General features: G+C 63.4%; 47 protein-coding genes. 20 read left to right on the forward strand and 27 right to left on the reverse strand.

What is annotated here, in order from left to right; translation table 11 throughout:
* On the forward strand, nt 1-932 hold a 932-nt coding region (rlmF, locus tag ACK1U9_RS12030; protein ID WP_449109917.1), incomplete at its 5' end, for a 23S rRNA (adenine(1618)-N(6))-methyltransferase RlmF.
* A 50-nt stretch (nt 933-982) separates the two neighbouring features.
* Here rlmF and ACK1U9_RS12035 read toward each other — a convergent pair.
* Nucleotides 983-1264 carry an HU family DNA-binding protein gene (locus ACK1U9_RS12035; RefSeq protein ID WP_003257928.1) on the reverse strand — a complete coding sequence of 94 codons (282 nt, stop codon included), beginning with the start codon at nt 1262-1264 and terminating at the stop codon, nt 983-985.
* Nucleotides 1265-1634: 370 nt separating this feature from the next.
* Here ACK1U9_RS12035 and yejK point away from each other — a divergent pair, with 370 nt between their 5' ends.
* On the forward strand, nt 1635-2642 hold the full coding sequence (gene yejK / locus ACK1U9_RS12040; RefSeq protein WP_046615754.1) for a nucleoid-associated protein YejK: 1008 nt from the start codon (nt 1635-1637) through the stop codon (nt 2640-2642).
* Between the two features lie 23 nt (nt 2643-2665).
* Here the strand turns inward: yejK and ACK1U9_RS12045 are convergent, their stop codons facing one another.
* Nucleotides 2666-2980 (reverse strand): GIY-YIG nuclease family protein, encoded by a 315-nt coding sequence (locus tag ACK1U9_RS12045; protein ID WP_108480963.1) that lies wholly within the window; start codon nt 2978-2980, stop codon nt 2666-2668.
* 37 nt (nt 2981-3017) lie between these two features.
* Here ACK1U9_RS12045 and ACK1U9_RS12050 point away from each other — a divergent pair, with 37 nt between their 5' ends.
* A complete protein-coding gene (locus ACK1U9_RS12050) occupies nt 3018-3890 on the forward strand; it encodes a hypothetical protein (protein WP_085600613.1) in 873 nt (290 codons plus the stop codon).
* On the opposite strand, the gene ACK1U9_RS12055 is transcribed toward ACK1U9_RS12050, so the two are convergent.
* The 13 genes from ACK1U9_RS12055 to ACK1U9_RS12115 all read right to left on the reverse strand — a co-directional run bounded on the left by ACK1U9_RS12055 (nt 3869) and on the right by ACK1U9_RS12115 (nt 14595).
* Nucleotides 3869-4354: a nuclear transport factor 2 family protein gene (locus tag ACK1U9_RS12055; protein WP_046615757.1), complete on the reverse strand. Its 486-nt coding sequence runs from the start codon at nt 4352-4354 to the stop codon at nt 3869-3871. The two genes, ACK1U9_RS12050 and ACK1U9_RS12055, sit on opposite strands and share 22 nt — an antisense overlap.
* A gap of 179 nt (nt 4355-4533) precedes the next feature.
* On the reverse strand, nt 4534-5814 hold the full coding sequence (locus ACK1U9_RS12060) for a CynX/NimT family MFS transporter (RefSeq protein ID WP_449109918.1): 1281 nt from the start codon (nt 5812-5814) through the stop codon (nt 4534-4536).
* Nucleotides 5815-5827: 13 nt separating this feature from the next.
* Nucleotides 5828-6478, reverse strand: a complete 651-nt coding sequence (locus ACK1U9_RS12065; RefSeq protein WP_085600617.1) for a FadR/GntR family transcriptional regulator — start codon at nt 6476-6478, stop codon at nt 5828-5830.
* A gap of 163 nt (nt 6479-6641) precedes the next feature.
* Entirely contained in the window at nt 6642-7688 is a 1047-nt protein-coding gene (gene hisC, locus ACK1U9_RS12070; protein WP_135001613.1) for a histidinol-phosphate transaminase, read from the reverse strand.
* Nucleotides 7689-7690: 2 nt separating this feature from the next.
* The gene (gene hisD, locus ACK1U9_RS12075; protein WP_046615761.1) at nt 7691-9016 is read right to left on the reverse strand and encodes a histidinol dehydrogenase; all 1326 of its coding nucleotides are present in this window, start codon (nt 9014-9016) and stop codon (nt 7691-7693) included.
* Between the two features lie 126 nt (nt 9017-9142).
* Entirely contained in the window at nt 9143-9778 is a 636-nt protein-coding gene (hisG, locus tag ACK1U9_RS12080) for an ATP phosphoribosyltransferase (protein WP_046615762.1), read from the reverse strand.
* 123 nt (nt 9779-9901) lie between these two features.
* Nucleotides 9902-11167 (reverse strand): UDP-N-acetylglucosamine 1-carboxyvinyltransferase, encoded by a 1266-nt coding sequence (murA, locus tag ACK1U9_RS12085; RefSeq protein ID WP_046615763.1) that lies wholly within the window; start codon nt 11165-11167, stop codon nt 9902-9904.
* A 23-nt stretch (nt 11168-11190) separates the two neighbouring features.
* Entirely contained in the window at nt 11191-11430 is a 240-nt protein-coding gene (locus tag ACK1U9_RS12090; protein ID WP_003255121.1) for a BolA family protein, read from the reverse strand.
* Between the two features lie 117 nt (nt 11431-11547).
* Nucleotides 11548-11850, reverse strand: a complete 303-nt coding sequence (locus ACK1U9_RS12095) for an STAS domain-containing protein (protein ID WP_046615764.1) — start codon at nt 11848-11850, stop codon at nt 11548-11550.
* Nucleotides 11847-12494, reverse strand: coding sequence for an MlaC/ttg2D family ABC transporter substrate-binding protein (locus ACK1U9_RS12100; protein WP_046615765.1), 648 nt, complete (start codon nt 12492-12494; stop codon nt 11847-11849). Before ACK1U9_RS12100 ends, ACK1U9_RS12095 begins: the two co-directional genes overlap by 4 nt.
* A 9-nt stretch (nt 12495-12503) precedes the next feature.
* Nucleotides 12504-12989 carry an outer membrane lipid asymmetry maintenance protein MlaD gene (gene mlaD, locus ACK1U9_RS12105; RefSeq protein WP_003257921.1) on the reverse strand — a complete coding sequence of 162 codons (486 nt, stop codon included), beginning with the start codon at nt 12987-12989 and terminating at the stop codon, nt 12504-12506.
* Nucleotides 12989-13786 carry a lipid asymmetry maintenance ABC transporter permease subunit MlaE gene (gene mlaE / locus ACK1U9_RS12110; RefSeq protein WP_013971083.1) on the reverse strand — a complete coding sequence of 266 codons (798 nt, stop codon included), beginning with the start codon at nt 13784-13786 and terminating at the stop codon, nt 12989-12991. Before mlaE ends, mlaD begins: the two co-directional genes overlap by 1 nt.
* Nucleotides 13786-14595 (reverse strand): ATP-binding cassette domain-containing protein, encoded by an 810-nt coding sequence (locus ACK1U9_RS12115; RefSeq protein ID WP_012270662.1) that lies wholly within the window; start codon nt 14593-14595, stop codon nt 13786-13788. The genes mlaE and ACK1U9_RS12115 overlap by 1 nt, the downstream gene beginning before the upstream one ends.
* A 248-nt stretch (nt 14596-14843) precedes the next feature.
* On the opposite strand from ACK1U9_RS12115, the gene ACK1U9_RS12120 reads away from it, so the two are divergent.
* The 10 genes from ACK1U9_RS12120 to ACK1U9_RS12165 all read left to right on the forward strand — a co-directional run bounded on the left by ACK1U9_RS12120 (nt 14844) and on the right by ACK1U9_RS12165 (nt 21857).
* A complete protein-coding gene (locus ACK1U9_RS12120) occupies nt 14844-15818 on the forward strand; it encodes a KpsF/GutQ family sugar-phosphate isomerase (RefSeq protein ID WP_449109919.1) in 975 nt (324 codons plus the stop codon).
* Between the two features lie 12 nt (nt 15819-15830).
* Nucleotides 15831-16355: a KdsC family phosphatase gene (locus ACK1U9_RS12125; protein ID WP_024086339.1), complete on the forward strand. Its 525-nt coding sequence runs from the start codon at nt 15831-15833 to the stop codon at nt 16353-16355.
* Nucleotides 16356-16363: 8 nt separating this feature from the next.
* On the forward strand, nt 16364-16936 hold the full coding sequence (gene lptC, locus ACK1U9_RS12130) for an LPS export ABC transporter periplasmic protein LptC (RefSeq protein ID WP_046615766.1): 573 nt from the start codon (nt 16364-16366) through the stop codon (nt 16934-16936).
* On the forward strand, nt 16923-17447 hold the full coding sequence (gene lptA, locus ACK1U9_RS12135; protein ID WP_015269063.1) for a lipopolysaccharide transport periplasmic protein LptA: 525 nt from the start codon (nt 16923-16925) through the stop codon (nt 17445-17447). Before lptC ends, lptA begins: the two co-directional genes overlap by 14 nt.
* Nucleotides 17448-18173, forward strand: coding sequence for an LPS export ABC transporter ATP-binding protein (lptB, locus tag ACK1U9_RS12140; protein ID WP_046615767.1), 726 nt, complete (start codon nt 17448-17450; stop codon nt 18171-18173). It abuts the gene before it with no gap.
* 176 nt (nt 18174-18349) lie between these two features.
* Nucleotides 18350-19843 (forward strand): RNA polymerase factor sigma-54, encoded by a 1494-nt coding sequence (locus ACK1U9_RS12145; protein ID WP_015269061.1) that lies wholly within the window; start codon nt 18350-18352, stop codon nt 19841-19843.
* Nucleotides 19844-19922: 79 nt separating this feature from the next.
* Nucleotides 19923-20231 carry a ribosome hibernation-promoting factor, HPF/YfiA family gene (gene hpf, locus ACK1U9_RS12150; protein WP_003255135.1) on the forward strand — a complete coding sequence of 103 codons (309 nt, stop codon included), beginning with the start codon at nt 19923-19925 and terminating at the stop codon, nt 20229-20231.
* Between the two features lie 12 nt (nt 20232-20243).
* Nucleotides 20244-20708, forward strand: a complete 465-nt coding sequence (ptsN, locus tag ACK1U9_RS12155) for a PTS IIA-like nitrogen regulatory protein PtsN (RefSeq protein ID WP_046615769.1) — start codon at nt 20244-20246, stop codon at nt 20706-20708.
* A gap of 2 nt (nt 20709-20710) precedes the next feature.
* Nucleotides 20711-21565, forward strand: a complete 855-nt coding sequence (gene rapZ, locus ACK1U9_RS12160) for an RNase adapter RapZ (RefSeq protein ID WP_046615770.1) — start codon at nt 20711-20713, stop codon at nt 21563-21565.
* 19 nt (nt 21566-21584) lie between these two features.
* Nucleotides 21585-21857 (forward strand): HPr family phosphocarrier protein, encoded by a 273-nt coding sequence (locus ACK1U9_RS12165; RefSeq protein ID WP_013971075.1) that lies wholly within the window; start codon nt 21585-21587, stop codon nt 21855-21857.
* A 396-nt stretch (nt 21858-22253) separates the two neighbouring features.
* On the opposite strand, the gene ACK1U9_RS12170 is transcribed toward ACK1U9_RS12165, so the two are convergent.
* From ACK1U9_RS12170 to pmbA, 4 genes are all read right to left on the reverse strand, one after another.
* Nucleotides 22254-22865, reverse strand: a complete 612-nt coding sequence (locus ACK1U9_RS12170) for a superoxide dismutase (RefSeq protein ID WP_046615771.1) — start codon at nt 22863-22865, stop codon at nt 22254-22256.
* 75 nt (nt 22866-22940) lie between these two features.
* Nucleotides 22941-24317, reverse strand: a complete 1377-nt coding sequence (locus ACK1U9_RS12175; RefSeq protein WP_046615772.1) for a class II fumarate hydratase — start codon at nt 24315-24317, stop codon at nt 22941-22943.
* Nucleotides 24310-24711, reverse strand: coding sequence for a hypothetical protein (locus ACK1U9_RS12180; protein WP_046615773.1), 402 nt, complete (start codon nt 24709-24711; stop codon nt 24310-24312). Before ACK1U9_RS12180 ends, ACK1U9_RS12175 begins: the two co-directional genes overlap by 8 nt.
* Nucleotides 24712-24955: 244 nt before the next feature.
* Nucleotides 24956-26302, reverse strand: coding sequence for a metalloprotease PmbA (gene pmbA / locus ACK1U9_RS12185; protein WP_046615774.1), 1347 nt, complete (start codon nt 26300-26302; stop codon nt 24956-24958).
* A 108-nt stretch (nt 26303-26410) separates the two neighbouring features.
* Between pmbA and yjgA the strand changes: the two genes are divergently transcribed.
* Entirely contained in the window at nt 26411-26932 is a 522-nt protein-coding gene (yjgA, locus tag ACK1U9_RS12190; RefSeq protein ID WP_003255152.1) for a ribosome biogenesis factor YjgA, read from the forward strand.
* Nucleotides 26933-27070: 138 nt separating this feature from the next.
* Here the strand turns inward: yjgA and tldD are convergent, their stop codons facing one another.
* From tldD to mreB, 8 genes are all read right to left on the reverse strand, one after another.
* Nucleotides 27071-28510, reverse strand: a complete 1440-nt coding sequence (tldD, locus tag ACK1U9_RS12195; RefSeq protein ID WP_108480940.1) for a metalloprotease TldD — start codon at nt 28508-28510, stop codon at nt 27071-27073.
* Nucleotides 28511-28512: 2 nt separating this feature from the next.
* Complete coding sequence (locus ACK1U9_RS12200; RefSeq protein ID WP_085600624.1) at nt 28513-29364, reverse strand: carbon-nitrogen hydrolase family protein; 852 nt, start codon at nt 29362-29364, stop codon at nt 28513-28515.
* An 8-nt stretch (nt 29365-29372) separates the two neighbouring features.
* The gene (locus ACK1U9_RS12205; RefSeq protein ID WP_153670688.1) at nt 29373-33194 is read right to left on the reverse strand and encodes a YhdP family protein; all 3822 of its coding nucleotides are present in this window, start codon (nt 33192-33194) and stop codon (nt 29373-29375) included.
* An 82-nt stretch (nt 33195-33276) separates the two neighbouring features.
* Nucleotides 33277-34734 carry a ribonuclease G gene (gene rng / locus ACK1U9_RS12210; protein WP_013971067.1) on the reverse strand — a complete coding sequence of 486 codons (1458 nt, stop codon included), beginning with the start codon at nt 34732-34734 and terminating at the stop codon, nt 33277-33279.
* 54 nt (nt 34735-34788) lie between these two features.
* Complete coding sequence (locus ACK1U9_RS12215) at nt 34789-35400, reverse strand: Maf family protein (RefSeq protein WP_046615777.1); 612 nt, start codon at nt 35398-35400, stop codon at nt 34789-34791.
* Between the two features lie 33 nt (nt 35401-35433).
* Nucleotides 35434-35922: a rod shape-determining protein MreD gene (mreD, locus tag ACK1U9_RS12220; protein ID WP_015269051.1), complete on the reverse strand. Its 489-nt coding sequence runs from the start codon at nt 35920-35922 to the stop codon at nt 35434-35436.
* On the reverse strand, nt 35922-36926 hold the full coding sequence (mreC, locus tag ACK1U9_RS12225; protein WP_046615778.1) for a rod shape-determining protein MreC: 1005 nt from the start codon (nt 36924-36926) through the stop codon (nt 35922-35924). The genes mreD and mreC overlap by 1 nt, the downstream gene beginning before the upstream one ends.
* A gap of 226 nt (nt 36927-37152) precedes the next feature.
* Nucleotides 37153-38190 carry a rod shape-determining protein MreB gene (gene mreB, locus ACK1U9_RS12230; RefSeq protein ID WP_003255163.1) on the reverse strand — a complete coding sequence of 346 codons (1038 nt, stop codon included), beginning with the start codon at nt 38188-38190 and terminating at the stop codon, nt 37153-37155.
* A 205-nt stretch (nt 38191-38395) separates the two neighbouring features.
* Here mreB and gatC point away from each other — a divergent pair, with 205 nt between their 5' ends.
* From gatC to ACK1U9_RS12260, 6 genes are all read left to right on the forward strand, one after another.
* Nucleotides 38396-38683 (forward strand): Asp-tRNA(Asn)/Glu-tRNA(Gln) amidotransferase subunit GatC, encoded by a 288-nt coding sequence (gene gatC / locus ACK1U9_RS12235; RefSeq protein WP_003255165.1) that lies wholly within the window; start codon nt 38396-38398, stop codon nt 38681-38683.
* A 15-nt stretch (nt 38684-38698) separates the two neighbouring features.
* The gene (gene gatA / locus ACK1U9_RS12240) at nt 38699-40150 is read left to right on the forward strand and encodes an Asp-tRNA(Asn)/Glu-tRNA(Gln) amidotransferase subunit GatA (RefSeq protein WP_024086328.1); all 1452 of its coding nucleotides are present in this window, start codon (nt 38699-38701) and stop codon (nt 40148-40150) included.
* Between the two features lie 11 nt (nt 40151-40161).
* Nucleotides 40162-41607, forward strand: a complete 1446-nt coding sequence (gene gatB, locus ACK1U9_RS12245) for an Asp-tRNA(Asn)/Glu-tRNA(Gln) amidotransferase subunit GatB (protein WP_013971062.1) — start codon at nt 40162-40164, stop codon at nt 41605-41607.
* 125 nt (nt 41608-41732) lie between these two features.
* Complete coding sequence (locus tag ACK1U9_RS12250; protein WP_046615780.1) at nt 41733-42107, forward strand: septal ring lytic transglycosylase RlpA family protein; 375 nt, start codon at nt 41733-41735, stop codon at nt 42105-42107.
* A 60-nt stretch (nt 42108-42167) separates the two neighbouring features.
* Nucleotides 42168-43211 carry a calcium/sodium antiporter gene (locus tag ACK1U9_RS12255; RefSeq protein ID WP_046615781.1) on the forward strand — a complete coding sequence of 348 codons (1044 nt, stop codon included), beginning with the start codon at nt 42168-42170 and terminating at the stop codon, nt 43209-43211.
* A gap of 10 nt (nt 43212-43221) precedes the next feature.
* A complete protein-coding gene (locus ACK1U9_RS12260) occupies nt 43222-43593 on the forward strand; it encodes a carboxymuconolactone decarboxylase family protein (RefSeq protein ID WP_046615782.1) in 372 nt (123 codons plus the stop codon).
* Nucleotides 43594-43681 lie beyond the last annotated feature (88 nt).

Genomic DNA, 43681 nt, shown 5'->3' on the forward strand with positions numbered 1-43681 from the left:
TGCACCCGCGCAACCGCCACCAGGGCCGCTACGACTTCCCCAGCCTGATCAAGGCCCACCCTGACCTGGCGCGCTTCACCATCACCAACCCCCACGGCAAACCCAGCATCGACTTCGCCAACCCCGAGGCTGTGCGGGTGTTCAACCGTGCCCTGCTGAAGGCCCAGTACGGCATCCAGCACTGGGATATCCCCACCGACTACCTGTGCCCGCCGATTCCCGGCCGCGCCGACTACATCCACGTGGCCGCCGACCTGCTGGCCGACGACAATGCCGGCGAGATCCCCAAGGGCGCCCAGGTGCATGCGCTGGACATCGGCGTAGGTGCCAACTGCATCTACCCGCTGCTGGGCCATAGCGACTACCGCTGGCGCTTCCTGGGCTCGGACATCGACCCCGTGGCCCTGGCTTCGGCCAAGGCCATCGTCCAGGCCAACGGCCTGGGCAAGGCCATCACCCTGCGCCAGCAGGCCAACCGTGCGCACATCCTCAGCGGCCTGCTGCAGGAGGGCGAACGCTTCGACCTGACCCTGTGCAACCCGCCCTTCCATTCCTCGCGCGACGAAGCCACCCGTGGCAGCCAGCGCAAGTGGAAGAACCTCGGCAAGCAGGACCCCAAGCGCAAGCTGCCGGTGCTCAACTTCGGTGGCCAGAACAACGAACTGTGGTGTGAAGGTGGCGAAATCCGCTTTGTCACCCAACTGGTCAGTGAAAGCGTGCAGTACGCCGAGCGAGTGCTGTGGTTCACCAGCCTGGTGTCCAAGGCCAGCAACCTGCCGGGGATCGAGGCCGCGCTCAGGAAAACGGGCGTCAAGGCCGTGCGCATCAGTGAAATGGGCCAGGGACAGAAGCAAAGCCGCATGATCGCCTGGAGCTTCCACGACGACGCCGCGCGCCAGGCCTGGCACGCCGGGCGTAAAAACCGGGCATGAAAAAACCGCGCCCGGGCAAGCCGGGCGCGGTTTCGTCAAAGCTTCAACAATTACTTGTTGATGGCGTCGGTCAGCACTTTGGCTGGAACGAACTTGACGACTTTCTTGGCAGCGATTTCGATGGCAGCGCCAGTCGAAGGGTTGCGGCCGGTACGGGCAGGACGCTCAGCGACTTTCAGCTTGCCGATGCCTGGCAGAGTGATTTCAGCGCCGTTTTCCAGCTGGTCGGCAACGATCTGGCCCAGTTGCTCCAGAGCGTTCTTGGCGGTGGCTTTTGGCGCGGCGATCGATTCGGCGATGTCGGCAATCAGTTGGTCTTTGGTCAATGCCATGGTGGTGTTCCTTCCCTATCAAATTCGTTGGTTATGCAGCGCACTACGACGTTATCGGGCCAGCCCCTGAAAGTGGAGGGCCGCGCCAATCGCGTATGTAGATACGCAAATCGACGTTTGGTTCGACACGACGACAGCACGCTGCCAGCAATGCGCCACACAAGGGGCGCAAGACCGCGCAAAGCTACCACAGGAACGGATAAATATCCGCTGCGCGCTTCGATTTAATGCAGGTTTTTCGGGGGTTTTAGCCTAAAACGCACAAATTTGAACAAAAAACGAACAACCGCCATTTCTGCCAACATCCGGCCACTGCACCACCTGGTGTCTAGGGTAAACTGGACAACTTTTGCAGCTCCCCGAGAATTCCATGCCAATCCGTCATTGCATCGTTCACCTGATCGACAAAAAGCCCGATGGCAGCCCCGCCGTACTGCATGCCCGCGATTCCGAACTGGCCGCTTCCGACGCCATCGAAAACCTGCTGGCCGACCTCAATGACAGCTACAACGCCAAGCAAGGCAAGGCCTGGGGCTTTTTCCACGGCGAGTCCGGGGCCTACCCGCTGAGCGGCTGGCTGAAGCAGTACCTGGACGAAGAAAAGGACTTTACCGCCTTCAGCCGCGTGGCCGTGGAGCACCTGCAGAAGCTGATGGAGGAGTCCAACCTGTCCACCGGCGGCCATATCCTGTTTGCCCACTACCAGCAAGGCATGACCGAATACCTGGCGATCGCCCTGCTGCACCACAGCGAAGGCGTGGCGGTGAACGCCGAGCTTGATGTGATGCCTTCGCGCCACCTCGACCTTGGCCAGCTGCATCTGGCGGCGCGCATCAACCTGTCGGAGTGGAAGAACAACCAGAATTCCAAACAGTACATTTCGTTCATCAAGGGCAAGAACGGCAAGAAGGTCTCGGACTACTTCCGCGACTTCATCGGCTGCCAGGAGGGCGTCGACGGCCCGGGCGAAACCCGCACCCTGCTCAAGGCCTTCAGCGACTTCGTCGAGAGCGAAGACCTGCCGGAAGAGTCCGCTCGCGAAAAAACCCAGACCCTGGTCGAGTACGCCACTACCCAGACCAAGCTGGGCGAGCCGGTCACGCTGGAAGAACTGTCCAGCCTGATCGACGAGGACCGGCCCAAGGCGTTCTACGATCACATCCGCAACAAGGACTACGGCCTGTCGCCTGAAATCCCCGCGGACAAGCGCACCCTCAACCAGTTCCGCCGTTTCACCGGGCGTGCCGAGGGATTGTCGATCAGCTTCGAAGCGCACCTGCTGGGGGACAAGGTCGAGTATGACGAAGCGGCAGGGACCTTGATCATCAAGGGGCTTCCGACCACCTTGGTGGATCAGTTGAAGCGGCGCAAGGACTGAGGGCCCTGGGGCGCGAAGCGGCCCTAAATAGCGGAAGACTCAGCCTCATAGGAGGCCACCAGCGCCTCCTTCGCCGCCTTGCGCAGCCGCTTCACCAGCCGCTCCTGGCGCAATGCTTCGCCCTTGTCCGGCCATTGCTCCACATACACCAGCGCCTGGGCCGGGCTGGTCTTGAAGTAACGCGCGCCCTGCCCCTTCTGGTGCGCCAGAAAACGCCGCTGCGGGTCATCGCTGATACCGCAATACAGCGATCCATTGGCAGCCCTTACCAAGTAGACATACCAAGGTTTTACTGCCTGATCCGGCACTTTTTCACTCACGACGCCTGCTCTTTCCATCATTAATTTGGTGAGCCCACCCCAAAAGGGCTTCATCATGCTCACTTCAGTATCCCGCACATTGCTTGCCGCTGCCCTGTTGGCCGGCGCATCCGCCGCCCAGGCCTCCATCGGCGCCCGGACCGCCGAGCAGTTGCAGAAAAACTACGATTCCACGCCCGCGCATTGCCCAGGCAACGCGGTACCTGCCCATGCCTGTTCGGGCGTCTTGCTAAGGTCAACCAAACCTTCACCGCATTATCATTCCTGGCATCATAGCCAGAACAGCAAGGACAAGGGCGGCGTATCGTTTTCATACCTGCGCAGCGACATTCCCACCACGCAGCTGGCTGCCGACGGCCGTAGCGGCTTTACCCTGTACCCGCTGCTGCAACGCCCAAAAGACAGCTTGCGCTACGAAATGCTATGCGCCTGGCCCACTGACGGTGATACCTGGGAGCGTGACAAACGCGGTTGCGGCGACAATCGGCAAACGGCCGCAACCGAAGCGGCCTGCCATGAACAGGGAGTACTCACTGCTGAGCAGTGGATGGAGCGGTTCCGGCAAAGCGGCGACTACAAGGCCCAATGCGCATTCGATATCCGCCGGGCGCGGGTTCCCGAGCGGGCTGAAGCCTTCTACCAGAGCATACGCGCCAAGCAGTTGTTTGCGCCTGAACTACCGTTCCCGTGGAACGAGGTGGTGATCGGTGCGTGGGACGAAGAGCAGTCCAACAGGCTGCCAATCCAGTCGTTCTTCCATATCGAAGGCGCGTATGGCGCATTGCAACAAGCTCAGGCCGATCAACGAGATTGGTACAGGACCAATGGCACATTCATACCTGTCATTCGCATCCGTCTACCGAACGACCTCGATGAACGCGCCACCTTCAGCTATCACAAGAGTGATCAGGCGGTAGCGCTGCCTTGAGCATGCTGGTATGCCCGCAGGCCTTTGAACGCCTGCTGGCGCACCTTGTTCTGCACCAGCGGCGACCAGCCCAGCAGCATGCCAGGTACACCCAGCGCCTGCCGCGACCAGCGCCACAAGTCGAATTGGTCATCGTGCTGGCAGATCAGCCCGTCACGGACCACGAAACGCGCCTGGATATCGTTGACAACGGTGCGGCCGGTCTGGCTGAACAGGTAGGTGGCCACCCAATGTGCGGCGCCCGTGCATTCATCGGCGCGGACGTTGTCGAAGGTCAGGGTAAAGTCCTTGGCCCGGCTGGTGAGCATTCGCCACATGTCGCCTGCATCCTTGCCACGCAAGGTGCCAAAGACCGGGTCGCTGAAGGCGATATCGTCGCTGTAGCAGGCGACCATGGCCTCGGCATCCAGGCGCTGGAAGGCCTGGTAGAAGCGGGTGATCAGGTCGCGGTTGGCGTCGCTCATGGGGGCTGGTCCGTCCTGGGGATGAAAGCAGCACGATAATCTGCCCCGGTTGCTTATGCCAGTACCGGCCCCTTCGCGGGTGAACCCGCTCCCACAGGGATCGCACACATCTTGAAAATTGTGCAGTAGCTGTGGGAGCGGGTTTACCCGCGAAAGGGCCGGCACTGCCAACATCAACGTCAGACTTTCTCGCTGCTCACCTGCACATGCAAAGCCCGCCCGGCCCCCAGGCCGAACACGATGGCACCCAGCCCCAGCACGGCAAAGATCCACCCCACTGCCGCCCAGCCCCCGGTCAGGTCATGCACCAGCCCCACCGCAAACGGCCCCATCGACGCCAAGGTATAGCCCACCCCCTGCGCCATGCTCGACAGGTGTGCCGCCACATGGGCATCCTTCGAGCGCAGCACGATCAAGGTCAGCGCCAGGGCAAAGGTACCACCCTGCCCCAGGCCCAGCACAACCGCCCAACCCCACAGCCCGGACAGCGGCGCATACAGGCACCCGAACAGGCCGGCCAGGGTAATCAGCATGACCAGCAGGATCGCCAGGCGCTGGTCCTTGCCGCGAGTGGCCAGCCAGGGCGCACTGAGCGAGCTGACCAGCTGCACGATCACCGACCCCGACAGCACCAGCCCCGCCTCGGTCGGGCTCAGGCCGCGACCGATCAGAATCGATGGCAACCAGCCAAATACGATGTAGGCCAGTGACGACTGCAGGCCCATGTACAGGGTTACCTGCCAGGCCAGCGGGTCACGCCACAACCCACGCACGCGATAAGCTACCTTGTGCAGGCCATGGCCCTGGCGGGCCTGCGGCAGCCACACCAGCATGGCCAGCAGGGCCGGCAACATCCAGAAGCCGAGGCCCAGCGCCCAGCTGTCGTTGAAGTGCTGGGCCAGGGGCACCGTGGCGCCAGCCGCCATGGCGGCGCCCAGGCACAACGCCATGGTGTACACGCCGGTCAGCGTGCCAGCGTGCTGCGGGAAATCGCGCTTGACGATGCCCGGCAACAGCACGCCAATGATGCCGATGCTGGCACCCGCCATGAGGCTGCCGAGGAACACCCCGGTGGCCCCCAGGCTACTGCGCACGACTATGCCAAGCGCCAGGGTGGCGAGAATGCCGAGGATCACCCGCTCGCTGCCAAAGCGCCGCGCCAGCACCGGCGCCAAAGGGGCGAACAGCCCCAGGCACAGCACTGGCAAGGTGGTCAGCAAACCGGCCTGCGAGGCGTTCAGCCCCAGGCCTTCGGACACCTGGCCCAGCACCGGCGCCATGCTTGACAATGCCGGGCGCAGGTTCAATGCCACCAGCACCAGGCCGAGCAACAACAGCCAAGGCCGCTGTATCGGTACCGGCTGCTGTTGGACCTGCTCGTCGTCAGCCTCGGCGTCGATCAGCAATTCTTCGAGGTTCCGCTCGCTCGGTGGGGTGTTACGGGTGATGGAATCAGCCATGGCCTTCTCGGAGTCAGGATGCGATAAGGGTACGGCTCAGGCGCTTGGCCTGCTCCGCATCGCGTTGCTCGATGGCGGCAAGTATCTGCCCATGTAAGTCGAACGTGGCTTGACAGCGCGGCACGGTCGCCATGTTGTGCTGCAGCGCGGCAGCCACCACCCCGGAAAAGTACCGGTACAGCTCACTCAAGGCCGGGTTATGGGCGGCATCGACCAGCCGCTGGTGAAACACCAGGTCGCAGGCCACATAAGCATCGATATCACCGTGAAAATGCCCGGCGCTATTGGCCAGGGCTTCACGCAGCGCCTGCAGGTCGGCGTCGGTTCGGCGCAGTGCGGCCAGGCCAATGGCCTCGGCTTCGAGGATATGCCGGGTTTCGCGGGCCTGCTCGGGCGTGCAGCGTGACATCGCCTGCACCGCCTGCAGCGGGTCCTGGGCGGTACGCAGGTAGCTGCCGTCGCCCTGGCGGATCTCCACCAGGCCACTGAACGCCAGCACACGCATGGCCTCGCGTACGGTATTGCGGCTTATGCCCAACTGCAGGGCAAGCTCCGGCTCGGTCGGCAAACGCTGGCCAACCTGCCAGTCGCCCAGCACGATGCGTTCGCGCATGCGCTCGACGGCCAGTTCGACCAGTGAACGCTTGGTCAATTCGCTACTCATTCAACTCAACCAATCATCCGATGAATTGGCGCAGCATACCGGTGGGCAAAGTGTTTGTCATTGAAGAGAGCAGCGATTAAAAACCTGGCGCGATTTTTTGTAGGAGCGCCCTTTCGCGACACAAGGCCGCTCCTACAAGGACCGCGCAGGGCAGTGGATGGCGTCAGCTCAACGCATCGAGCAGCGCCTGGTTCATCTCTGGCGTACCAATGGTGATGCGCAGGAACTGGGCAATGCGCGGCTGCTTGAAGTGGCGCACGATCACGCCCTGTTCGCGCAGTCGCGCAGCCAGCTCACCGGCATCTCGTTGCGGATGGCGAGCGAAGATGAAGTTGGCTGCCGACGGCAACACTTCGAAGCCCTTGGCCTGCAGCTGCCCGACCAACACCTCGCGGCTGTCGATCACCTTGCGGCAGGTTTCCTCGAAGTATTCGCGGTCCTCGAACGCCACCGCCGCGCCAACGATCGCGGCACGGTCCAGCGGGTAGGAGTTGAAGCTGTTCTTTATCCGCTCCAGCGCCTCGATCAAGTCCGGGTGCCCCACCGCCAGCCCAACCCGCAACCCGGCCAGCGAACGCGACTTCGACAGGGTCTGGGTGACCAGCAGATTGTCATAGCGGTCCACCAGGCTGATTGCGGTTTCGCCACCGAAGTCGATGTAGGCTTCATCAACCACCACCACCGAATCACGGTTGGCCTGCAGCAACTGCTCCACCACCTGCAGCGGCATCAGGCAACCGGTCGGCGCGTTGGGGTTGGGGAAGATGATGCCGGCGTTGGGCTTGTCGTAGTCCTCGATGCGAATCTGGAACTGCTCGTCCAGCGCCACCTGCTCGAAGGCAATACCGTACAAGCCGCAGTAGACCGGGTAGAAGCTGTAGCTGATGTCCGGGAACAGCAGCGGTGCGTCATGCTGGAACAGGCCGTGGAAGATGTGCGCCAGCACCTCGTCCGAGCCGTTGCCGACGAATACTTGTGCCGGGGTCACGCCATAGTATTCGGCCACCGCCTGCTTCAGCCGGTCACCGTTCGGGTCCGGGTACAGGCGCAGGTTGTCGTTCAGCTCGCCGCGCATGGCCTCCAGCGCCTTGGGCGAAGGGCCGTAGGGGTTTTCGTTGGTGTTCAGCTTGACCAGGCGGGCCAGCTTGGGCTGCTCGCCCGGCACGTAAGGCACCAGGTCCTTGACGAAGGGGCTCCAGAATCGACTCATGCTCAGTTCCCCTTCTCTTGGGTCAGGATGCGGTATTCAGCGCTGCGGGCGTGGGCAGTCAGCGACTCGCCACGGGCCAGGACCGAGGCGGTGTGGCCCAGTTCGGACGCGCCCTGCTCGGAGCAGAAAATGATCGACGAGCGCTTCTGGAAGTCGTACACCCCCAGCGGCGACGAGAAACGCGCGGTGCCGGAAGTCGGCAGCACGTGGTTGGGGCCGGCGCAGTAGTCGCCCAGCGCCTCGCTGGTGTGGCGGCCCATGAAGATCGCGCCAGCGTGGCGGATGTGCGGCAGCCAGGCCTGCGGGTCGGCCACCGACAGCTCCAGATGCTCGGGTGCAATGCGGTTGGCCACTTCCATGGCCTGTTGCATGTCACGTACCTGGATCAGCGCACCGCGGCCATTGATCGACTTCTCGATGATCTCGGCACGTTCCATGGTCGGCAGCAGCTTGTCGATGCTGGCAGCAACGCGGTCGAGGAAGGAGGCGTCCGGGCTCACCAGGATGGCCTGGGCATCTTCGTCGTGCTCGGCCTGGGAGAACAGGTCCATGGCGATCCAGTCCGGGTCGGTCTGACCATCGCACACCACGAGGATTTCCGACGGGCCGGCGATCATGTCGATACCCACCTGGCCGAACACGTGGCGCTTGGCGGTGGCAACGTAGATGTTGCCCGGGCCGACGATCTTGTCCACCTGCGGCACGCTTTCGGTACCGTACGCCAGGGCGGCGACAGCCTGGGCACCGCCGACGGTGAACACACGGTCGACACCGGCGATGCAGGCAGCCGCCAGCACCAGTTCGTTGACCTCGCCACGCGGGGTCGGTACCACCATCACCACTTCGGCCACGCCGGCAACCTTGGCCGGGATGGCGTTCATCAGCACCGACGACGGGTACGACGCCTTGCCACCCGGCACATACAGGCCGGCGCGGTCCAGTGGGGTGACCTTCTGGCCGAGCACGGTGCCGTCGGCTTCGGTGTACTGCCAGGAGTCCTGTTTCTGCCGCTCGTGGTACATGCGCACGCGGTTGGCGGCCTTTTCCAGGGCTTCGCGCTGGGCCGGGGTAATGCGGGTCAGGGCCAGTTCCAGGCGCTCGCGATTGAGGATCAGGTCGTCAATCGACTTGGCATCGACACCATCGAAACGCTGGGTGAATTCCACCAACGCCGCATCGCCACGCTCGCGCACGGCCTTGATGATGTCGAGCACGCGCTGGTTGACCGCGTCATCGGACACACTTTCCCAGCTCAGCAGATGATCCAGATGTCGGGCGAAATCCGGATCAGCAGCGTTGAGACGGGCAATTGCAGTGGACACGGTCATGGCGAGGGCCTCGATTATTGGCGAATGCTCAGGCGCCCTAAGCTACCAGTCCATCCGCGCGGGCACCCGAGAAAAATGGCTATGACGCGGATAGATGGGCGCGACAGCGAAGGTCGCGCGCAGGAATCAACCGCGGTGTCGCGATTCGACCGCTTCGCGCAGCGTGTCGATCAGGCTCTGGATACGGGCGTGCTGCATTTTCATGGAGGCCTTGTTGACCACCAGGCGGGAGCTGATCGTGGCGATCAGTTCCTGGGGCTCCAGGCCGTTGGCACGCAGGGTGTTGCCGGTGTCGACCACGTCGATGATCTTGTCGGCGAGATTGATCAGCGGTGCCAGCTCCATCGAGCCGTACAGCTTGATGATGTCGACCTGGCGGCCCTGCTCGGCGTAGTAGCGCTTGGCTACGTTGACGAACTTGGTAGCCACGCGCAGACGGCCCTTGGGCTCAGGTGCGCCGACCACACCGGCGGTCATCAGCTTGCAGCGGGCAATCTGTAGGTCCAGGGGCTCGTACAGGCCCTGGCCGCCGTACTCCATCAGCACATCCTTGCCGGCCACACCCAGGTCGGCGGCACCATGCTCGACATAGGTCGGCACGTCGGTGGCACGCACGATCAGCAGGCGCACATCGTCCTGCGTGGTGGGGATGATCAGTTTGCGGCTCTTGTCCGGGTTCTCGGTCGGCACGATACCGGCCTCGGCCAGCAATGGCAGGGTATCGTCGAGAATACGGCCTTTGGAAAGCGCGATGGTCAACATTGGAACGTCGGTCCTTAAGCGGCTACTGCCGGCCGGGCGTAGAGCCCGACCGCATTCAATTCGTTAGGCGCATCCTGCGAAAGCGGGCAAACCGCACTCCCACAGGATGCACCAGGCAGACGATTAGCCCGGCACGCGACGGATCTTCGCGCCCAGCATCTGCAGTTTTTCTTCGATGCACTCGTAACCACGGTCGATGTGGTAGATGCGATCGATCAGGGTATCGCCTTCGGCTACCAGCGCCGACAGCACCAGGCTGGCGGAAGCACGCAGGTCGGTGGCCATTACCGGGGCACCCTTCAGCGCCTTGACGCCTGTGACGATGGCAGTGTTGCCTTCGACCTGGATCTGCGCGCCCATGCGGTGCATTTCATAGACGTGCATGAAGCGGTTCTCGAAGATTGTCTCGATCACTGCACCGGTGCCTTCGGCAATGGCGTTGAGCGAGATGAACTGCGCCTGCATGTCGGTCGGGAAAGCAGGGTACGGGGCGGTACGCAGGTTGACGGCTTTCGGCCGCTTGCCGTGCATGTCCAGCTCGATCCAGTCGTCGCCGGTATTGATGTCGGCGCCGGCTTCCTTGAGTTTTTCCAGTACTGCTTCAAGGATGGTCGGGTCGGTGTCCTTGACCTTGACGCGACCACCGGTCACGGCAGCGGCAACCAGGTAGGTGCCGGTCTCGATACGGTCCGGCATCACGCGGTAGTTGGCCGAGCCCAGACGCTCGACGCCGTCGATGACGATGGTGTCGGTACCGGCGCCCTGGACATTACCGCCCATGGCGTTGATGAAGTTGGCCAGGTCGACCACTTCCGGCTCGCGCGCGGCGTTCTGCAGCACGCTGCGGCCCTTGGCCAGGGCAGCGGCCATCATGATGTTCTCGGTACCGGTCACGCTGACGGTGTCGAAGAAGAAGTGCGCACCGCGCAGGCCACCCTCAGGCGCCTTGGCCTTGATGTAGCCGCCTTCGACTTCGATCTTCGCGCCCATGGCCTCGAGGCCACGGATGTGCAGGTCGACCGGGCGCGAACCAATGGCGCAACCGCCAGGCAGGGCCACTTCGGCCTCGCCGAAACGGGCGACCATCGGGCCCAACACCAGGATCGAGGCGCGCATGGTCTTGACCAGCTCGTAAGGCGCGACCAGGGTCTTGATGGTGCGTGGGTCGATCTCGACCGCCAGCTTTTCGTCGATCACCGGCTCGATGCCCATGCGGCCGAACAGCTCGATCATGGTTGTGATGTCGTGCAGGTGCGGCAGGTTGCCCACGGTGACCGGGCCGTCGGCCAGCAGGGTCGCCGCCAGAATCGGCAGGGCTGCGTTCTTCGCGCCCGAAATGCGGATCTCGCCATCAAGGCGAGCGCCGCCAGTAATAATCAGTTTGTCCATTGGAATCTCGCCGCCACGTTGGCTCAGGTGCGCTCAGCCCAGGCTGCGCTGCTGAAAAATTTCATGGTTACCGCATGGATGCTGCCATTGGCGATCCACGGATTCAGGTGAGCATAGATCGCCTGCTGGCGTTTGACCGGGCTCAGGCCAGCCAACTCGTCGCTGATCACGTTCAACTGGAAGTTGCAGCCTTCGCCTTCAACTTCGACCCGGGAACCCGGCAATTTCTCTTCAAGGAAGCTTTTAACTTCTACGGCCTGCATGCTCAACCTCAATCGGCGCCCGATGCGCACGGGTCGGCCATCATACAAAAAAGCCCCTCGCCTGCGAAGCCCAACGAGGGCTTCGCTGACCGAGGGGCCATCATCCGTGCCGGAACATCAGGTTGCCAGCACTTCATCGAGGTCATAGACCTCGGCAATTTCCCGCATGTCGTCGGGCATACCGCGCACCTGGCAACCCTTGCCGGTGGCCTGGGCATCGCGCATGAAGGCCAGTAGCAACGACAGGCCAACACTGGTGGAGCGCTGTACAGCCGAGCAATCGAGCACCAACTGCGCCTCGCGGCAGCCCGCGATCAGCGCCCTGCCCTGCTTGCGCAGGGCGGGCCCGCTGCGGTAGTCCAGCACGCCGGCCAGGCGCAGCACGCCCGGCTCGGCCATGCTTACGCCGGCCTCACTCATTTGACGGTCTTCTCTGGCGAGTTGTCGGCGGCCTGCTTGGCCTTGGCCACTTCGCCGGCCCAGCCGTCGATGGTCTTGTCCAGGTCGTTGCCATTGCGCTGCATGGCATCGGCGAACTGGTCGCGGAACAGCTTGCCGATGTTGATGCCGTTGACGATCACGTTACGCACCTTCCATTCGCCACCCAGGTTTTCCAGAGTGTACTGAACCGGGTACACGGCGCCATTGTTGCCGGTGACCTTCATGCCTACGGAGGCACGCTTGCCGTCATCGGCCTTGGCCGGGTCCACGACGATCCCCTGGTTGTTGTACTCCAGCAGGGCGTTACCGTAGAACTGGAACAGACTGCGCTTGAAGTTTTCCTGGAAGCGCTGCATCTGCTCGGGCGTGGCCTTGCGCGAGTACTTGACGGTCATGATGCTTCTGGAAATACCGTCGGCATCGACCACGGGCGTGAGGATACGGTCAAGGGCGTCGTAGAACGCTTGCGGGTTGGACTTGTACTGCTCCTTGTTGGCCTTGAGCTCACCCAGCAGCTCTGTGGTGGTGCTCTGCACCACGTCATGCGGAGACTGCGCGGCCAGCGCCATCAGGGGGAAGGCCGCCAGCAGGACCAGCAAGCCACGTCGCAGGATCGAAATCATGGAAACTCCTTAATTAGCCGGTTGCGCTTCTTTCGGTTCCTTGCCAACGGAGTTGAGCAGGAACTTGCCAATCAGATCTTCCAGCACCAGCGCCGACTGGGTGTCATGGATGGTCCCGCCGTCCTTGAGCACTTGGTCCTCACCGCCCACGCTGATGCCGATGTACTTCTCGCCAAGCAACCCGGCCGTCAGGATCGAGGCCGTGGAGTCGGTCGGCAGGTTGTCCACCGACTTGTCCAGTTGCAGCGTCACCCGACCGGTGTAGGAATCACGGTCCAGATCGATGGCGGTAACCTTGCCGATGGTCACACCGGCCATGGTCACTTTAGCTCTGACCGTCAAACCAGCGATATTGTCGAAGTAGGCATAAACTTTATAGGTATCGCTGCTCGGGCTGGCCGACAGCCCGCTGACACGCAGGGCGAGCAGCAGCAGCGCCAGGATCCCGGCCAGGAGGAACAGGCCGACACCGATTTCCAGGGTGCGGTTTTGCATCAGAAATCTCCAAACATCAAGGCGGTCAGAATAAAGTCCAGACCCAGCACTGCCAACGAGGCATAGACCACGGTCTTGGTGGTGGCACGGCTGATCCCTTCTGAGGTGGGCTCACAGTCGTACCCCTGGAATACGGCGATCCAGGTCGTGACGAAGGCAAATACCAGGCTCTTGATCAGCCCGTTGAGCACGTCGTCGGTGAACGAAACACTGTTCTGCATGTTGGCCCAGAACGAGCCCTCGTAGACGCCCAGCCAGTCCACCGCGACCCACGAGCCACCCCAGATGCCGACCACGCTGAAAATCAGCGCCAGCAACGGCAGCGAAATGAAACCGGCCCACAGCCGCGGCGCGACGATGTACTTGAGAGGGTCGACGCCGATCATTTCAAGGCTCGACAGCTGCTCGGTGGACTTCATGTTGCCGATTTCCGCGGTGAGCGCCGAACCGGCACGGCCAGCGAACAGCAATGCCGTCACCACCGGGCCGAGCTCACGCAGCAGGGTCAGGGCGACCATCTGCCCCACCGCCTGCTCCGAGCCGTACTTGGTCAGGATGCTGAAGCCCTGCAGCGCCAGCACCATGCCGATGAACACGCCGGACACGACGATGATCGCCAGCGACAGCACGCCCACCGAGTACAGCTGCTTGGTCAGCAGCTGGAAGCCGCCACCGATGCCGCCACGGCCGATCAGTGCATGGAACAGGAACAGGCAGGAGCGCCCCAGCACCGCCAGCACGTCAATGGCCGAGCGCCCCAGCAGGCGGACACGTTCGAGTAAGGATTTTCTGCGCATCAACGCGCTCCCAGCAGGTCGGCGCGGTAGTCAGGCGCAGGGAAATGGAAAGGCACCGGGCCGTCCGGGTCGCCCTTCATGAACTGGCGAATGCGCGGGTTGTCCGAGCCCATCAGCTCGTCAGGCGTCCCCTGGCCCAGCACCTGGCCATCACCTACGACATAGATGTAGTCGGCAATGCTGGCGGTTTCCGCCAGGTCGTGGGAAACGACGATGCTGGTAATACCCAGGGCGTCGTTGAGCAGGCGGATCAGACGCACCAATACACCCATGGCGATCGGGTCCTGGCCGACGAACGGTTCGTCGTACATGAGGATCTGCGGGTCCAGCGCAATCGCCCGGGCCAACGCCACACGGCGCTTCATGCCACCGGACAGCTCGTCGGGCATCAGGTCGATGGCACCGCGCAGCCCCACGGCCTGCAGCTTCATCAACACGATATCGCGGATCATCTCGTCCGACAGCTGGGTGTGCACGCGCAGCGGGAACGCGACGTTCTCGAACACATCGAGATCGGTGAACAGCGCGCCGCTCTGGAACAGCACCCCCATTTGCTTGCGGGCGTCGAACAGGTCGCTGCGCGACAGCGTCGGCAGGTTCTGCCCGGCAACCCAGACCTCACCGCTGGAGGGGCGCAGCTGCGCGCCCATCAGGCGGAGCAATGTGGTCTTGCCGCAACCCGATGGTCCCATGATGCCGGTGACCTTGCCGCGCGGGATGCGAATGTCGACATTGCTGAAAATGCTGCGCGAACCGCGTTTGAAGGTAACCCCCTTCAACTCGACCGCGTAGGCGCTATCCACACTCATCTAGACTCCTTGCTAGTGCAGCCTCGTCCTAATGGACGTCGGCCTCCATCTGGAAGGCACAAGCGCCCCAGGCAGGCCGAATAGCGGCGAACTATAGCACCGCTGACAGCACCGCCCCAAGGCCGGCTAACGAGTCGTTCAGCCCTGCGACAGGCTGACCAGACATTCACCACGGCAATCGAAAGCGTGAGGGTTTCTTTCATTGCAGCTATAATCGCCGCCTTTTCATCAGGCATTGCTTTTTCGACATGAGCCAATCCAGCGAGCTGATCCAATCCGCCCAACGCACCCTGCGCCTGGAACTCGAGGCCGTAGAGGCCCTGCTGGCGCGCATCGACGACAATTTCGTCAAGGCCTGCGAACTGATCCTGGCCAGCAAGGGCCGGGTCGTCGTGGTCGGCATGGGCAAGTCCGGGCACATCGGCAACAAGATCGCCGCCACCCTGGCCAGCACCGGCACGCCGGCGTTTTTCGTGCACCCGGCCGAAGCCAGCCATGGCGACATGGGCATGATCACCCGCGATGATGTCATCCTTGCCCTGTCGAACTCCGGCAGCACCGCCGAAATCGTCACCCTGCTGCCGCTGATCAAGCGCCTGGGCATCAAGCTGATCAGCCTGACCGGCAACCCGGCCTCGCCCCTGGCCCAGGCTGCCGAGGTCAACCTCGACGCCCGCGTCGAGCAAGAGGCCTGCCCGCTGAACCTGGCACCCACCTCCTCCACCACCGCATCGCTGGTGCTGGGCGACGCGCTGGCCATTGCCCTGCTTGAAGCTCGCGGCTTCACCGCGGAAGACTTTGCCTTCTCGCACCCGGGTGGTGCTCTGGGCCGCCGCCTGCTGCTCAAGGTGGAGAACGTGATGCACGCCGGCGACGAACTGCCCCAGGTGCCCCGCGGCACCCTGCTCAAGGACGCACTCCTTGAAATGTCCCGCAAAGGCCTGGGCATGACCGTGATCGTCGAAGCCGATGGCAAGCTGGCGGGGATCTTCACCGACGGCGACCTGCGCCGCAGCCTGGACCGCAACATCGATGTCCACACCACCCTGATCGACCAGGTAATGACCGTGCACGGCAAGACGGCCCGCGCCGAAATGCTCGCGGCCGAGGCCCTGAAGATCATGGAAGACCACAAGATCGGCGCCTTGGTGGTGGTGGACCGCGAGGACCGCCCCACCGGCGCCCTGAACATGCACGACCTGCTGCGCGCCGGCGTGATGTAAAGGAGCGATGGAATGAACCAGGACCTCATGCAACGCGGCAAGAACATCAAGCTGGCAGTGTTCGACGTGGACGGCGTGCTCACCGACGGGCGCCTGTACTTCCTAGAGGACGGCAGCGAGTTCAAGACGTTCAATACCCTCGACGGCCAGGGCATCAAGATGCTCATGGCCTCGGGCGTGACCACCGCGATCATCAGCGGGCGCAAGACCCCGGTGGTCGAGCGCCGGGCGAAGAACCTCGGTATCCCGCACCTGTACCAGGGCCGCGAGGACAAACTGGTGGTGCTGGACGGCCTGCTCGCCGAACTGGGCCTGAGCTATGCTCAAGTGGCCTACCTTGGCGACGACCTGCCCGACCTGCCGGTAATCCGCCGCGTGGCCCTGGGCATGGCGGTCGCCAACGCCGCGCCGTTCGTGCGCCAACACGCCCATGGCGTGACCCAGGCACGTGGCGGCGAAGGCGCGGCCCGTGAATTCTGCGAACTGATCATGCAGGCCCAGGGCACCCTGGACGCTGCCAACGCCAACTACCTGTAAGGCTGCCCATGTTCAGCAAGAAAGCCCGCAACATTGCGCTGCTCGCGGTAATCGCCGCCCTGCTGGTGGCGATCGGCTACTGGAATGTCAGCCCGGAAAGCTTCCTCGACAAGCCGGTGGCCCAGGTCGACGAAAGCGCCATCGACTACTACGCGGTCAACGCTCACAGCCTGCAGTTCCTGCCCGATGGCAAGCTGCAGTACGAAATGACTGCCGACAAGGTCGAACACCTCAAGGCCAGCGAAATCACCCTGCTGACCACGCCGGACCTGCACCTTTACCGCGGTACCGAATACCCCTGGCACGTACAGAGCACTCGCGCCGAAGTCAACCCGGACGGCAGCGAAGTCGAACTGATCGACAACGTACGGGTCGCCCGCACCGACGAAAAGCAGCGCGAAATGATCATTACCAGCTCACGCATGACCGTGTTCCCGCAGAAGCAATATGCGCAGACCGAGCAAGCCGTTAGAATCGACGGCGCCGGTGGCACAACTACGGGCAAAGGAATGAAAGCGTATTTGAAAGAAGGCAAGATGGACTTGCTCTCTAACGTAAGAGGACAGTATGAGGCTCGTTAAAACCCTCCCCCTTTTGCTCAGCCTGAGCGCAGCACTGGGAAGCGCGAGCGCCCTCGCCCTGCCGAACGACCGTGACCAGCCTATCCGCATCCAGGCCGACAACGCCCACCTGGACGACAAGCAGGGCGTGGCCACCTACACCGGCGACGTGATCATCACCCAGGGTTCGATGATGATCAAAGGCAACACCGTGACCATCACCCGCTCCGCCTCCGGCGACATCGACGTGGTGACCTCGGTGGGCAACCTGGCCTACTTCGAGCAGCAGCAGAGCGCAGCCAAACCGGACAAGATGAAAGGCTGGGCGGTGACCATCCAGTACCAGTCGCAGAAGGACATGGTGATCCTCACCGACCGCGCCAAGGTCGAGAACGAAGGCAACACCACCGAAGGCGAGAAGATCGTCTACAACACCCAGACCCAGGTGGCAACCGCCGGTCGCGGTGGCAACGTGACCTCGCCGCGTCAGCGCATCGACATGGTGATCCAGCCCAAGAAGAAGGCCGAGTAAATGGCAACCCTCAAAGCCCAGCACCTGGCCAAGAGCTACAAGGGGCGGCAGGTCGTACGCGACGTCAGCCTGTCGATCGACAGCGGCCAGATCGTCGGCCTGCTCGGCCCCAACGGCGCCGGCAAGACCACCTGCTTCTACATGATCGTCGGCCTGGTCCAGGCCGATCAGGGGCGCGTGCTGATCGACAACCTCGATGTCAGCCACCAGCCCATGCACGGTCGCGCCCGCGCCGGCATCGGCTACCTGCCGCAGGAAGCCTCGATCTTCCGCAAGCTGTCGGTGGCCGACAACATCATGGCCATCCTCGAGACCCGCAAGGACCTCGACCGCGACGGCCGGCGCAAAGAACTGGAAAGCCTGCTGCAGGAGTTCCACATCAGCCACATTCGCGACAACCTCGGCATGAGCCTGTCCGGTGGTGAGCGCCGCCGCGTGGAAATTGCCCGCGCGCTGGCGACCGCACCCAAGTTCATCCTGCTGGACGAACCGTTTGCCGGTGTCGACCCGATCTCGGTCGGCGACATCAAGCAGATCATCCATCACCTCAAGGCCAAGGGTATCGGTGTACTGATCACCGACCACAACGTGCGTGAGACCCTGGATATCTGCGAAACCGCCTATATCGTCAACGATGGCCGGCTGATCGCTGAAGGCGACTCCGAAACCATCCTGGCCAACGACCTGGTCAAAGAGGTTTACCTGGGCCACGAGTTCCGGCTCTGACCCCGGCACGCGCCTGGAGTACTGGCAAATCGCCCTGAAGGCCGGGGTAAAGTTGTTACAGTGCTCTAGGCAAACGCTACAATTTAAGGCATAAAACTTGCTTGATCTGGCGCCCCGGCGCCCTCGTGTAGTGGATGGCGCATGCGCGCCGGCGAACAAGGTATTAAGCCCCAGCCATGAAACCATCGCTCGTCCTAAAAATGGGCCAGCAACTGACGATGACACCGCAGTTGCAACAGGCCATCCGCCTGCTCCAGCTCTCCACCCTGGACCTCCAACAGGAAATCCAGGAAGCGCTGGAGTCGAACCCGATGCTCGAACGTCAGGAAGACGGCGACGACTTCGACAACAGCGACCCGATGGCGGACAACGCCGAGAACAAGCCGGCCGCCGAAGTCCAGGACAACAGCTTCCAGGAAAGCACTACCAGTGCCGACACCCTGGAAGACGGTGAGTGGAGCGAGCGCATCCCCAACGAACTGCCGGTCGACACCGCCTGGGAAGACATCTACCAGACCAGCGCCAGCAGCCTGCCGAGCAACGACGACGACGAGTGGGACTTCACCACCCGCACATCGGCCGGCGAAAGCCTGCAAAGCCACCTGCTGTGGCAACTGAACCTGGCTCCGATGTCCGACACCGACCGCCTGATCGCCGTCACCCTGATCGACAGCATCAACGGCCAGGGCTACCTGGAAGATACCCTCGAGGAAATCTGCGCCGGTTTCGACCCGGAGCTGGATATCGAGCTGGACGAGGTCGAAGCGGTACTGCACCGCATCCAGCAGTTCGAACCAGCCGGTGTTGCCGCCCGCACCCTGGGCGAATGCCTGTTGCTGCAACTGCGCCAGCTGCCCGCCAGCACGCCGTGGATGGCCGAAGCCAAGCGCCTGGTCACCGACTTCATCGACCTGCTCGGCAGCCGTGATTACAGCCAGCTGATGCGTCGCATGAAAATCAAGGAAGACGAGCTACGCCAGGTCATCGAGCTGGTACAAAGCCTCAACCCGCGCCCCGGCTCGCAGATCGAGTCCAGCGAGCCTGAGTACGTGGTGCCAGACGTCATCGTGCGCAAGGACAGCGACCGCTGGCTGGTGGAGCTGAACCAGGAGGCCATTCCGCGCCTGCGCGTCAACCCGCAATATGCCGGTTTTGTGCGCCGGGCCGACACCAGCGCCGACAACACCTTCATGCGCAACCAGTTGCAGGAAGCGCGCTGGTTCATCAAGAGCCTGCAAAGCCGCAACGAAACCCTGATGAAGGTGGCCACGCAGATCGTCGAGCACCAGCGCGGCTTCCTCGATCACGGCGACGAAGCGATGAAGCCGTTGGTGCTGCATGACATCGCCGAAGCGGTGGGCATGCACGAGTCGACCATTTCGCGGGTAACCACGCAGAAATACATGCACACGCCGCGTGGCATCTACGAACTGAAATACTTTTTCTCCAGCCACGTCAGCACCTCCGAAGGCGGAGAATGCTCGTCTACGGCGATCCGCGCGATCATCAAGAAACTGGTTGCGGCGGAAAATCAGAAAAAGCCATTGAGTGACAGCAAGATCGCTGGTTTACTGGAGGCACAAGGCATCCAGGTAGCCCGTCGCACCGTCGCCAAGTACCGCGAGTCCCTCGGCATCGCACCGTCGAGCGAGCGCAAGCGACTGATGTAGCCCCTGAGATGTGCCACAGCGTTTGTGGGGCAGGTGCAAGATCTGCCTCTTTATGCACGGGCAACAAAGGAGAAGCTGTATGCAAGTCAATATCAGTGGACAGCATGTAGAAGTCACCCAGCCACTGCGCGATTACGTGCTTGAAAAGCTCGCTCGCGTGGAAAGTCACTTCGACAAGATCACCAACGTGCAGGTCATCATGAAAGTCGAGAAGCTGCAGCAGAAGGTCGAGGCGACCTTGCAGATTCCCGGCGGCGAAGTGGTTGCCAACGCCGAACACGAAGACATGTATGCAGCGATCGACGCCTTGGCAGACAAGCTCGACCGCCAACTGAAAAAACACAAGGAAAAACAGCAAAGCCTGCTGCAAGGTGCAGCTGCCCGCTGATCCCCCTCATCCATGATCCGACTTGAAACCATCCTGACCCCCGGCCGTTCCCTCGTGAACGTGCCGGGCGGCAGCAAGAAGCGCGCCCTGGAAAAGGTCGCCACCGTCATCGCCGATCAAGTGCCCGAACTGGAGATGCAAGACGTCTTCGAAAAACTGATCGCCCGGGAAAAACTCGGCTCGACCGGTTTCGGCAACGGCATCGCCATCCCGCACTGCCGGCTTGAAGGATGTTCCGCTCCGGTCAGCGCCCTGCTGCATCTGGAAGCCCCTATCGACTACGACGCCATCGATGGCGCGCCGGTGGACCTGCTGTTCGTCCTGCTGGTGCCAGAAGCCGCCACCGATGCCCATCTGGAACTGCTGCGCCAGATTGCCAGCATGCTCGATCGCAAGGAGGTCCGTGATCGCCTGCGTGCGGCCACCAGCAGCGAGGCCCTGTTCCAGGTTGTCCTGGACGTACAGAACGAGCACTGAACATGCGCCTGATCATCGTCAGCGGCCGGTCCGGCTCCGGCAAGAGCACCGCCCTCGATGTCCTGGAAGACAACGGTTTCTACTGCATTGACAACCTGCCCGCCGGGCTGCTGCCACAACTGGCGGAAAATGCGCTGATCAATACCGAGTTGCTGCAACCCAAGGTCGCCGTGTCGATCGACGCGCGCAACCTGCCCAGCCACCTGACGCGTTTCCCCGAGTTGCTCGAAGAAGCCCGCGCTCGGCATATCCAGTGCGACGTGCTGTACCTGGATGCCGACGAAGACATGCTGCTCAAGCGCTTCTCGGAAACCCGCCGGCGCCACCCGCTGACCAACGCCAACCGCTCGCTCGCGGAAGCGATTCGGGTGGAAAGCGAATTGCTAGGGCCGATTGCAGACCTGGCCGACCTGAAAATCGACACTACCAGCCTGAACCTGTACCAGTTGCGTGATTCGATCAAGCTGCGCCTGCTCAACCAGCCCGAGCCTGGCACCGCGTTCCTGGTCGAGTCGTTCGGTTTCAAGCGCGGAATGCCGGTCGATGCAGACCTGGTGTTCGATGTGCGCTGCCTGCCCAACCCCTACTGGAAGCCCGAGCTGCGTGAGCACTCCGGCCTCGACCAACCGGTGATCGACTACCTGGCCGCACAGCCGGATGTCGAAGAGATGTTCAACGACATTTCCAGTTACCTGCTCAAGTGGCTTCCCCGCTTCGCCGCCAGCAACCGTGCCTACGTCACCATTGCCATTGGCTGCACCGGCGGTCACCACCGCTCGGTGTACATCACCGAACGCCTTGGCACGCTGCTGCAGCAATCCCTGAAAAACGTCCAGGTCCGCCACCGCGACCTCTAGCCCAAGGATCCGCCCCACGATGCCCGCCCGTGAAATAACCATCATCAACAAGTTGGGCCTGCATGCCCGGGCGGCAGCCAAGTTCGTCGGCGTTGCCGGCCGCTTCCCCTGCCAGGTCAGGGTTGGCCGTGCGCCGGACAAGCTGGTGGATGGCAAAAGCATCATGGCGGTAATGATGCTGGCGGCCGGCAAAGGTACGCAGGTGCACCTTCATACCGAAGGTGAGCAGGACGACGATGCGATGGCAGCGCTGGTCGAGCTGATCAACAATTATTTCGACGAAGGCGAATGAATTTTGCAGGCCTGCACGGTCCGTGTGGGAACAGCTTTTCAGCACAAATCGCCTGTGCAAGCGGTACGCGTACCCGTGTGGGAGCGGCTTTAGCCGCGAAGAATCCAACGCGGTGCATGGCACCGACTTCGCCGGTGTTCGCGGCTAAAGCCGCTCCCACAAAGTCCCCGCTGATTCAATGAGTTATGTGCCGCTCCCCACAGCGAAGCCGGTGAAAACATCATCATCCGGCGCAAGCCGATACACAGCCCCAAGCTGGCCAGGCAAGGTCCAACCAGGCGAAGCCGCGCGCCAATAGCAGCGCAGTGCCTGCCAGCAACAGCAAAGTCCCAAGCGCCAGCCGAAACAGGCGCACACGGCTGACAGTCATCACCTTGGAGCGCATACCGGAAAGGCTCACTTCAGGCTGTCGAGGTAGCGGCGCTCCACTTCCGACCAGTAAATCACGTTGTAGAAGGCACCGATGTATTCCGGGCGACGGTTCTGATACTTCAGGTAGTACGCATGCTCCCACACATCCAGGCCGAGGATTGGCGTGTTGCCGTGCATCAACGGGCTGTCCTGATTGCCGCTGCTTTCCACTACGAGGGTTTTCTGCGGGGTCACGCTGAGCCAGGCCCAGCCACTACCGAAGCGGGTCAGCGCAGCCTTGGTGAAGGCCTCCTTGAAGGCATCGAAGCCGCCCAGCTGTTCCTCGATGGCCTGCGCCAGAGCGCCCTGCGGCTCTCCCCCACCCTGCGGTGACATCACGGTCCAGAACAGGCTGTGGTTGGCGTGCCCGCCGCCATGGTTGGTCACCGCACCACGCAGGAGTTCCGGTAATTGTCCGACCGCGCCGAGCAGTTTCTCCACCGGCCACTCAGCCCACTCGGTGCCTTCGATGGCGGCGTTGAGGCCATTGACGTAGGTCTGGTGGTGCTTGGTGTGATGGATTTCCATGGTCTGCGCGTCGATGTGCGGTTCCAGCGCAGCGTAGGCGTAAGGCAATGCAGGCAAGGTATGGGGCATATCAGTGAATTCCGTAGACATGGGGTAAGCGATGACCAACGCGGTCACCGCTGGCGCTTGGGCCGTGACTCGGGGTCAGATACCTCCGGCGGTGAGTTTTTCCGGATCCAGCAACGCTTCCAGCTGGTCACGCGACAGGTCGGTGTGCTCCAGCGCCACGTCGATGATCGGGCGACCCTGCTTGTAGGCGGTCTTGGCGATTTCGGCGGCCTTCAGGTAGCCGATGATCGGGTTCAGCGCCGTGACCAGTATCGGGTTGCGCGCCAGGGCTTCCTTGAGCTTGCTTTCGTTGACCTTGAAGCTGGCGATGGCCTTGTCGGCCAGCAGGCGGCTGACGTTGGCCATCAGCTCGATGCTTTCCAGCAGGTTGCGGGCGATCACCGGCAGCATCACGTTCAGCTCGAAGTTGCCGGACTGGCCAGCGATGGCGATGGTGGCGTCATTGCCGATCACTTGGGCGGCGACCATGGCAGTGGCTTCCGGAATCACCGGATTGACCTTGCCCGGCATGATCGAAGAGCCCGGCTGCAGGCCTTGCAGCTCGATTTCGCCCAGCCCGGCCAGCGGGCCGGAGTTCATCCAGCGCAGGTCATTGGCGATCTTCATCAGCGCCACGGCGGCAGTCTTGAGCTGGCCAGACAGGGCCACGGCGGTGTCCTGCGAGCCGATCAGGGCGAACAGGTTCTGCCCGGGGGTGAACTCGACCTGGGTCAGGCTGCTGAGCTGGCGGGCAAAACCGGCAGCGAACTGCGGGTGGGCGTTGATGCCGGTACCCACGGCGGTGCCACCCTGGGCCAGCGCCTGCAGGTTTGGCAGGGTCGCTTCGATGTGAGCCTTGGCGCCATTGATCTGCGCCGCCCAGCCATCCAGCACCTGGCTCATGCGCACTGGCATGGCATCCATCAGGTGGGTGCGGCCGGTCTTCACGTACTGATGCACCTGCGCCGACTTGGCCTCAATCGCCTGCACCAGGTGCGCCAGGGCTGGCAGCAGCTGCTCGTGCAGGGCCAGCGCGGCGCTGACGTGAATGGTGGTCGGGATGATGTCGTTGCTGCTCTGGCCGCAGTTGACGTGGTCGTTGGCGTTGACAGCCTCACCCAACACGCGGCTGGCCAGAGTGGCGATAACCTCGTTGGCGTTCATGTTCGAACTGGTGCCGGAACCGGTCTGGAACACATCCACAGGGAAATGCTGGATGAAGTCCCCCGCCAGCAGTTGCTCGACAGCCGTTACGATGGCTTGGCCCTGCGCAGTCGACAGCTGCTCCAGTTCGACGTTGGCCTTGGCCGCGGCAGCCTTGGCAAGCAGCAGTGCTCGAATGAACTGGGCCGGCATGCGCTGTCCGCTGATCGGGAAATTGTCGACCGCGCGCTGGGTCTGGGCACCGTACAGGGCCTGGGCCGGCACCTGCAGTTCGCCCATGCTGTCACGCTCGATACGGGTATCACTCATCATCAAATCCTTGCATCAGTTCATCGGGGGAAATCGACGGCAGCAGGCGGCAGTTGGCCAACTGCAGGGCGTAGGGCTGCCAGCGCTGGTTCCGGGCCTCGCGGTCGAGGTTGCGCAGGTCCAGCAGCGGGCGCCAGGCCTGGTCCAGGCAGAGGCAGCGCCAATGCCAGGGCAGCATGCGGTCGCAGGCGGTATCCAGCAGCAGTCGGAAGGAGGTCAGCGCCACCGTCCATGGCGAGGTTTCGGTGCAGCACACCAGGTAACGGCCTTCGGCCAGGTAATGCTCGATCAGGCGCGGTTCGTCGGGCTCGAGCGCACAGCGGATGCGTCGGCTGAGCCAGCGCCAGTTTTCCAGGTAGGGCAGTTCGCGGAGGACGGGTTTCATGAACATCATCGCCGGGTTACTGGATAATGATATTCATTATTAATTGATAAACAGAATCACTTCAAGTGGGAAGTGATGAAACAAAAACCCGGCGTGGGGGCCGGGTCTCTTTTGTTGCATTGAGAGATCTCTACTGCCTGCACCGGCCTCTTCGCGGGTAAACCCGCTCCCACAGGGACCGCGCCACACCTGAAGACTGCGCAATACTTGTGGGAGCGGGTTCACCCGCGAAGAGGCCGGTACAGGCTAAAGATCAACTACCAGCAACGGTCATCCGTTCGATAAGCACCGATCCGGTGTGAATGTTGCTGCGGGTCTCAAGATCGCTTCCAATCGCGACAATCTGCTGGAACATGTCTTTCATGTTCCCGGCAATGGTCACTTCCTGCACCGCGTGCTGAATCTCGCCATTCTCGACCCAGAACCCCGCCGCGCCACGGGAATAATCCCCCGTCACCATGTTCAGGCCATGCCCCATCAACTCGGTCACCAGCAACCCTCGGCCCATGCGCCGGATCAGCGCCGCCTGGTCTTCGACACCATGGCTGACGAACAGGTTGTGCACACCACCAGCGTTGGCCGTGCTTGGCAAACCCAGCTTGCGCCCGGAATAGGTACCCAGCAGGTACGACACCAACTCACCCTTGTCGACGAACGGCTTGGCATAGGTAGCCAAACCATCGCCGTCGAACGCGGCACTGCCAAGTGCCCGCGGAATGTGCGGGCGCTCGTCGAGGGTCAGCCAGCCAGGGAACAGGCGCTGACCAATGGTCCCCTCCAGGAACGAGGATTTACGGTACAGGTTGCCGCCGGAAATGGCCGACAGGAAGCTGCCGAACAGGCCACCGGCCAGCTCGGCCGAGAACAGCACCGGCACCTCACAGGTCGGCACCGGCCGCGCCCCCAGGCGGCTGGCGGCACGCTGGGCAGCGCGCACGCCGATGCTACGCGGGTCGGCCAGCAAGTTACCCTGGCGGTTCACGTCGTACCAGTAGTCACGCTGCATCTGGCCGTCGCCTTCGGCAATCATCACGCAGCTCAGGCTGTGCCGGGTCGAGGCGTAGCCGCCGATGAAACCATGGCTGTTGCCATACACGCGGCAGCCCTGGTGGGTATTGAGGGTGGTGCCGTCGGCATTGAGGATACGCGGGTCGGCGTCGAATGCCGCCGCCTCGCAGGCCAGGGCCATCTCGATGGCCTTCTCCGGCTCGAGGTTCCAGTCGTGGTACAGGTCCAGGTCCGGGATCTCGCGAGCCATCAGCGCCGCGTCGGCCAGGCCGGAACATTCATCTTCGGAGGTATGCTTGGCAATCGCCAAAGCGGCGGCGACGGTTTCGCGGATTGCTTCCGGGCCACTGGCCGAAGTGCTGGCCGAGCCTTTGCGCTGGCCCACATACAGGGTGATGCCGAAGCCCTGGTCGCGATTGAACTCGACCGTCTCGACCTCTCGCTGGCGTACCGTGGTGGACAGGCCCTGCTCCAGCGACACCGCCACTTCGCAGGCACTGGCCCCCTGGCGGCGCGCTTCGGCGATGATCGCCTCGACCTGCTCCTGCAATGCTGGCAGGTCTTTCGGACCTACGCTCTGGACTGCACTCATGGTTCTCTCCACTCAAATTCTGCGTTCGGCGAGGGTCATTCTACGACCGGGCCGGACAAGCGGCCCCCGACTGGTTATCATGGCGGCGATTTCTAGCGGACTGCCACCATGGTTGATTCAAACGACGACGCCTTCGACGGCGAAAAAAGCAAAACCCAGATCAAGCGCGAGCTGCATGCGCTGGTCGAACTCGGCGAGCGCCTTACCACGCTCAAGGCCGATACCCTGGCTCGCCTGCCGTTGACCGACGAGCTGCGCAAGGCCCTGGCCGAAGCCAGCAAGCACACCGCTCACGGTGCCCGCAAACGCCACATGTCGTTTGTCGGCAAGCTGATGCGCGTACAGGACCTGGATGCCATCCACGCCTTGCTCGAACAGATGGACAGCTCGACCCGCCAGTACAACGAACGCTTCCACAGCCTGGAGCGCTGGCGTGACCGGTTGATCGACGGTAACGACGAAGACCTCGAGCGCTTCGTCAACGAATACCCCGACACCGACCGCCAGCAACTGCGCTCGCTGGTGCGCCATGCCCAGCACGAGAAGGCGCGGAACAAACCGCCTGCCGCCGCACGCAAGGTGTTCAAGTACATCCGCGATCTCGACGAGCTGCAGCGCGGCTTGCGCTGAATCGCCGGGGCCGCTTTGCGGCCCAATCGCGACACAAGGCCGCTCCCACAGTAAGTGCGCTGCCATTTCTGCACGGCGCGGTCCCTGTGGGAGCGGCCTTGCGTCGCGAAAGGACCGCAAAGCGGTCCCAGATGGCCATCACGCCCCTGTACCGCCCACGGTAATCGCATCCAGCTTCAGGGTCGGCTGCCCGACCCCGACCGGCACCGACTGCCCGTCCTTGCCGCAAGTCCCTACCCCACTGTCCAGCGCCAGGTCGTTACCGACCATCGACACCCGGCTCATCGCTTCCGGGCCATTGCCGATCAGGGTCGCTCCTTTCACCGGCGCGGTAATCTTGCCGTCTTCGATCAGGTAGGCCTCACTGGTCGAGAACACGAACTTACCGCTGGTGATGTCCACCTGGCCACCGCCGAGGTTGGCGCAGTAGATGCCCTTCTTCACCGAAGCGATGATTTCCTGCGGGTCGCTTTCGCCGGCACGCATGTAGGTGTTGGTCATGCGCGGCATCGGCAGGTGCGCGTAGGATTCGCGGCGGCCGTTGCCGGTGACCGCCATGCCCATCAGGCGCGCGTTCAGTTTGTCCTGCATGTAGCCCTTGAGCACACCGTTCTCGATCAGCGTGGTGCACTCGGTCGGGGTGCCTTCGTCATCCACGCTCAGCGAGCCGCGGCGGCCCTCGAGAGTGCCGTCGTCGACGATGGTGCACAGGCTCGATGCCACTTTCTCGCCAATGCGGCCGCTGAACGCCGAACTACCCTTGCGGTTGAAGTCACCTTCCAGACCATGGCCGACAGCCTCGTGCAGCAGCACGCCCGACCAGCCCGAACCCAGCACCACCGGCAGGGTACCAGCCGGTGCCGGGATCGCCTCCAGGTTCACCAGGGCCTGGCGCAGCGCTTCGCGGGCATAGCCCATGACCCGCTCTTCGGTGAAGAAGCGGTAGTCGGTACGCCCGCCACCGCCTTGCCCGCCACGCTCGCGGCGGCCATTCTGCTCGACGATGACGCTGACGTTGAAGCGCACCAGCGGGCGCACGTCGGCGGCCAGGCTGCCATCGGCCGCAGCGATCAGGATGCGCTCCCAGACCCCGGCCATGCTCACACTGACCTGCTGGATACGCGGGTCCAGGACGCGGGTGGCGGCGTCGACACGCTTGAGCAGCTCGACCTTCTCGGCACGACTGAGCACATCCAGCGGGTTGTCCGCCGGATAAAGGGCGGTCACGTCCTGGCTGCGGAAGGCCTGTACCTTGCCGTTCTGCCCGGCACGGGAGATTGAACGGGCGGCACGGGCTGCCGAGGTCAGCGCTTCGAGGTTGATTGCGTTGCTGTAGGCAAAGCCGGTCTTTTCACCGGACTGGGCACGCACGCCCACGCCTTGGTCGAGGTTGAAACTGCCCTCTTTGACGATGCCGTCTTCCAGCGCCCAGGTTTCCGAGATCTGACCCTGGAAATACAGGTCGGCGGCATCGATGCCGGGGCCGGCCAACTCACCCAGCACGCTCTGCAGGCTGTCCAGGGTCAAGCCGCCTGGGGCCAGGAGCTGCTCGCTGACGGTGGATAACATCTGGCTCATAGTCACTCCGAGGTGTGCGCAGGCCGCAACGCGCCCTGCGAGAAAAAGCGCCGGTGCGATACCACCGGCATGCGCGCCCGGATGGACGCTTGTTCGTCAATGTCGCGCTCGGCGAGCAGTACCGCTTCACCTTGCGCCTGTTCCGCGACGATGCGCCCCCAGGGGTCGACGATCGCCGCATGGCCATGGGTTTCCCGTGGCCCCGGGTGAGTTCCGCCTTGTGCCGCAGCCAGCAGGTAGCACTGGGTCTCGATGGCCCGAGCACGCACCAGCACTTCCCAGTGCGCCGCGCCCGTTACCGCAGTGAAAGCGGCCGGCGCAGTGATCAGTTCCGCGCCGGCGGCGCGCAGTGCGCTGTACAGTTCGGGGAAGCGCAGGTCGTAGCACACGCTCAGCCCCAGCCGCCCCACCGGCGTATCGGCCACCACCACCTGGGCGCCGTGGGCGTAGTCGTCGGACTCGCGGTAGCGGCCACGGTTGTCAGCAACGTCCACATCGAACAGGTGCAACTTGTCATAGCGTGCCGCCACTTCACCGTGTTCGTCGATCAACAGCGAGCAGGCATGGGCCTTGGCTTCGGGCTGGCCGACCGGTGGCAATGGCAAGGTACCTGCGACAATCCATAACTTGAGGTCGCGGGCGGTGCGTTTCAACCATGGCAGGATCGGACCTTCACCCAACGCTTCGGCGCGGCCGATGGCAGCGGCGTCCTTGCGGCCCATGGCGGCGAAGTTTTCCGGCAGCACAGCCAGCCTTGCACCGCCAATGGCGGCCTGCTCCAGCAGGGCACCGGCGCGCTGCAGGTTGGCCAGCACATCGTCCTGGCTGACCATCTGTATGACAGCTGCCTTCATGGGCACTCCTAGCGGGATTTCTCGAAAGGTTTCACAAATGTGATTCTAGGCTCTTTCACAGGACCTTCGACACGGTAGTGGACGCTGGCGAAGCGCGACACGCGGTCGCCGATCAGCCGGTCGACCAGGAACAGCGCCCCGCCCACGGCCGGCGCGCCGACAATCAGGGCCGCCAGCGGCAGGTTGTTGGTCACTGGCAGGCTCACCTGCAAGTTGGCATCGACCCGGTCGCTTACCAGGTCCAGGGTACCGTCCAGCTCAAAGTTGCTCGATGGGCCGGTCACGGCGATTGGCTCGCGGGTCACGTAGACACCGTCACTGGCCACCAGCAAGCCTTTGACCCGGTCGTAGGCCAAGCCCTTGTCGAACAGGTCGGAGAAGTCCAGGCGCAAGCGCCGGCCAATGGAGTTGAAGTTCAGCAGGCCGAACACCCGCAGCGCCTGGGCACTGCCTTCGACCTCGACGAACTGACCGGTGCGCAGCGCTGCATCCATGCTGCCGGAGAAGCGCTTGAGGCTCACCGAGGCCGGCGAACCCGGCCAGCGGCCATCCACATCCAGACGGAAGTCGCGGCTGGTCACGGTCGGGGCAAAGCCCCAGGCCTTGAGCACATCCGCCAGGTTCTTGCCGTCCAGGCGCCCTTTGTACCAGCTGCTGGTGCTGCCCGGCTCGCCTTCCCAGCCGCCGCCACCATCGATACGCAGGCCCTTGAAGTCGAGGTCGATGTCGCTGGCGGTCACGCCACGCGCGGTCGGCCGCAACTTGAGCGACGCACTGCCGTACAGGTCGTCACCGCGATAGAGCTTGTCGATGCTCAGGTCCAGCGCCGGCACCTTGCGCGGGTCGAATGAAGCCAATGGGTCCGGGCCCTCCTCGGCCTGCTTTTCAGCATCGGTGGCAGCGGGCAGGCGCAGGGTCTGCATGCGCACGACCATGGGCGCGCCCTTGGCATCCGGCACCCGTGCGTTGCCGATAACCTCCCTGCTATCGAGGCGCAGATCCCAGGCAGCGCCACCACGGGCAAGACGCACCACGGCCTGGTTCAGATCCATGCCGAAGGCTTTCAGTTGGCCAATGCTCAGGTCGACTCCTTGCAGGTTCTGCCGCGCGCTGCCACCCGGATCGCCACCCACCAATTGCGCCGCCCGTTCTTGCCAGGGCGCCAGGTCCAGTGCCTCCAAGCGGCCGCGTACTCGCAGGCCCTGCCCGGCAGGTAGCTGGGCGTCACCTGCGCCCAGCAACAACTCGCCACGGCCCTGGGCCAGTTTGTCGGCCGGAGCGGCGTAGGCAAAGCGGGCAAGGTCGCCATAGGCCGCGTCGAAGCGCCGCTCAGGGCCTTGCAGGCTCATGCTGAAACGGCTATCACGGGCATCCGCCGCAGCCTTGCCGAACGGTGCCGGCAGGTCGATGGCCAGGCCCTTGAGACTGGAGTCGACACGTAGTCGGTTGTCTCGACTACCCAGGCTGACCTGCAACTGGTAGGGCAGGTCGCCCGAAGCCGGCAAGGCCTGCTTGAACTGCAGCCAGTCGGTCAGCGCCTTGAGCGAGACCTGGCCATTGGCGTTGATGCGGGTCTGCATCTGCCCTGGCTGGCCTTCGGCCGTGATTTGCGCCGTCACCGGCTTGCCGAAGGCCTGCAGGCTGATGCCCTTGCCGCTCAGGCCCTTGTCGAAATCGAAACTGAAGTCGCCCTTCAGGCGGCTCAACTCCAGATTCGGCGGTGCCACCTTCAGCCGCGCATCGTCGGTGGCAAAGTCCACCTGCACTTTCGGCCGCTGCCCGTGGGCCAGCGGAATGTCGAGCTTGACCTTGCCCTTGAGCGGCCCCTCGCCCTCCCAGCCTGCGAATATCTCACCAGTGCCGATTGGCGCTTCCTTGAGAACCTTCAGGCCATCGCCCAGACTGCCGTCGAAGTTGCCATCGAGGTACAGGTGGCTTTGCTGGCCCTCGTCGACATGCGGGATGTCGACGCTCACATCGCTGACTTTGGTGTCGAGCAGTACGCCCCGCTCGGCCTTGACGCGCACGCCACTGTCCTCGATGAACACATCGCCATCCACGTGCTGCACCTGCGGCCAGCCCGGCTGGAAGTCCAGGGCGGCATCACGCACCTTGAAGAACAGGCTGATGCTGCGCGCTTCCGGCGCGACGCCATGGTTCAGCGAGCCCTGATACTGGAAGTAGCCTTCGTCCACCGTGCCTTTGACGATCGCACTGCGCAGCCATTCGTCGAGGGCGGGGCTGAGCACCTCGGGCAGGTACTTGGCGGTGTAGCGGCCATCGCCTTCGGTCAGGCCGACGCGCAGGTCCATGTAATCCTCGCGGCCCTCCTCGAACAACAGGCGAATGAGGAAGTCACCGGCGATCTTGCCCTCCTCGCCGAGTACCTTGAGGTAAGGCGCGACCAGGGTGAAACCTTCCTTGTCCAAGGCCCAGGTCAGGCGCGCATTGGCCTTCTGGTAGTGCCAGGGTTTGGCGAAGATCGGGTAAAGGTGCAGCATGAACGCATCGGTATCAAGGCGCAGTTCACCGTGGCCGAGGTCACCGCTGATGCTGCCGCTGACATTACCGGCTGCCGGGGCATTGTGATAGGCATCGAAACCGACCTTCTCCAGATTGGCTTCGAATTGCAGACGCTGGTCACCTTCGGCCTTGGGCCGCGCCTCCAGGCGCACATTGCGCAGCGCGCCGGTCACTTTCAGGCCATCGATCACGGCCATGACCTTGTCCGGCAGCGGCGCGAGAGCATCGATCAGAGGGGTCAACGGCGTGAGGTCAAGGCGGTCGGCCTGCACTTGCCAGCTTTCCGTGGCAGCGTCCTCGCCTGCACGCTGCTGCAACTGCAGGTGCGACTCCCAACGGGTCTTGCCAACGTCCATGGCCAGGGAGTCGACCACCACATCGAAGCCTTGCTCCCGTCGCTGGAACCAGGCACCCAGCGCCAGGTTAGTCAGCTTGGCCGCCTTTCGCCCGACATAGGCGCCCTGCAGCTCCGGTGCATTGAGGCGTACGACGGCCTGCTGCAACTGCCCCTTGCGCCAATCGACCCAGAACTCGCCGCCGGCCCGCAGGGCGTCGGCATGCCACTGGCCCAGCAGGCGTGGCGGCAGCCAACGCGCCCAGTCACTCTGCGGCAGGCTCAGGTAGGCTTCGACCTGGCCGTCGCGCCAGGTGTTGGCCGTGGCCCGGCCGCGCAGGTTCAGCGACAGGGGTTGGCCATCGGGCAGAGTCGCGCGCAGGTCCAGAGCATGGCGCGAAGCCCCGGCTTGCAGCCCGACGCTCACATAAGTCAGGGTCAACGGGTCGCGCTGCCAGGGGTGCAGGGTGACCTGGCTGTCGAACACATCGATACGGCCCAACTGGCGCAGGCGCTGCAACAACTCGGCAGGATCGAGCGGCGAATCATCTTTCTTCGGCAGGCCTTCGAGGCTCCAGGCGCCCTGCTCGTTCTCGCGCAGGATCAGTTGCAGGCCGCCCAACTGAATGCGTGCAAGGCGTACCTCGCGGGCGGTGATGCTGGCCCAGACATCGGGTACTACCTTGACGTCGTCCAGGCGCAGGGCCGTGGCCCCCTCGCCCAGTTGCAGGTCGCGCACCCTCAGCACCGGTGCCAGGCCGCTCCAGCGGCCTTCCAGGGCACCAACGTGCACAGGCAGGCCCAAAGACTGTTCGGCCTTGCTCTCCACATCGGCGCGGTACTCGGCCACCAACGGCACCAGTTCGCGGCCGAGGCTGACATACAGCGCCACCAACACCGCCAGCAGGGCGCAAAAGCCCAGCCCCCAGCGGGTCAAGGCGACAAGAACGCGGGTCAGACGTCCCATGGCCATGGCCCTCCAGGTCGTTTATCCATGATGGCCCGTCGTGCCGGTTTTGCCAGCCCGGCCCACCTGCGGCGCGTTTCAGAAGGCCTCAGAGCAGCACCACATCGTATTGTTCCTGCGAATACATCGACTCCACCTGGAAACGAATGGTTCGGCCGATGAAGGCCTCAAGCTCCGCGACGTTACCGGACTCTTCATCCAGCAACCGGTCGACCACCTTCTGGTTGGCCAGCACGCGGTAGCCTTCGGCCTGGTACGCGCGGGCCTCGCGCAGGATCTCGCGGAAGATTTCGTAACAGATAGTCTCGGGGGTTTTCAGCTTGCCACGGCCCTGACAGGCCAGGCAGGGCTCGCACAGCACCTGTTCCAGGCTTTCCCGCGTGCGCTTGCGGGTCATCTGCACCAGGCCCAGCTCGGTGATGCCGATGATGTTGGTCTTGGCGTGATCGCGCTCCAGCTGCTTTTCCAGAGTGCGTAGCACCTGGCGCTGGTGCTCTTCGTCTTCCATGTCGATGAAGTCGATGATGATGATGCCGCCGATGTTGCGCAGGCGCAGCTGCCGGGCGATGGCGGTGGCGGCCTCGAGGTTGGTCTTGAAGATGGTCTCTTCGAGGTTCCGATGGCCGACGAAGGCGCCGGTATTCACATCGATGGTGGTCATCGCTTCAGCCGGGTCGACCACCAGGTAGCCACCGGATTTCAGCGGCACCTTGCGTTCCAGCGCACGCTGGATCTCGTCCTCGACGCCGTACAGGTCGAAAATCGGCCGTTCGCCCGGGTAGTGCTCGAGGCGATCGGCAATTTCCGGCATCAGCTCGCCAACGAACTGCGTGGTCTTCTGGAAGGTTTCCCGCGAGTCGATGCGGATCTTCTCGATCTTCGGGTTGACCAGGTCGCGCAGGGTGCGCAGGGCCAGGCCCAGGTCCTCGTAGATGACCGTGGGCGCGCCGCAGGTCTTGATCTGGGTGCCAATCTGCTCCCACAGGCGGCGCAGGTAGCGAATATCCTGCAGGATCTCTTCAGCGCGTGCGCCTTCGGCAGCGGTACGCAGGATGAAGCCACCGGCGTCCTTGATGTTCTCGCTTTCCATGCAGTCGCTGACCACCTGCTTGAGGCGCTCGCGCTCGGCTTCGTCCTCGATCTTCAGCGAAATGCCGACATGGCTGCTGCGGGGCATGTACACCAGGTAGCGCGACGGGATCGACAGCTGGGTGGTCAGACGCGCGCCCTTGGTGCCGATCGGGTCCTTGGTCACCTGCACCACCAAGGCCTGACCCTCGTGCACCAGGGCGGTAATGTTTTCTACCGCAGAGCCTTCGCGCTGGGATATTTCCGAGGCATGGATGAATGCCGCGCGCTCCAGGCCGATATCGACGAAAGCCGCCTGCATGCCCGGCAGCACGCGCACCACCTTGCCTTTGTAGATATTGCCGACGATGCCCCGGCGCTGGGTGCGCTCGACATGCACTTCCTGCAGCACCCCGTTTTCCACCACCGCCACGCGCGACTCCATCGGGGTGATGTTGATCAGGATCTCTTCACTCATGGCAGGCTCTCGTCAAAGGTCTTTGGTAATGATGGATGGCGTATGCAGTGCTGGCTACCGCTGGTTTGTTACCTCTGGCGTATGCGCGGGCGATTGCCAGCAGGCAATGCCGAATTGGCCAAGCAGTTCGGCCGTTTCACTGAGGGGCAAGCCGACCACCGCCGAGTAGCTGCCGGAAAGGCCGGTGACGAACACCGCTCCCAAGCCCTGGATGGCATAGCCGCCGGCCTTGTCCGCGGGCTCGCCGCTGGCCCAGTAGCGTTGCGCTTCCTCGGCGCTGATCGCACGGAAGCGCACCTTGCTGGTGACGCACAGGCTTTGCACGCGCGGTCCATCACTCAGGGCGACCGCAGTCAGTACGTGGTGCTCGCGGCCCGAAAGGTCGGCCAGCATGGCCAGAGCATCTTCGCGGTTTTCCGGTTTGCCAAGAATACGACCATCGAGCACCACGGCAGTGTCTGCGCCCAGCACCACAGCCTGGCCTTCGATGCAGGCCAGGCCGGCGGCGGCCTTGGCCCGGGCCAGGCGCTCGACGTAGGCCGGGGCGCTTTCATCGGGCAGCGGAGTTTCATCGATGGGGGCACTGACGACGCTGAACGGCACCCCGATCTGGGTCAGCAGTTCACGACGACGAGGCGAGCCTGAGGCCAGGTATAGCGGGGTCATGCAGACATCTCCCTGTCAGTCGCGGCGGCGCCGTCAGTTGATATGCAAGCGTCGGCGCAGATCGCGCAGGGCGAAACTGATCCACGGCCAGAGCAAGGCGCTGATCACCGCCGACCAGACCAGTGCCAGGGTGGGCAGACGGTTGCCGGTCAGCGCGCTGAGCCACAGCTGGATCAGCTGGGCGATGCCGAAGATCACCAGGATCACCAGGCTCTGCTGCCACATGGGGAACATGCGCAGGCGCTGCTGCAACGACAGCACCAGGAAGGTGATAAGGGTGAGAATCAGCGCGTTCTGCCCCAGCAGGGTTCCGTACAGCACGTCCTCGGCCAGGCCCAGCACGAACGCGGTGGTCATGCCGACCTTGTTCGGTACGGCGAGGGTCCAGAACGACACCAGCAAGGCCAGCCACATGGGCCGGAACACTTCCATGAACTGCGGCATGGGCGAGACGCTGAGCAGCAGGCCGATGGCGAAAGTCAGCCAGATGACCCAGCCGTTGTTGCGGCGTGATGCAGCCATCATTGCCTCCGGGTGTGAGCGGGTGCGGCAGGCGCGGTAGCCGGCGTGGCAGGTGCAGCAGCCGGGGCTGCAGGTTGCGCTGCCGGGGCTGCCGGGGCCGCTGGTGTAGCCGGCGTGGCAGGTGCGCTGCCAGCTGGTGCGCCTTGCTCGACCGTCGCAGCCGGCTGGCCTGCAGCCGAGGTCCCCTTGCGGTCAGCCTCTTCCTGGGCGATGGCGGCATCGGTGGCGCGCTGTTCCGGGCTGCGCCGGTCGCTGAACACCAACAGCATGTAGCGGCTGCGGTTGAGCGCGGCGGTGGGGATGGCACGAACGATGGCGAACGGCTGGCCGGAATCGTGGATCACTTCATTGACCGTGGCCACCGGGTAACCGGCCGGGAACCGTTGACCCATGCCGGAACTGACCAGCAGGTCGCCTTCCTTGATGTCGGCGGTATCGGCCACATGGCGCAGTTCCAGGCGCTCCGGGTTGCCGGTGCCGCTGGCGATGGCGCGCAGGCCGTTGCGGTTGACCTGCACCGGGATGCTATGGGTGGTATCGGTCAGCAACAGTACCCGCGAGGTGTACGGCATCAGCTCGACCACCTGGCCCATCAGGCCACGGGCATCGAGCACCGGCTGGCCAAGGAACACGCCATCACGCTCGCCCTTGTTGATCAGGATGCGGTGGGTGAACGGGTTGGGGTCGACACCGATCAGCTCGGCCACCTCGACTTTTTCGTTGACCAGCGCCGAGGAGTTGAGCAATTCGCGCAAGCGCACGTTCTGCTCGGTCAGGGCCGCCAGCTTCTGCAGGCGCCCCTGCAGCAGCAGGGCTTCGGTCTTGAGCTTTTCGTTTTCGGCAATCAGTTCGGTGCGGCTGCCGAACTGGCCGGCCACACCTTGCCACGCACGTTGCGGCAGGTCGGTGATCCAGTACGACTCCATGAGTACCAGGCCCATCTGGCTGCGCACGGGCTTGAGCACGTCGAAGCGCGCGTCGACAACCATCAACGCGACCGACATCACCACCAGGACGAGCAGGCGAACGCCCAGCGAAGGGCCCTTGGAGAAAAGCGGTTTAATGGGCCGTTCCTCGTGGACGACTCAGGAGGTCATTGGACATGGGACAACGCACCAGCCTGGTTGCGGGTTGATGGATACGGCGCCCCGAACGGGCGCCAGCCCAGCACATACAGGTAGCACTGTGCGTACTACCTGTAAACCGGACGCTCGTGAACAGCGAGCGGGATCACTCGCTGGAGAGCAGGTCCATCGCGTGCTTGTCCATCATCTCCAGGGCGCGACCACCGCCACGGGCGACGCAGGTCAGCGGGTCTTCGGCGACGATCACCGGCAGGCCGGTTTCCTGGGCCAGCAGCTTGTCCAGGTCACGCAGCAGTGCGCCACCACCGGTCAGCACCAGGCCACGCTCGGCGATGTCCGAGGCCAGCTCGGGCGGCGATTGCTCCAGCGCACTCTTGACCGCCTGGACGATGGTCGCCAGGGATTCCTGCAGCGCTTCGAGCACTTCGTTGGAGTTCAGGGTGAAGGCACGCGGTACGCCCTCGGCCAGGTTGCGGCCGCGCACGTCGACTTCACGCACTTCGCCACCCGGGTAGGCGGTACCGATCTCCTGCTTGATGCGCTCGGCGGTGGACTCGCCGATCAGGCTGCCGTAGTTGCGGCGCACGTAGGTGACGATAGCTTCGTCGAAGCGGTCGCCGCCAACGCGCACGGATTCCGCATAGACCACGCCGTTCAGGGAAATGAGCGCGATTTCAGTGGTACCACCACCGATATCGACGACCATCGAACCGCGGGCTTCCTCGACCGGCAGGCCGGCACCGATGGCGGCAGCCATAGGCTCTTCGATCAGGAACACTTCGCGGGCACCGGCACCCAAGGCCGACTCGCGGATGGCGCGGCGCTCTACCTGGGTGGACTTGCACGGCACGCAGATCAGCACGCGCGGGCTCGGCTGCAGGAAGCTGTTCTCGTGAACCTTGTTGATAAAATATTGCAACATTTTTTCGCAGACGCTGAAGTCGGCGATGACGCCGTCCTTCATCGGACGAATGGCAGCAATGTTGCCAGGCGTGCGGCCCAGCATGCGCTTGGCTTCGGTACCGACGGCGACGACGCTTTTCTGGTTGCCATGGGTACGGATGGCAACAACCGAGGGCTCATTCAGGACGATACCGCGCTCACGCACGTAAATAAGGGTGTTGGCAGTACCCAGGTCGATGGACAGATCGCTGGAAAACATGCCACGCAGTTTCTTGAACATGGGAAAGTGACCCTGGGGAAAGCGTGGGTAAAAAAGTGCGGCAAACTCTAACAATGGCAGGGATTTTGGGCAAGGAGCCAATATGTTAAATTGGCTGTTTTTCCGAGCACGCCAGCAGAATTTCGCGGCCGTTAGACCGCCAGAAAGCTGACATGTTCCTCACTGCGGACCCAAATTCCGGTCTTTGTTTCCCCTGGAGATCCCCATGGCGCTTGAACGCTGCGACGTGGAAAAGATCGCCCATCTGGCCCGTCTGGGCCTGAATGATGGCGAACTGCCACGCATTACTGACGCACTGAACAGCATTCTCGGGCTGGTCGACCAGATGCAAGCGGTCGACACTACCGGCATCGAGCCACTGGCCCACCCCCTGGAGGCCAGCCAGCGCCTGCGTCCCGACCAGGTCACCGAGAGCAACCAGCGCGACGCCTACCAGGCCATCGCGCCGTCGACCGAAAGCGGTCTGTACCTGGTTCCCAAAGTCATCGAGTAAGGGATAGAGCCTGCCATGCATCAATTGACCCTGGCCGAGATCGCCCGCGGACTCGCCGACAAGTCGTTTTCCTCCGAAGAGCTGACCGGCGCCCTGCTGGCGCGCATCAAGCAGCTCGACCCGCAGATCAACAGCTTCATCAGTGTCACCGAGGACCTGGCCCTGGGCCAGGCACGTGCCGCCGACGCCCGTCGCGCCGCTGGCGAAACCGGGGCGCTGCTCGGTGCACCGATCGCCCACAAGGACCTGTTCTGCACCAACGGCGTACGCACCAGCTGCGGCTCGAAGATGCTCGACAACTTCAAGGCGCCGTATGACGCCACCGTGGTTGCCAAGCTGGCGGAAGCCGGCATGGTCACCCTGGGCAAGACCAACATGGACGAATTCGCCATGGGTTCGGCCAACGAATCCAGCCACTACGGCGCGGTGAAGAATCCATGGAACCTCGAACACGTCCCGGGCGGCTCGTCGGGCGGTTCGGCCGCGGCAGTGGCTGCACGCCTGCTGCCAGCCACCACCGGCACCGACACCGGCGGTTCGATCCGCCAACCGGCGGCACTGACCAACCTCACCGGCCTCAAGCCGACCTACGGCCGCGTGTCGCGCTGGGGCATGATCGCCTACGCCTCCAGCCTCGACCAGGGTGGCCCGCTGGCCCGTACTGCCGAAGACTGCGCCCTGCTGCTGCAAGGCATGGCCGGTTTCGACGCCAAGGACTCCACCAGCATCGAAGAGCCTGTGCCTGACTACAGCGCCAACCTGAATGCTTCGCTGCAGGGCCTGCGCATCGGCCTGCCGAAGGAGTACTTCGGTGCCGGCCTCGACCCACGCATCGCCGACCTGGTCCAGGCCAGCGTCAAGGAGCTGGAAAAGCTCGGCGCGGTGGTCAAGGAAATCAGCCTGCCGAACATGCAGCACGCCATCCCGGCCTACTACGTGATCGCCCCTGCTGAAGCCTCGTCAAACCTGTCGCGTTTCGACGGCGTGCGCTTCGGCTACCGCTGTGAAAACCCGAAAGACCTCACCGACCTGTACAAGCGTTCGCGTGGCGAAGGCTTCGGTGTCGAAGTGCAGCGCCGCATCATGGTCGGCACCTACGCCCTGTCGGCCGGCTACTACGACGCCTACTACGTGAAGGCGCAGCAGATCCGCCGCCTGATCAAGAACGACTTCATGGCCGCCTTCAACGACGTCGACCTGATCCTCGGCCCGACCACGCCAAACCCGGCCTGGAAGCTCGGCGCCAAGAGCAGCGACCCGGTCGCCGCGTACCTGGAAGACGTCTACACCATCACCGCCAACCTGGCGGGCCTGCCGGGCCTGTCGATGCCGGCCGGCTTCGTCGATGGCCTGCCGGTCGGCGTGCAGCTGCTGGCGCCATACTTCCAGGAAGGCCGCCTGCTCAACGTCGCGCACCGCTACCAGCAAGTGACCGACTGGCACACCCGCGCCCCCAACGGCTTCTGAGGAATTCACACATGCAATGGGAAGTTGTGATCGGGCTGGAAATCCACACTCAGCTCGCCACCCAGTCGAAGATTTTCTCCGGCAGCGCCACCACCTTCGGTTCCGAGCCGAACACCCAGGCCAGCCTGGTTGACCTGGGCATGCCTGGCGTACTGCCAGTACTGAACCAGGAAGCCGTGCGCATGGCGTGCATGTTCGGCCTGGCCATCGATGCCGAGATCGGCAAGCGCAACGTGTTCGCGCGCAAGAACTACTTCTACCCGGACCTGCCCAAAGGCTACCAGATCAGCCAGATGGACCTGCCGATCGTCGGCAAGGGCCACCTGGACATCGCCCTGGAAGACGGCACCATCAAGCGCATCGGGGTAACCCGCGCGCACCTGGAAGAAGACGCCGGCAAGAGCCTGCACGAAGACTTCAGCGGCTCCACCGGCATCGACCTGAACCGCGCCGGCACCCCGCTGCTGGAAATCGTCTCCGAGCCTGACATGCGCAGTGCCAAGGAAGCCGTGGCCTACGTCAAGGCGATCCACGCGCTGGTGCGTTACCTGGGCATCTGCGACGGCAACATGGCCGAAGGCTCGCTGCGTTGCGACTGCAACGTGTCGATTCGCCCGAAAGGCCAGGCCGAGTTCGGCACCCGCTGCGAGATCAAAAACGTCAACTCGTTCCGCTTCATCGAGCGCGCGATCAACAGCGAGATCCAGCGCCAGATCGACCTGATCGAGGACGGCGGCAAGGTGGTACAGGAAACCCGCCTGTACGACCCGAACAAGGACGAGACCCGCTCCATGCGCAGCAAGGAGGAAGCCAACGACTACCGTTACTTCCCCGACCCGGACCTGCTGCCAGTGGTGATCGAGGACAGCTTCCTCGAAACCGTCCGCGCCGGCTTGCCGGAACTGCCGACGCAGAAGGTCGAGCGCTTCCAGAACCAGTACGGCCTGTCGGCCTACGACGCCAACGTGCTGGCTTCCAGCCGCGAACAGGCGGACTACTTCGAGGAAGTGGTGAAGATCGGTGGCGATGCCAAGCTGGCTGCCAACTGGGTCATGGTCGAGCTGGGCAGCCTGCTGAACAAGCTGGGCATCGAGATCGACCAGGCGCCGGTCAGCGCCGCACAGCTGGGCGGCATGCTGTTGCGCATCCGCGACAACACCATCAGCGGCAAGATCGCCAAGACCGTGTTCGAGGCCATGGCCGCCGGTGAAGGCGATGCCGACAGCATCATCGAAAGCAAAGGCCTGAAGCAGGTCACCGATACCGGTGCGATCGACAAGATGCTCGACGAAGTGCTGGCGGCAAACGCCGAGCAGGTCGAACAGTACCGCGCAGCCGACGAGGCCAAGCGTGGCAAGATGTTCGGTTTCTTCGTCGGCCAGGCGATGAAAGCCTCCAAAGGCAAAGCCAACCCGGGGCAAGTGAACCAATTGCTCAAGGCCAAGCTCGAAGGGTGATTGTTTTACCCCTGTAGTCCTGCGAGGGCTTCGCCCTCGTTCGCGGCTGAAGCAGCTCCCACAGGTATAGCGCCGTACCTGTGGGAGCGGCTTTAGCCGCGAATGGCCGCACCGGAGCATTCGAATTGCTAAAGCGATCCCTGAGCACCCTCGCCCTCTTCTCCCTGCTGGCCGGCTGCGCCAGCCAGGACATCGACCCCGACGGTTACGACAAGACCGGCACCGCTTCCTATTACGGCGCGCGTCACCACGGCAAACGCACCGCCAGCGGCGAACCATTCAACCAGCACGGGCTCACCGCCGCCCACCGCAGCCTGCCCTTCGGCACCCGGGTACGGGTGACCAACCTGGCCAACCAGCGCAGCGTCGTGGTGCGCATCAACGACCGTGGCCCGCATACCCGCGGCCGCCTGATCGATCTTTCACGTGCCGCCGCAGAAAAAATCGGCATGATCCGTAGCGGAACCGCGCGCGTGCGAGTACAAGGGCTTAGCGACTGACGCGACAGGAGTCCGACCATTTTCGACCTGGCTATCCTTCCCACCTTCAGCCTCCTGCAACTGGGCATCGCCCTGCTGTTGCTGATCGGCGGCGCCGAACTGCTGGTACGCGCAGCGCTGCGCCTGGCCCAGCGCCTGCACGTACGCCCTCTGATCATCGGCCTGAGCCTGGTGGCCTTCGGCAGCACTGCCCCGCAGATGACCGTGAGCCTGCAGGCCGCCTACCAGGGCGCGCCAGATGTGGCGGTGGGCAGCGTTATCGGCAGCAACATTTTCAACGTACTGGTCATCCTCGGCCTGGCCGCACTGATCATCCCGCTGCGCGTGTCGCGGCAACTGGTGCGCCTGGACATTCCACTGATGATCGTCGCCAGCGGCCTGGTCTACGCGTTATCCGCCAACGGCCACCTGGGCCGGGCCGAAGGGGTGTTGCTGCTGATCGGCCTGGCCGGCTACCTGGCAATGCTTTGGCACCAGTCGCGCCACTACGCCCGCACCTACCCCGCACCGGCCACTGTCACCAGCAGCACCGGGCGTTTCTGGTCAGGCACGCTGCTGCAGGTGCTGGCCGGCCTGGGTCTGCTGAGCCTGGCGGGTCACTTGTTGCTTGAAGCCGCCGTGGAGGTGGCCACCGACCTGGGGCTGTCCGAGCGCATCATCGGCCTTACCGTCGTTGCCATCTGCACTTCCCTGCCAGAACTGGCTGCTGCGCTGATCGCCGCCCTGCGCGGTGAACGAGAAATCGCCGTGGGAACAGTGATAGGCAGCAACCTGTTGAACCTGCTGGCGGTGCTGGGCCTGACAGCACTGGTCGCTCCCGAGCCGCTGTCGATCTCGCCCAACGCCTTGGCCTTCGACCTGCCGGTAATGCTGGGTGTTGCTGCGCTGAGCCTGCCGGTGTTCTATTCCGGTTACCGCATCACCCGCGCCGAAGGCCTGGTGTTCCTTTGCCTGTACCTGGCCTATGGGCTGCACGTGGCGGCGTTCACCATGGGCATGCCACTGGCCGGCCGCCTGGAGCGGTTGATGCTGTTCTACGTACTGCCGGTGCTCGCCATGGTGTTGCTGTACACCACCGCACGAGCCTGGCGCCGCCAACACTAAGGAAAACAACATGGCTGACAGCAAGAAAACCGGCGAACAGATTCGGCGCCAGGTCATGGGCGATGCGTTCGTCGACCGCGCCTTGGGCAATGCCACCGACTTTACCCAACCGCTGCAGGACTTCGTCAACGAACATGCCTGGGGCAGCGTGTGGGCCCGCGACGGGCTGCCGCTGAAAACCCGCAGCCTGATTACCCTGGCTACGCTGACCGCACTCAAGTGCCCGCAGGAGCTCAAGGGGCATGTGCGCGGTGCGTTGAACAATGGCTGTACGGTGGAGGAGATTCGCGAAGCGCTGCTGCATTGCGCGGTGTATGCGGGGGTGCCGGCGGCGATTGACGCGTTCCGTGCGGCACAGGAAGTGATCGACAGTTATCAATAGGTAGCCTGTACCGGCCTCTTCGCGGGCACGCCCGCTCCCACAGGTACCCCACAGGCGCTGAGACCTGTGCAGTACCTGTGGGAGCGGG

The sequence above is a fragment of the Pseudomonas sp. XP1 genome (assembly GCF_053557675.1).

Excerpts from the sequence above, each read along its gene's own strand:
- ACK1U9_RS12035 (WP_003257928.1), bottom strand. The coding sequence starts at position 1,264 with ATGGCATTGACCAAAGACCAACTGATTGCCGACATCGCCGAATCGATC.
- yejK (WP_046615754.1), top strand. The coding sequence starts at position 1,635 with ATGCCAATCCGTCATTGCATCGTTCACCTGATCGACAAAAAGCCCGAT.
- ACK1U9_RS12045 (WP_108480963.1), bottom strand. The coding sequence starts at position 2,980 with ATGGAAAGAGCAGGCGTCGTGAGTGAAAAAGTGCCGGATCAGGCAGTA.
- ACK1U9_RS12050 (WP_085600613.1), top strand. The coding sequence starts at position 3,018 with ATGCTCACTTCAGTATCCCGCACATTGCTTGCCGCTGCCCTGTTGGCC.
- ACK1U9_RS12055 (WP_046615757.1), bottom strand. The coding sequence starts at position 4,354 with ATGAGCGACGCCAACCGCGACCTGATCACCCGCTTCTACCAGGCCTTC.
- ACK1U9_RS12060 (WP_449109918.1), bottom strand. The coding sequence starts at position 5,814 with ATGGCTGATTCCATCACCCGTAACACCCCACCGAGCGAGCGGAACCTC.
- ACK1U9_RS12065 (WP_085600617.1), bottom strand. The coding sequence starts at position 6,478 with ATGAGTAGCGAATTGACCAAGCGTTCACTGGTCGAACTGGCCGTCGAG.
- hisC (WP_135001613.1), bottom strand. The coding sequence starts at position 7,688 with ATGAGTCGATTCTGGAGCCCCTTCGTCAAGGACCTGGTGCCTTACGTG.
- hisD (WP_046615761.1), bottom strand. The coding sequence starts at position 9,016 with ATGACCGTGTCCACTGCAATTGCCCGTCTCAACGCTGCTGATCCGGAT.
- hisG (WP_046615762.1), bottom strand. The coding sequence starts at position 9,778 with ATGTTGACCATCGCGCTTTCCAAAGGCCGTATTCTCGACGATACCCTG.
- murA (WP_046615763.1), bottom strand. The coding sequence starts at position 11,167 with ATGGACAAACTGATTATTACTGGCGGCGCTCGCCTTGATGGCGAGATC.
- ACK1U9_RS12090 (WP_003255121.1), bottom strand. The coding sequence starts at position 11,430 with ATGCAGGCCGTAGAAGTTAAAAGCTTCCTTGAAGAGAAATTGCCGGGT.
- ACK1U9_RS12095 (WP_046615764.1), bottom strand. The coding sequence starts at position 11,850 with ATGAGTGAGGCCGGCGTAAGCATGGCCGAGCCGGGCGTGCTGCGCCTG.
- ACK1U9_RS12100 (WP_046615765.1), bottom strand. The coding sequence starts at position 12,494 with ATGATTTCGATCCTGCGACGTGGCTTGCTGGTCCTGCTGGCGGCCTTC.
- mlaD (WP_003257921.1), bottom strand. The coding sequence starts at position 12,989 with ATGCAAAACCGCACCCTGGAAATCGGTGTCGGCCTGTTCCTCCTGGCC.
- mlaE (WP_013971083.1), bottom strand. The coding sequence starts at position 13,786 with ATGCGCAGAAAATCCTTACTCGAACGTGTCCGCCTGCTGGGGCGCTCG.
- ACK1U9_RS12115 (WP_012270662.1), bottom strand. The coding sequence starts at position 14,595 with ATGAGTGTGGATAGCGCCTACGCGGTCGAGTTGAAGGGGGTTACCTTC.
- ACK1U9_RS12120 (WP_449109919.1), top strand. The coding sequence starts at position 14,844 with ATGAGCCAATCCAGCGAGCTGATCCAATCCGCCCAACGCACCCTGCGC.
- ACK1U9_RS12125 (WP_024086339.1), top strand. The coding sequence starts at position 15,831 with ATGAACCAGGACCTCATGCAACGCGGCAAGAACATCAAGCTGGCAGTG.
- lptC (WP_046615766.1), top strand. The coding sequence starts at position 16,364 with ATGTTCAGCAAGAAAGCCCGCAACATTGCGCTGCTCGCGGTAATCGCC.
- lptA (WP_015269063.1), top strand. The coding sequence starts at position 16,923 with ATGAGGCTCGTTAAAACCCTCCCCCTTTTGCTCAGCCTGAGCGCAGCA.
- lptB (WP_046615767.1), top strand. The coding sequence starts at position 17,448 with ATGGCAACCCTCAAAGCCCAGCACCTGGCCAAGAGCTACAAGGGGCGG.
- ACK1U9_RS12145 (WP_015269061.1), top strand. The coding sequence starts at position 18,350 with ATGAAACCATCGCTCGTCCTAAAAATGGGCCAGCAACTGACGATGACA.
- hpf (WP_003255135.1), top strand. The coding sequence starts at position 19,923 with ATGCAAGTCAATATCAGTGGACAGCATGTAGAAGTCACCCAGCCACTG.
- ptsN (WP_046615769.1), top strand. The coding sequence starts at position 20,244 with ATGATCCGACTTGAAACCATCCTGACCCCCGGCCGTTCCCTCGTGAAC.
- rapZ (WP_046615770.1), top strand. The coding sequence starts at position 20,711 with ATGCGCCTGATCATCGTCAGCGGCCGGTCCGGCTCCGGCAAGAGCACC.
- ACK1U9_RS12165 (WP_013971075.1), top strand. The coding sequence starts at position 21,585 with ATGCCCGCCCGTGAAATAACCATCATCAACAAGTTGGGCCTGCATGCC.
- ACK1U9_RS12170 (WP_046615771.1), bottom strand. The coding sequence starts at position 22,865 with ATGCCCCATACCTTGCCTGCATTGCCTTACGCCTACGCTGCGCTGGAA.
- ACK1U9_RS12175 (WP_046615772.1), bottom strand. The coding sequence starts at position 24,317 with ATGAGTGATACCCGTATCGAGCGTGACAGCATGGGCGAACTGCAGGTG.
- ACK1U9_RS12180 (WP_046615773.1), bottom strand. The coding sequence starts at position 24,711 with ATGATGTTCATGAAACCCGTCCTCCGCGAACTGCCCTACCTGGAAAAC.
- pmbA (WP_046615774.1), bottom strand. The coding sequence starts at position 26,302 with ATGAGTGCAGTCCAGAGCGTAGGTCCGAAAGACCTGCCAGCATTGCAG.
- yjgA (WP_003255152.1), top strand. The coding sequence starts at position 26,411 with ATGGTTGATTCAAACGACGACGCCTTCGACGGCGAAAAAAGCAAAACC.
- tldD (WP_108480940.1), bottom strand. The coding sequence starts at position 28,510 with ATGAGCCAGATGTTATCCACCGTCAGCGAGCAGCTCCTGGCCCCAGGC.
- ACK1U9_RS12200 (WP_085600624.1), bottom strand. The coding sequence starts at position 29,364 with ATGAAGGCAGCTGTCATACAGATGGTCAGCCAGGACGATGTGCTGGCC.
- ACK1U9_RS12205 (WP_153670688.1), bottom strand. The coding sequence starts at position 33,194 with ATGGCCATGGGACGTCTGACCCGCGTTCTTGTCGCCTTGACCCGCTGG.
- rng (WP_013971067.1), bottom strand. The coding sequence starts at position 34,734 with ATGAGTGAAGAGATCCTGATCAACATCACCCCGATGGAGTCGCGCGTG.
- ACK1U9_RS12215 (WP_046615777.1), bottom strand. The coding sequence starts at position 35,400 with ATGACCCCGCTATACCTGGCCTCAGGCTCGCCTCGTCGTCGTGAACTG.
- mreD (WP_015269051.1), bottom strand. The coding sequence starts at position 35,922 with ATGGCTGCATCACGCCGCAACAACGGCTGGGTCATCTGGCTGACTTTC.
- mreC (WP_046615778.1), bottom strand. The coding sequence starts at position 36,926 with ATGTCGGTCGCGTTGATGGTTGTCGACGCGCGCTTCGACGTGCTCAAG.
- mreB (WP_003255163.1), bottom strand. The coding sequence starts at position 38,190 with ATGTTCAAGAAACTGCGTGGCATGTTTTCCAGCGATCTGTCCATCGAC.
- gatC (WP_003255165.1), top strand. The coding sequence starts at position 38,396 with ATGGCGCTTGAACGCTGCGACGTGGAAAAGATCGCCCATCTGGCCCGT.
- gatA (WP_024086328.1), top strand. The coding sequence starts at position 38,699 with ATGCATCAATTGACCCTGGCCGAGATCGCCCGCGGACTCGCCGACAAG.
- gatB (WP_013971062.1), top strand. The coding sequence starts at position 40,162 with ATGCAATGGGAAGTTGTGATCGGGCTGGAAATCCACACTCAGCTCGCC.
- ACK1U9_RS12260 (WP_046615782.1), top strand. The coding sequence starts at position 43,222 with ATGGCTGACAGCAAGAAAACCGGCGAACAGATTCGGCGCCAGGTCATG.